Source organism: Amycolatopsis sp. NPDC043889 (assembly GCF_056435645.1).
On record NZ_JBWKEC010000018.1, the window covers coordinates 55,207 to 112,877 of the forward strand.

Sequence of the window (57,671 nt, forward strand, 5' to 3'; positions counted from 1 at the left end):
GGAGGCACACCCGGATGCCGTCGCGGCCGTGCACGGCGGCCGGCAGTGGACCTACCGGGAGCTCAACGCCCGCGCCAACCGGCTGGGACGAACCCTGATGGCGCGGGGCCTGCGCCGCGAAGGCGTCGTCGCGGTGGTGATGGAACGCAACCTGGACTGGATGGCCGCCGTCCTCGCGATATTCAAGGCCGGTGGCGTGTACCTGCCCCTGGAGCCGCATTTCCCGGCCGATCGCATCGCGACCGCGCTCGCCCGCGCCGAGTGCGGGCTCGTGCTGACCGAACGCGGCAGCACCACCACGCTCGACGCGGCCCTCGACACCCTGCCCGGAATCGGGATCCTCAGCGTCGACGCGGCCTACCAGGAGGACCATGCCGACGGGAATCTCGGCATCGACGTCGCGCCGGACCAGCTCGCCTACATCCTGTTCACCTCGGGCTCCACCGGAGAACCCAAGGGCGCGATGTGTGAGCACGTGGGCATGCTCAACCACATCTACGCCAAGATCGCCGACCTGGAGATCCGCGAGGGCGAGGTGATCCCCCAGACCGGACCGCAGTGCTTCGACATCTCGGTGTGGCAGCTGGTCGCCGCGCTGCTGGTCGGTGGGCGGACCCTGCTGGTCGAGCAGGAGGTGATCCTGGACATCGAGCGGTTCGTCGACACGATCGCCGACGGCCGGGCCGCCGTGCTCCAGGTCGTGCCGTCATATCTCGACGTCGTCCTGTCCTATCTGGAGCAGCACCCCCGCGAACTGCCGGACCTGCATACGGTGTCGCCCACCGGCGACTTCGTGAAGAAGGAGCTCGTAGAGCGCTGGTTCGCGGCCCAGCCCAAGATCAAGCTGGTCAACACGTACGGGCTGACGGAGACCTCGGACGACGCCGTCCACGAGGTCATGGACCGGGTACCGGCCGGCGAACGGGTCCCGCTCGGCCGCCCCATCGACAACGTGCACGTCTACGTCGTCGACGAGAACCTGTCACCGGTGCCGCTGGGCGCCCCCGGCGTGATCGTCTTCTCCGGGGTCTGCGTCGGCCGCGGGTACATCAACGACCCCGAGCGCACCCGACTGGTCTTCACGGTCGATCCGCACCGCGAGGGTCAGCGGATCTGCCGGAGCGGCGACTACGGCCGCTGGCAGCCGGAGGGCAAGCTCGAGTTCCTCGGCCGCCGGGACAACCAGGTCAAGATCCGTGGCTTCCGGATCGAGATCGGCGAGATCGAGAACGCCTTGTCGCGGGTGGCCGAAGTCCGTGACAGTGCCGTAGTGGTCGCCGAGGGGCCCGACCAGAGCAAGCGTCTGGTGGCCTTCTACTCCGGTCGGCGGCCACTCGAGGCCGGTGTCATACGGGACCGGCTGGGTGAGTCGCTGCCCGAGTACATGGTCCCGTCGGCCTTCCATTGGAGGGAAGGTCTGCCGCTGACCGCCAACGGCAAGATCGACAGGAGAACGCTGACGGCGCTCGCCGCAGAACTCGACGCCCACGACGTCACGAAGAAAGACTTCCAGGCGCCGGGGACACCGGCCGAAGTTCGGCTGGCGGCCGCGTGGGCGACGGTGCTCGGGATCCCGGCCGGCCAGATCGGACGGCGGGACCACTTCTTCGACCGGGGTGGCACGTCGCTGTCGGCAGTGCGGCTGGTGATCGCCCTGGACCGTGCGGTGTCCCTCACCGACGTCACCCGGCATCCGATCCTCACCGATCTGGCCGCGATCCTCGACGACAGGTCCGAGCGGAGCGCCGTCGAATTGCTGACTTCTTCCCCGAGTGGCAACTGAAAGGAAACCGAGATGTCGTCCTCATTCCGGGCGTCACAGCTCGACGTGGACTTGCGGCCCGGCACACCTCCGATACTGCGGATCGATGCCAACGGCGACGCACTGAGCTGGGCGGCCGAGCACTCGGACGCGCTGCGTGCCGTCGTCGCCGAGCACGGTTCGGTCCTCCTCCGCGGTCTCGGGCTGTGCGACGCGGCCGAGATCGGTGCCGTCTTCCGAGTCATGGTGCCCACCGGTCTGATGACCGAGAGGGAGGCCTTCGCATCCCGGAAGACCTACTTCGGTGGCGTGTACTCGTCATCGACGTGGCCTGCGAACCAGCCGATGTGCATGCACCACGAACTGAGTTACACGCTTGAGTTCCCCAGCCTGATGCTGTTCGCCTGTCTCCGCGCGCCCACCGTCGGCGGAGCCATTGGGGTGGCCGACTCGCCGAGTGTGCTGGAGGCGCTGCCCGGCGAGGTGGTCGAGCGGTTCGAGCGGGAGGGCTGGCTGCTCACCCGCACCTACAACGACGAGATGGGGGCGTCGGTCGCCGCAGCCTTCGGCACCGAGGACCGTGGCGCCGTCGAGAGCTACTGCCGTGCCAACGCGATCGACTTCGAGTGGCAACCCGGTGGTGGACTGCGCACCAGGCAGCGCCGCAGCGCCGTGGTGCGTCATCCGGTCACCGGCCGACGCTGCTGGTTCAACCAGATCGCGTTCCTCAACGAGTGGACCCTGGACCCGGAGGTGCGCGAGTACCTGGTGGACGTTCATGGCGCCGACGCCCTGCCGTTCAACACCCGCTTCGGCAACGGTGACGCGATCGGCGAGGACGTCATCCGACTGATCAACAAGGTCTACGAGGCCACCACCGCACGCGAGCCGTGGCAGGCCGGCGACCTGATGCTCGTCGACAACATCCGTACCGCGCACAGCAGAGACCCCTACGAGGGACCGCGCGAAGTGCTCGTCGCGATGGCCGACCCGGTGCGCCTGGCCGACTGCTCGCCAACCGTGGAGGTGACCACAAGATGACCACAATCCGTTCCACCGCAACGGAGCCCGCAATGTCCGAACCGATCGCCACCGAACCGATCACCGTGCCATCGTTCGCGGTGATCTCCGGCGCCCAGGTCCAGCATGCGCTGCGGGGGCGTGAAAACCTGATCGTGGAGTTGGTCGAGGCCGCCTATCGGCTGCACAGCGCCGGTGATTCGGTGAACCCGCCGTCCTACTTCCTGCGTTTCCCCGACCGTCCGTCCTCCAGGATCATCGCGCTGCCCGCCGCGATCGGCGGGCAGGTGCGGGTGGCCGGCCTGAAGTGGATCTCCAGCTTCCCGGAGAACGTGGAGGCCGGCATCCCGAGGGCCTCGGCCGTGCTGATCCTCAACGACCACGACACCGGCTACCCGTTCGCCTGCCTGGAAAGCTCGATCATCAGCGCCACCAGGACGGCCGCGCTGGCGGCGTCGGCGGCCGACTGGCTGTCCCGCGGCCGGCGACGCCCGATGCGCGTCGGGTTCTTCGGGGCGGGCCTGATCGCCCGTTACATCCACACCTTCCTGGCCGGCACAGGCTGGTCCTTCGCCGAGATCGGCGTGCACGACCTGTCCGCCGACAGCGCGGCAGGCTTCCGTGGCTACCTGGAGCGGTCGGGCACCGGCGGCCGGATCATCGTGCACGAGGACGCCGAGCAGTTGATCCGGTCGGCCGACCTGGTGGTCTTCGCCACCGTCGCAGGTCAGCCGCATGTCAGCGAACCGGCGTGGTTCGAACATAATCCGTTGGTGCTGCACGTGTCGCTACGCGACCTCGCGCCGGAGATCGTGCTCGCCTCGACCAACATCGTCGACGACATCGAGCACTGCCTGAAAGCCGATACCTCGCCACATCTGGCCGAACAGCTCACGGGCGACCGGGACTTCCTGCACGGCACGCTGGACGACGTGATCTCCGGGCGGGTGACGGTGCCGGCCGGCCGGCCGGTGGTGTTCTCGCCCTTCGGCCTCGGAGTGCTCGATCTCGCGGTGGGCAAGTACGTCTACGAGGAAGTGGTCCGCTCCCGCGAGTTGCAGGTCGTCGACGACTTCTTTTACGAGCTGCGCCGGTACGGATGAGCGGCCGAGTAGCTGCCACACAAATGAAGGGGGCAAAGGTGCCGGTCATATCCGTTCCCCAGGACTTCAACGAAGACGAGCTCTACGTCGACCTTCGGTCGATCTTCGGGCACTCGCTCTTCCTGAAGTGTGAAGGGTTCAACTTCGCCGGCTCGATCAAGCTGAAGGCCGCCACCGAGATGGTGGCGGCCGCCGAGCGGGACGGAGTCCTGATGCCGGGGTCGATCCTGGTCGAGTCTTCGTCCGGGAACCTGGGCGTGGCGCTGAGCATGATCGCGGCGAGCAAGGGCTACCGGTTCCTGTGCGTGACCGACTCCCGCTGCAACCTGTCGACCAGGCGGCTGATGGAGGCGTTGGGCAGCCAGGTGCACGTCATCACCGAACCGGACGCCGTCGGCGGCTTTCTCGGCGCACGGATCGACCACGTCCGTGCGCTGTGCGCCTCCGACGACCGGTACGTATGGCTCAACCAGTACGCCAATCCGGGCAACTGGGAGGCGCACTACCGCAGGACCGCCCCGGCGATCGCGGCCGCGTTCCCGCAGCTGGACGTGCTGTTCGTCGGGGCCGGGACCACGGGGACCCTGATGGGCTGCGCACGCTACTTCTGCGAGTGGCACCGGCCGGTGCGGGTCGTCGCGGTGGACAGCGCCGGCTCGGTGACCTTCGGCGGTCCGCCGGGCCGCAGGATGATTCCCGGCCTGGGCACAAGCGTCCGTCCACCATTACTCGACGAGTCCTATGTGGACGATGTGGTACGTGTCGAGGAGGCGGACACCGTCCGTGCCTGCCATCGGTTGGCCGGAAGCGGATTCCTGTTCGGCGGCTCCACCGGCACAGTGGTCAGCGGCGCGATGGACTGGCTGGCCCGGCGCGGCGCGCGTGAACTCACCGCTGTGGCCATCGCCCCGGACCTCGGCGAGCGCTACCTCGACACCGTCTACCAGACCAACTGGCTGCGGGATCTTTACGGCGAGGATGTGCTCGGCGCCGACGAGCTGCCCGCCGGTTCCCGGGCAGTCTGACACACAGAGGGGTGGTTACGACGTGGGCAGCGTGACCGGGTCGGCCGACCTGGCGGGATGTGAATGGCTGCAATACGACTACAGCCCCGCGCTGATGTCGCGGGGGCGGCCGGGTTCGTTCACCATGTGGCGATACCGGAAGCTGCTGCCGGTTCCCGATGATCCGGTGCGGTACCCGCTGCCGGTCGGCGGCACGCCGCTCTTGCCCGCACCGGCTCTGAGACGGGAGTTGGGCATGCCGCAGCTATGGATCAAGGATGAGACGCGTAATCCGAGCGCGTCCAACAAGGACCGTGCCACCGCGCTCGTGATCGAAGACGGGCTGCGGCGCGGAGTGGATACGATCACGACAGCCTCCACCGGCAACGCGGCTGTGGCCACCGCCTTCGGTGCCGCGGCAGCCGGAATGCGGGCAGTCATCTTCGTGTCCACCGACTGCCGTCCGGGGAAGCTCGCGCTCATGACGCAGGCCGGTGCACAGGTCTTTCAGGTGCGCGAAGGCTATGCGGCCGCTGTCGAGCTCTCCCGGGCCGCCGCCCGCACGTTCGGCTGGCTCGACCGCAACACCGGCGCCAACCCGTTCACCATCGAGGCGAAGAAGACGGTGGCGTTCGAGGTGTGGGAACAACTCGAACGCCGGGTTCCGGACGTGATGATCGTCCCGGTCGGCGACGGCCCCACGTTGGTGGCGCTCGACAAGGGCTTCGCCGAACTCGTCAGCTGCGGCCTCGCAGCGCGCCAACCACGTCTGATCGGGGTACAGGCCGAGCGCTGTCAGCCGTTGGTGCGAGCCTGGTTCGGCACGCCCGCCGGGCAGACGGAGCTGGAGCCCGCAGCCACGGTCGCCGACGGCATCGCGGTGGTACACCCGGCCATCGGTGATGCCGTGCTGGACGCGGTAAGCCGAGGCGGCGGAGAAATGGTGGCGGTCACCGATGACGCCCTGCTGAACGCGGTCGCGATCTTGGCCGGCCGGGCAGGCGTGGGTGCCGAACCAGCCGGGGCCGCGGCCCTGGCCGGGCTGGAAAGTGCCGTCGAACGCGGTCTGGTGGACCCGTTGGAAACCGTGGTTCTGCTGGTCACCGGCCGGGAGGTGAAAGCGGGTGGGGCGACGGCCTACCCGGGCCGGGTGGCGGTCGTCGAAAGACTCGACGAGGTCGAGCGGGCTCTGGCGGACCCGATTCCTTCCCCATGAAGATGTGCCCTCGGTAAGCACCAGGTCATCCAGTGGATTGCACGACCGCGTTTCCCGGCCGTACTCGGAGAGGTGACGCCCGGTGCCGGTGTTGGTGATGGCCTGCCCCACGAAACGTCGTCTTGCCTGGCTCCAGCTCGCACGCATCGACCTGGACGCTCAGCTCCGCATTGTCACGTCGGGGAGATCCAGTGAAACCGCCAGGTCTCGCTCGGCGGGTTTCGATGATCCAGGCATTGGGCGATGACAGCCGATTGTCCGATTTGCGAAAATGACGCTTTTGGCCTTGTTCAAACCCTTGCTTTCCCGGCGGAGCGGATAGCATCGATGATTCTCGGATCCGTGTCTGACCTGCGGATGGGGGATGCAGGTGGGGGTGGGAATGCCGGAAAATGTGAAGATCCATCTGTTGGGGCCGGTGGAGGTACTCGGGCCCGGCGGCGTGGTGGAGTTGCACGGCGGGGGACAACGCACCTTGATCGCCCGTCTGGCATCGCCGCCGGACAAGACGGTGACCCGTGGGGCGCTCATCGACGCGTTGTGGGCTGACGCGGGACCACCAGCCGCCCCGAAAACCCTGCACAGCCACCTGGCTCACCTGCGCCGGTGGCTTCGTGAGGCCGGTCTCCCGGATCTGATCGCCACCCGGGATTCCGGCTACGTACTGCGCGCACCCGCGGACGCGGTGGACGCCATCCGCTTCGAAACTCTCTCTGCGCAAGGGCGAAACGCGTTGGCCGCAGGAGACCTCAAAGCGGCAACCGAGTCGCTGCAGGCCGCGTTGAAGATGTGGCGTGGCGAGGCATTGACCGACTGCCGTCCCGGCGAATGGCGGCGTGCCGAGACAACCCGGCTCAACGAGGCCAGACTTGCCGCCACAGAGGACCTGATCAGTGCCCGCCTCGCCCTCGGCGAACACATCACCGCAGTCGGCGAACTGGAATTCCTCGTCATCCAGCACCCGTTCCGGGAACAGTTGTGGGAACAGCTGATCCTTGCCCTGTACCGCTCGGGCCGTCAAGCCGATGCCTTGTCCACCTACCAACGCGCCCGCGCCACATTGATCGACGAACTGGGAATCGAACCAGGCCCGAAGCTACGCCGGCTCGAAACAGCCATACTCACCGCCGACCCCTCGCTCGATCAGCCGGTTGCTCCGGAAGTGACCGTGACCGGCCACCGCTTCAGAGGGCGCTTGCCAGTGCCGCTCACTCGCCTTGTCGGCCGGGAGGCAGACATGTCGACGCTGCGGCGGTCTCTCGCACGGCGGCGTCTGGTCACCGTCACCGGCCCCGGAGGCTGTGGAAAGACGCGGCTGGCCGTGGCCATAGCGGCGCAGCACGCCCAACCTGTCTGCTTCGTAGATCTAGCCCCACTGGCCGAATCCGACCTCGTACCGCAGGCGATCGCCGACGCTCTCGGTCTGAGTGAGCAGGGCGGTCGCAGTATCATCGACAGCCTGGTCGACCACCTGGCAGATCAAGCGCTCCTTCTGGTACTCGACAACTGCGAGCATCTCATCGACGCCTGCGCGCAGCTAGCCTGTGCGGTGCTCCCCAGCTGTCCTGAGTTACGGGTCTTGGCAACGAGCCGAGAGCCGCTGCATGTGCCGGGTGAAACGATCCACGCTCTGCGGCCCCTGGCAACCCCGGACCCCGGCGCCCCGCATTCCCACCGAGATCTTCTCCGCTACGACGCGGTCCGGCTGTTCCTCGATCGGGCACAGGACGCTGGAGCCCAGATCGGCACGGACGGGGCTACCGCACACGAGATGGCCTTGATCTGTGCACGCTTGGACGGGCTGCCACTCGCTCTCGAGCTGGCGGCGGCCCGCGCGGCGGCGCTGCCGATCCGGCAGATCGCCGAACACCTGGACGACCGCTTTCACACGCTCTTGTCCGGCAGCCAGGTCGCACGTCCCCAGCATCGGGCACTGCACAGGACCATCAAGTGGAGCTACGACCTGCTCAATCCCGACGAACGCGCACTGTTCCGGCGGCTTGCCGTGTTCGCCGGGAGTTTCGGGCTATCCGCCGTCACGGCACTATGGCCGCACGGCGACGATGCTGCCGCCCTGCTTGGCCGATTGGTAGAGAAGTCATTGGTGGCCAAGGAAGTCGGCGCCGCGCGTTACCACCTGCTGGACACCATCCACCAGTTCGCCGCCGTCCAGCTGGTGGGGAACGAACTGGCCGGCGCGCGGCGACGACACGCCGAATTCCACCTGGCACTGGCCGAACGGGCGGAAGAACACCTCGACGGTGTGAGTGCCGTGGAGTGGCTGGACCGGCTGACCGCCGAGCACGAGAACTTTCGAGCTGCCATCACTTGGACAATGGCGCATCCCGATCCCGCACCGGTCTTGCGACTGGCCGGCTCACTGTCGCGGTACTGCCGGCTGCGCGGACACTACGGGGATGGCCGGAAGTGGCTGGCGGGCGCTCTGGATCATGATGGGCAGGCCCCCTCCGCGCTGCGGGCGAAGGCAATCGCCGGGGCGGTCACCCTCACCTTCCTTCAGTGCGACTACGACGCTGCCGCACAGCTGGCCGAGCAGAACCTGGACTTGTACCAGTCGCTCGGTGACGTGCACGGCGTTGCCAGCACTCGTCTGCTACTCGGCTCGATCTGCCGGGAACATGCCAGCTACCAGCAGGCCCTGGAGTACCACCGGTCCGCTCTGGAGACCTTCCAAGCCATCGACGACGCTCCAGGGATCGCGCGAGCCCTGCAGCTGTGCGCCTTCACCGCATGGCTGCGCGGCGACTTCGACTCAGCCGTCGCGTGGGCGCAGGAAAGTCTGCGCCGTTCCGAGGAACTGGGCGACGCGGAGTCGACCGCCAGCGCGGTCATCCATCTCGGCGCGGTAGCGCATTACCGAGGCGACAACACGCAGGCGCTCCAGCTGCTCGCCAAGGCACACACGGTTTCCGAGCACAACGGATTCCTGGAAGGAATCGCCTGGACGCTGAACCTGCTCGGCCTGGTACACCACGCGACCGGCTCGGCGGAAGCCCGCACGCTCCTTGAACGAAGCCTTACCCTGCACCGCAAACTAGGCGACCGGTGGCGGATGGCCAGCGTGCTCGAGGCGATGGCCGCGATCGCTTGTGAACAGCACCGCTGGGAAGAGACGGCCGGCTTGCTGGACGAGGCCGGAACCTTGCGCAGGGAGATCAACAGCCCCATCCCCACCTGCGAACTTCCCCTCTGCCAACGAACACAGGCCGCGCTCAAAGCCGCCGACAAACGCCCTCGCCACCCTGCAGACGACCCGCCGAGCGAAGTAGTCCGTCGGATTCTCGCGGTTCATGCATCCGACCTGCCGTGACAGGCACGTTCGACGGGTAAGGCATGATCGCCGGCCATGTCGTTGCGTCTGCTCTATCCGACCTTCTTTCGACTGGTGGGCCTGGTGGTGTTGCTCGCCGCCCGTCGGCGCCCGAGAACGTCGAGGTGCTGGTCCTGCGCCATGAGGTCGCCGTGCTGCGCAGAGGCAAACCGAAACCTCGTCTCGACTGGGCTGACCGGCCCCCTCGTCAAACCGCACAAATCGCTCGACTCGGACACTGACGCCGCAGAAACTGTCCCTTATGGACAGTCGGAAAGGTGTCTCTTCGGCGAGTCCCGCTCCTGCCGCCAACTCCGGCACGCCACGTTTGCCTTACCCTGCTTGAGGATCATCCTCACCACTCACGAGCAGGCCAGGAAATCCAGCACCATCCGGGAAAACTCGGCGGGCTTCTCCAGATTGATCATATGCGCGACCCCGGGGACGACCAGTTTCCGGGCGTCGCGTGCTTCGCTTTCGATCTGGCAGGCGATGGCGAGAATGTCCGAGGAATCCAGATCTCCCACCAAGGTCAAGGTGCGTGGGGTCAGCTCGCCGGTGCGCTCGATGGCCCGGAGCTCGTCCATCAGCGTGAAGCCCGAGAGCCCGTGCCGGACTACCGTTTGCGTGTACATCTCCTGGCACAGCCGCCGGACTCGCTGATCGACGTCCGCGGGTGCGCGCCGCGGCCCGTCCACCCACATGCGCAGGATGCACTCGATGGCGCCGGAAAGATCGCCCCGAGCGCCCGCCTCTTCGAGCTTCTTGGTCTGTTCCAAGACGAAAGGATCCTTCGTCACCATCGCGCTGAGGCCGGTGGCGACGAGCACGAGGTTCTCGACCAGATCCGGGTAGGTCAGCGCGAAGTCGACCGCGATCCGGCCACCACCGGAGAGTCCGACCAGCGACGCGCGGGGGAGTCCCAGCGTGGCCATCAGCTCGCGGAGATCCTCGTAGTGGCTGAATCGCTCCGTCGGCGTGGACGACTCGCCGTGCCCGCGCGCGTCGTACCGGATGGCGGTGTGGTGGCGTTCGAGCACCGTCATCTCCGCGTCCCACATCCGGGAGTCGAGGATCCCGCCGTGCAGCAGGATCACCGGATCGCCATCGCCCCGGGCCTCGTACGCCAATTCGCCGTTTTCGACCTGAACTCTCCCCGTGGTCATACCCGCACGGTACCGAAGAACGCGAAAGGCCCCTTTCCCCAAAGTGCGGGGAAAGGGGCCTTCGTGTGCCGTGCTTACGCCTGGGTCATCTTCCGCAGGACGTACTGCAGGATGCCGCCGTTGCGGTAGTAGTCCGCCTCACCCGGGGTGTCGATGCGGACGTCCGCGTCGAACTCCACTTTGGTGCCGTCGGTCTTCGTCGCGGTGACGTGGACCGTGCGCGGGGTCTCGCCGTCGTTCAGCTTCGTGATACCCGAGATGTCGAACGTCTCGGTGCCGTCGAGGCCGAGCGACGAGGCCGACTCGCCCGCCGGGAACTGCAGCGGGATGACGCCCATGCCGATCAGGTTCGACCGGTGGATGCGCTCGAACGACTCGGTGATCACCGCGCGCACGCCCAGCAGGCGCGTGCCCTTGGCCGCCCAGTCACGGGACGAACCGGAGCCGTACTCCTTGCCGCCCAGGACGACCAGCGGGATGTCCTGCGCCGCGTAGTTCTGCGCCGCGTCGTAGATGAACGCCTGCGGGGCGTCGTCCTGGGTGAAGTCGCGGGTGTAGCCGCCCTGCACGTCGTCCAGCAGCTGGTTGCGCAGCCGGATGTTCGCGAAGGTGCCGCGGATCATGACCTCGTGGTTACCGCGACGCGAGCCGTAGGAGTTGAAGTCCTTCTTCTCCACGCCGTGCTCGGTCAGGTACTGCGCGGCCGGGGTGCCCGGCTTGATCGCGCCGGCGGGGGAGATGTGGTCGGTGGTGACCGAGTCGCCCAGCTTCGCCAGCACGCGCGCGCCGGAGATGTCGGTGACCGGGGCGGGCTCCGCCTGCATGCCCTCGAAGTACGGGGGCTTCCGGACGTAGGTGGACTCCGCGTCCCAGTCGAAGGTCTTGCCCTCGGGGGTCGGCAGCGACTTCCACCGCTCGCCACCGTCGAAGACGTCGGCGTAGTCCTTGGTGAACATCTCCTGCGTGATCGCGTAGTCGATGGTCTCCTGGATCTCCTTGGCCGACGGCCAGATGTCCTTCAGGAAGACGTCGTTGCCGTCGGTGTCCTTGCCGAGCGGCTGGGCCTCGAAGTCGAAGTCCATCGTGCCGGCGAGCGCGTACGCGATGACCAGCGGCGGCGACGCGAGGTAGTTCATCTTCACGTCGGGGTTGATGCGGCCTTCGAAGTTCCGGTTGCCCGAGAGCACCGAAACCGCGGTGAGGTCGTTCTCCTGGATCGCCGCGGAGATCTCGTCCGAGAGCGGGCCGGAGTTGCCGATGCAGGTGGTGCAGCCGTAGCCGACCAGGTGGTAGCCCAGCTTCTCCAGGTACGGCCAGAGACCGGCCTTGTCGTAGTAGTCGGTGACGACCTGCGAACCCGGCGCCATCGAGGTCTTGACCCACGGCTTGACCGCGAGACCCTTGTCGACCGCGTTCCGGGCGAGCAGCGCCGCGCCGAGCATGACCGACGGGTTGGACGTGTTGGTGCAGGAGGTGATCGAGGCGATCACCACGGCGCCGTGGTCGAGGATGAACTCGCCGCGGTCGGGGGTGCTGACCTTGACCGGGTTGGTCGGGCGGCCGCTGTGGCCGTTCGCCGCGGACTGGATGTCGACCGCGCCCTCGTCCTTGAACGAGAGGGCGGCCGGGTCGCTGGCCGGGAACGACTCCTCGACGGCTTCGTCCACGTTGGTGTGCGGGACCTCTTCGCCGCCCACGTAGTCGTGGATCGACTTGCGGAACGAGTTCTTCGCGTCGGTGAGCTCGATGCGGTCCTGCGGTCGCTTCGGGCCGGCGATCGACGGGACGACCGTCGACAGGTCCAGCTCGATGTACTCGGAGTACTCCGGCTCGTGCGACGGGTCGTGCCAGAGGCCCTGCTCCTTGGCGTAGGCCTCGACGAGCGCGACCTGCTCCTCGGAGCGGCCGGTGAGCTTGAGGTAGCGGACGGTCTCCTCGTCGATCGGGAAGATCGCCGCGGTGGAACCGAACTCCGGGCTCATGTTGCCGATGGTGGCGCGGTTGGCCAGCGGCACCGCGCCGACGCTCTCGCCGTAGAACTCGACGAACTTGCTGACCACACCGTGCTTGCGCAGCATCTCGGTGATGGTGAGCACGACGTCGGTGGCGGTCACGCCGGTCGGGATCTCGCCGGTGAGCTTGAAGCCCACGACGCGCGGGATGAGCATGGAGACCGGCTGGCCCAGCATGGCGGCCTCGGCCTCGATGCCGCCGACGCCCCAGCCCAGCACGCCGAGGCCGTTGACCATGGTGGTGTGCGAGTCGGTGCCTACGCAGGAGTCGGGGTACGCCTGGCCGTTGCGGGCCATCACCGTGCGCGCGAGGTGCTCGATGTTGACCTGGTGCACGATGCCGGTGCCCGGCGGGACGACCTTGAACTCGTCGAAGGCGCCCTGGCCCCAGCGAAGGAACTGGTAGCGCTCGCGGTTGCGCTCGTATTCGATCTCGACGTTGCGCTCGAAGGCGTCGGCGCGGCCGAAGACGTCGATGATCACGGAGTGGTCGATGACCAGCTCGGCGGGGGCGAGCGGGTTGACCTTGTCCGGGTCGCCGCCGAGGTCGGTGACGGCCTCGCGCATGGTGGCGAGGTCGACGACGCAGGGCACGCCGGTGAAGTCCTGCATGATCACGCGGGCGGGCGTGAACTGGATCTCGATCGACGGGTCGGCCTTGGCGTCCCAGTTGCCGAGCGCGCGGATGTGGTCGGCGGTGATGTTCGCGCCGTCCTCGGTCCGCAGCAGGTTCTCGAGCAGGATCTTCAGGCTGTAGGGAAGGCGCTGGGAGCCCTCGACCTTGTTCAGGCGGAACACCTCGTAGGAGGCGTCGCCCACCTTCAGCGTGTCTTTGGCGCCGAAGCTGTCCTTGCTGGCGGGTGCGGTCACTTCTAACTCCAGTGGCGGGTCAGTTCGGTGAGTTCTCCAGGCCGTTCGGGTCGGCCGGGAGCGAGTCTTGCGCACCCCCACCGTAGGTCCGGACGCGGGATGGCACACCTCGTTCGTCTCCTCAAACAGTACGCCCGTCCTTTTTTAAATTCAAGTCGCCCCCCCCCGGTGCCGGACCGTTCCCGCTCACTTTGACTGGCAAGCCGACACGCGGGTCAGGAACGTCTCATCCACCGGCGGCCGTTCGAGTGACGAAACGGTCGTCTGTCGTCCCCCGTTGAGGGGAAATGGTGCCTACGGTGTGTAAGTTCCTGGTGGTGCTTCTGGTAATGCTGTGACGGCAGTGGCACAGTGAGTTCATTGTTCAAGATCAGGAGGTGGGTGGATCGTGCGTGGTGAAGCCGGGTCTGGGGCACGTGCCCGCCGTGGTGTGACCATCGGCGCGCTCGGTGTCGCCCTGTTGCTCGGGGTGACCGGTACCGCCGTTGCGGTACCGCCGCCCCCGCCGAATCCCAGCGACTCCGAGATCAACTCCAGCAAGGCCGACGCCAACGCCAAGGCGGGCGACGTCGGCAGGCTCACGAACCAGCTGGCCCAGGCCGAGTCGAAGCTCGCCCAGCTCAACGACGACGTCGAGCTGAAAATGGAAGAGGCCAACAAGGCGAGGGTCGACGCGGAGACCGCGCAGGACGAAGCCGCGCAGGCCGATCGCGACGCGCAGGCCGCGCGCACCGAATCCGACGCGGCGCAGGCCGCCATCGACAAGGCCCGCGCCGACCTCGACAGGTTCGCCGCCGCCAGCTTCCAGCAGGGCAGCAAGATCGGCTCGGTTTCGGCATACCTGACGGCCAACAGCCCGAAGGAACTGCTCGGCCGCGCCCAGATGCTCGACGCGGTCGGCGGCAGCAGGCTCAACGCGCTCGACACGATGAAGCGCGCGCAGACGGACAAGTCCAACAAGGACGCGACCGCGCGCAAGAAACTGGAGATCGCGCAGGAGCGCAAACGCGCGGCCGAGGCGGCCAAGCACGAGGCCGACAACGCCCAAAGCGCCGCGCAGCACGCGCAGGACACCCAGGCCGCGCAGAACGAGAGGCTCGAAGCCGACAAGGCGAGCGTCGAGAAGCAACTCTTCGAAGCGCAGCAGAAGGTCAGCGGCCTGCAGGGGCAGCGGCAGCGCTACGAGGACTGGAAGGCGCAGAAGGCACGCGAGGACGAGGAGCGTGCCCGTCAGGCCGCTCTCGCCGCGTCGAGGCCCAGCCCCAGCCAAGGCGGGGGTGGCCGCCCGACGGCCAGGCCCGTCCAGTCGGCCCCCGCCGGAGCGAGCGTCGAAGCCGTCGTCCGGCGCGCTTTGTCGCAGCTCGGAGTGGTGTACGCCTGGGGTGGCGGCAACACGTCCGGCCCGACGCGCGGTATCCGCGACGGTGGTACGGCGGACCGTTACGGCGACTACAACAAGATCGGCTTCGACTGTTCGGGCCTGATGATCTACGCGTTCGCCGGGGTGAAGTCGCTCCCGCACTACAGCGGCTATCAGTACAACGCCGGGCGGAAGGTGCCGCTCTCCCAGATGCGCCGCGGCGACATGCTCTTCTGGGGCGGCAGCGCGCGGGGTATCCACCACGTCGCGATGTACCTCGGGAACGGGCAGATGGTCGAGGCGCCGCAGTCCGGTCTGCGGGTCCGCATCGCGCCGGTGCGCTACGGCGGAATCATGCCGTACGCGACCCGCTTGATCGGCTAGGCGTGACGTACTCGGGGATCGTGCTGGCGGGCGGCGCCGCCCGTCGCCTGTCCGGTGTGGACAAACCCGCGCTCCCTGTCGGCGGAAAGCCGTTGCTGTCCAGGGCTTTGGCCGCGCTCGCGGACGCGGACCCGGTGATCGTCGTCGGCCCGGAACGGCCGGGATTCGGCGACGTCGTCTGGACCCGGGAGTCCTCACCCGGTACGGGACCGGTGGCCGCGCTGGCCGCCGGGCTCGCGTTGGTGCGCTCGGACCTCGTCGTGGTGCTGGCCGGTGATCTCGCGGGCGTCCGGAAGTCCACTGTGGACCGGCTGCTGGCCGGGCTCGGCCGGGCTTCGGGCGCGGTGCTGGTCGACGCCTCGGGGGAGCGGCAATGGCTGCTCGGCGCCTGGCGTGTGGAGGCATTGCGCGACGCGCTGCCGGAGACGGTGGAGAACGCGTCGCTGCGGCGGACGCTGGGCGGGTTGGAGATCGTCGAGGTGCCCGAGGAGCCTGGCGAGAGCGAAGACATCGACACGCCAGAGGATCTGGACCGGCTCTCTTAGGGTGTTCGTGAGTGGTATGGACGGTTCTAACCGTTCCTGCCACTCACGAGACCCGACCGGCTCGATACCTGCGCCTTGGGCGGGGTGTGGCCCAAGCACATGAAGGCCCCCTTCATGTACCTGGGCCTTCACTCGCCATAGTCGTGGCGGTGGTTCGCCGTAGGCTCCAGCAGGCGTCGCCGAGGCCTTCACAGCCGTCATACCGCTGATCGGGTTGGCTACCGTCACGAACGGCTGTGTCACCGACCACTACGGTCACATCCGGACACAAGTACGCAAGCGGGGAACACAGGAGGCACAGTGACCGAGCCCGGCTACGCCGACGGCGCGCAGCAGCCCGGAACGCCGGCGCGGGACGCCCAGTTGCTTGAGCGGACCGTGTTCGAGGTCAAGCGGATCATCGTCGGCCAGGACAGGCTGGTCGAGCGGATGCTGGTCGGCCTGCTGGCCAGGGGGCACCTCCTGCTCGAAGGCGTTCCCGGTGTCGCGAAGACCCTCGCCGTCGAGACCTTCGCGCGAGTGGTCGGCGGTTCGTTCTCGCGGGTGCAGTTCACCCCCGACCTGGTCCCCGCCGACATCCTCGGCACCCGGATCTACCGCCAGGGCGCCGAGCGGTTCGACGTCGAACTCGGCCCGGTGGTGGCGAACTTCGTTCTCGCCGACGAGATCAACCGCGCGCCGGCGAAGGTGCAGTCGGCGATGCTGGAGGTGATGGCCGAGCGGCACGTGTCCATCGGCGGCCAGACTTTCCCGATGCCCGACCCGTTCCTCGTGCTCGCCACGCAGAACCCGATCGAGAACGAGGGCGTGTACCCGCTGCCCGAGGCGCAGCGCGACCGCTTCCTCTTCAAGATCGTCGTCGAGTACCCGACGGCCGAGGAAGAGCGGGAGATCATCTACCGGATGGGCGTCACCCCGCCCACCCCGCAAGAGGTACTGACCCCGGCCGAACTGGTCCGCCTGCAGAACGTCGCTTCGCAGGTCTTCGTGCACCACGCGCTGGTCGACTACGTCGTCCGCCTCGTGCTCACCACTCGTACGCCGAACGATCACGGCCTCGCCGACGTCGCGGGCTGGGTGTCCTACGGTGCCTCGCCGCGGGCCAGCCTCGGCATCATCGCCGCGGCCCGCGCGCTGGCGCTGGTCCGCGGCCGGGACTACGTGCTGCCGCAGGACGTCGTCGACGTCGTTCCCGACGTGCTGCGCCACCGGCTCGTGCTGTCCTACGACGCGCTGGCCGACGGCGTGCCCATCGACCACATCATCACGCGGGTGCTGCAGACCGTGCCGCTGCCGCAGGTCTCGGCCCGTCCGCAGGGCGGCGCCGGGCAGGGCGGCCCGGTCCCGGCCGGCGCACCGGTCAGGTAGGGAAGCGAGCGTGAAGAACGAGAAGGGCGAACGTCCTTCCTGGGCTCCGCCGGTACTCCGCGGGGAGCGGATGGAGGCGGGCCTGCGCACACTCGAACTCGACGTGCGCCGCCGCCTCGACGGTCTGCTGCAGGGAAACCATCTCGGCCTGGTGCCGGGGCCCGGTTCGGAACCGGGGGAGGCCCGGCCGTACCAGCCCGGTGACGACGTCCGCCGGATGGACTGGGCGGTCACCGCGCGGACGACGAGCCCGCATATCCGGGAGACCGTCGCCGACCGTGAGCTGGAGACGTGGCTGGTGGCGGACGTGTCCGCGAGCCTCGACTTCGGCACCGCGCTGTGCGAGAAGCGAGACCTGGTCGTCTGCGCGACGGCCGCGGTCGCCCATCTGACCGGCGGTGGCGGCAACCGGATCGGTGCGCTCGTCTCCAACGGGGCGGGCAACATCACGCGAATTCCGGCGCGTGGCGGCCTCCCGCACGCGCGGGGGCTGGTCCGCAAGATCGCCGAGACCCCGCGCGCCGAGGAAGGTGTCCGCGGGGATCTCGCCGCGGCACTGGAAAAACTGCGCCGTCCGCCCCGCCGTCGCGGGCTCGCCGTCGTGCTCTCCGACTTCCTCGGCGACACCGAATGGCAGCGGCCGTTGCGCGCGCTCGGCGGGCACCACGACCTCATCGCCATCGAAGTCCTCGACCCGCGCGACATCGACCTGCCCGACGTGGGCACCGTCGTGCTGGCCGACCCGGAGACAGGGAAACAGCGCGAAGTGCACGCTTCGGCCTTGCTGCGCAAGGAATTCGGCGCCGCGGCGCACGCTCACCGGCAGGACGTCGCGGCCGCGCTGCGCCGGGCCGGTGCCGCGCATCTGGTGCTGCGCACCGATTCGGACTGGATCGCGGACATGGTCCGGTTCGTGGTGGCCCGCAAGCGCCGCTGGTCCGGTGGTGTCGCGTGAGCCTCAGCGGATTCGCCTCGCCGTGGTGGTTCCTGCTGCTGCTGGCGGTCGCCGCGGTGGCCGTGGGCTACGTGCTTTCCCAGCGCGCGCGGCGCAAGCGCACCATGCGGTTCGCCAACCTGGAACTGCTGGAGAAGGTCGCGCCGAAGAGCCAGGGATGGGTGCGGCACGTTCCCGCCATCCTGATCGTGCTTTCGCTGCTGGTGCTCACCGTCGCGCTCGCGGGGCCGACGGCCGAACAGAAGGTGCCCCGCAACCGGGCCACCGTGATGCTGGTGATCGACACCTCGCTGTCGATGGAGGCGACCGACGTCGCCCCGACCCGGCTGAAGGCGGCCCAGGAGTCGGCGCGTTCGTTCGCGCAGAACATGACCCCGGGGGTGAACCTCGGGCTGATCTCCTTCGCCGGGACGGCGACCGTGCTGGTCGCGCCGACCACCGATCGCGGCGGCGTGGTGAAGGCGATCGACAATCTCAAGCTGGCGCAGTCGACGGCCACCGGCGAAGGGATTTTCGCCGCGTTGCAGTCGATCGAGAGCTTCTCGGCGATCGTGGGCGGCGCGGAAGGCCCGCCGCCCGCACGGATCGTCCTGATGAGTGACGGCAAGCAGACAGTCCCGGACGATCTGTACGCCCCGCGAGGCGGCTACACGGCGGCGCAGGCGGCGAAGCAGGCTCAGGTGCCGATCTCGTCGATCTCGTTCGGCACCACGCACGGTTCGGTCGACATCGACGGCAAACCGCAGGACGTGAAGGTCGACGACGAATCGCTGGAGGAGATCGCCCGGCTTTCGGGCGGCGACTTCTACAAGGCGGCGAGCGCGGACGAGCTGAAACGCGTGTACGACGACCTCGGCGAGCAGATCGGATACGAGCTCAAGGACGCCGACGCGAGCAGGCCTTGGGTGATTCTGGGGACGCTGGTGCTGATGATCGGGGCGGCGGCTTCGCTCTTCCTGGGGCAGCGGCTGCCGTAGACGCTCGGGCTCTGCAATGAAGGGGCCTTTCATAGCAAATTTTGCTATGAAAGGCCCCTTCATTGCAGTGGGGCTGCGTCTCAGGGAGTCGCGAAGCCGTTCTGCCGCCAAGCCTCGTAGACGCTGATCGCCGCGGTGTTCGACAGGTTCAGCGACCGGCTCGACGGCAGCATCGGCAGCCGTACCCGGTCGCTCACCTGCGGGGATTCCTGGATCTCGGTGGGCAGCCCCGCCGACTCCGGCCCGAACATCAGGACGTCACCGGGCTCGTACGCGACGTCGGTGTGCAGCCGCGTCGCCGAAGCGCTGAACGCGTAGACCCGCGCCGGGAGGAGCGCCGCCCAAGCGGCGTCGAGATCCGCGTGGACGTGGACACGTGCGAGGTCGTGGTAGTCGAGCCCCGCACGCCGTAATTGCTTGTCCTCCAGCGTGAAACCGAGCGGCTCCACCAGGTGGAGTTCGCAGCCGGTGTTCGCGGTCAAGCGGATCGCGTTACCCGTGTTGGGCGGGATTTCGGGGCGGTAGAACAGGATGCGGAACACGAGGGTTGATCGTCTTTCGTTCACGGGCGCTTCGCCTGAGCGCGGCCGGGTGGCCATCAAGCCGGACGAGCATGAGGCCCGCCCGTGACCATCCCACCACAGGAGGGCATCATGCCTTCGCTCCCTCACCCCCTGTCGCGGCGTCGCTTCCTCGGATACGGCTCCGCCGGCGCGGCCGCAGTCCTGCTGGGGACCGGTGCCTGGAACGCCGCCGGCGCGATGCCGCTCGCCAGCGGTGCCGGTAACCCGTTCACCCTCGGAGTCGCGTCGGGTGACCCGTTGCCCGGCGGTGTCGTGCTCTGGACAAGGCTCGCGCCGAAGCCCTACGAGGCCGACGGCTTCGGCGGTATGCCGCGGACGCCGGTCCGCGTCGAGTACGAGGTGTCGCTGGACGAGCGCTTCCGCGCCGTGATCCGCCGGGGATCCGTGGTCGCCACGCCCGAACTCGGTCACTCCGTGCACCCGGAGATCCACGGCCTCGCGCCGGACCACGAGTATTTCTACCGTTTCCGCACGGGCGGTGAGATCTCTCCGGTCGGGCGCACCCGGACGGCGCCGGTCGCGTGGTCGTCGCCGCGTGAGCTGAACTTCGCGTTCGCGTCCTGCCAGAACTGGGAGGCCGGGCATTTCACCGCGTACGAGCACATGGCGGCCGAGGACCTCGACCTGGTCGTGCACCTGGGCGACTACCTCTACGAAAGCGGTGTCACGGGCGTCGGCCGCGGAACGCCGGTGGGGCCGCAGTTCAAGGGCGAGACCTTCGACCTGGCCCGCTACCGGCTCCAGTACGCGCTCTACAAATCCGAAGCGCCGCTGATGGCCGCGCACGCCGCCTTCCCGTGGATCCACGTCAACGACGACCACGAGGTGGAGAACAACTGGGCGGGCGACATCTCGCAGATCGACAAGGAACCGGACCAGGACCGCGCGGTGTTCCGGCAGCGGCGGGCTGAGGCGTTCCAGGCGATGTACGAGCACCTGCCGTACCGCATCGCCCAGCTGCCGAAGGGCCCGGACGCGCGTCTGCACCGGCGGCTGAGCTACGGCACACTGGCCGACTTCACCATGCTGGACACCCGTCAGTACCGCGACGACCAGCCGTGCGGTGACGGCCAGTCGGCGAACTGCACGGAACGGTTCGACGAGAACCGCACCCTGCTCGGCTCGGAGCAGCGGAACTGGCTGCTCGACGGCTTCTCCCGGTCCCGTGCGCGGTGGCAGATCCTCGGCAACCAGGCGCCGATGGGCCAGACCGACACCGACGCGGGCGAGGCGACGAACGTCTACCTCGACCCGTGGGACGGCTACGTCGCCGACCGCGACCGCGTGCTCGCCGCGGCGCAGGACCGCGGGGTGCGGAACCTGGTGGTCATCACCGGCGACAGGCACCAGAACTACGCTTGGGACCTCAAGCGCGACTTCGCCGACCCGGATTCGCCCACCGTGGCGAGCGAGTTCGTCGGGACGTCGATCACCAGCGGCGGCAACGGCGCGGACATGACGCCTGGCGGTGAGAACCTGCTGAAGGCCAACCCGCACATGAAGTTCTTCAACAGCCAGCGCGGGTACGTCCGGGTCAACGTCAACCGGCAGCGCTGGCGGAGCGACTTCCGGGTGGTGCCGTTCGTCAACACCCCCGGCGCGCCGATCAGCACGCGCGCCAGCTACGTCGTCGAAGACCGGCGACCCGGCGTTCAGTCCGCCTGAGCGGGCAGGAGGGCGGCGTACACCTCGCGCACCGGCGCTGGTGGCGCCGCCTTCTTGAGCGTCTTCGGGTCGACGAAGACGTAGCGGGTCTTCACTTCCGTGCACAGGTCGCCGCCGCGGGTGATCTCGAAGTCGATGATCAGCGACGTCGTGCCGAGGTGTTCCAGGTACACGGCCACGACCAGTTCGTCGTCGTAGCGGCAGGGCGCGCGGTAGCGGAGGTTGGACTCGGCGACGACGACGTCGACGCCGCGGGCCAGCGCTTCCTGGTGCGAGCCGAAGAGGGCTTTCTCCACTTCGAACATGGCCATGTCGACGTAGGCGAGGTAGTTGGCGTTGAACACGATGCCCTGCCCGTCGCACTCGTGGTAGCGCACGCGCAGCGGCATTTCGACGATCGGTTTCCGTGGCTCCGTCACGGTTCCAACCTACGTGAAGGGCTCCTTCCCTTGGCTTGGGGCAGGGGCTCGGCAAAGCCGCATGAACGCCGGCCGGTGTCGCTCTTGGTGATTCGAACTGGACGTCCGAACGGGCAGACGACAGGGGTTTGAACGGGCGGTGTCCGCAAAGGACGCCAGCTGACAGGTGGATGTCCGTTCGGTGCTCATCTGTACGGTTTTCGATCGGGGTCGTGAGTGGCGATTCGGGTTCTATTGAGGGGTAAGGCAATGTGGCGTGCCGGAGTTGGCGGCAGGAGCGGGACTCGCCGAAGAGGCACCTTTCCGACTGTCCATAAGGGACAGTTTCTGCGGTGTCAGCGTCCGAGTTGAGCGATTTGTGCGTTTGACGAAGGGGTCGTGAGTGGCGATTCGGGTTCTAACCCTCATTGCCACTCACGACCCCCTCGTCAAACCAGTCATATGGCCTTGAAGCAGGAGAGCGCGGCTGACTCCTGTCGGCCAGTCCGGAACCACGCCGCGAAGAGCCGCCTCTCTGCCTTGACTCAGCGAAGTGGTCCTTCACCGCAGAGGCTCGGTCACGCCACATTTGACTTACCCCTCCCTGGCGCTCACGACCCCCTTCGCAAAAGGCTCGAATCGGGTACGGCCGTCCCCAAAGTGTCCCCTGTGGACAGTCGAGAATGTGCAGGCCACTGTGACGAGCCCCTCCAACACCCACGTGACCAGCGGATAGAGGACTTCGCCGGCACCCTGTGGCTTGGGGGAAGGGAGTCCTTCACGCGGCTCAGTCGATGAAATCGATATCCGGGTGGCGCGGCGACTCGTCGTCGAACAGATGCCGGTCACGGCCCTTCAGGTGCAGATCGAAGAACGCGCCGATGTAGTCCCGTTGCGCGGCCAGCGAACGACGGGGATCGATCGTGCCGATGACCGCCTCACGCTTCTCCGGCGCCACGCGCGAGCCGAGCTGCGGCACCACGACCTGCAGATCGCTGTACGCCATATGCGTGCTCCCGCCGCGCAGCAGCAGGTCTCGCTTCCAGCCCCGCTGGTTTGCCCAGAAGTCCGCCCAGCTGCGATCGAACTCGGGCTGCCGGTGCGTGTGCTCCAGCGGCTTCCCGTTCTCGTCGACGCCCTCGGCGCCCATCAGCAGGAACGGCCGGTCGAGACCGCGTTTCGTGACTTCACCGGGCACGTAGGCACTGCCCGGCGGGTAGCCGAACGCGGTCGCCATGGCGCCGTCGAGATTGATCCCCGCGTCGACACGGCGGTCGTGGACCATCGTCTCTCCCGCGGTGAACCCGCCGTAGGAGTGACCGTAGGCGCCGACCCTGGACAGGTCGAGCGACCAGCCGAGCCCGCGGGGGAGCGGCCGGTTCTCCGCGTCCGGGTTCTGGCCGCGGGTGATCTTCGCCAGCTGGTCGAGGACGAACCGGCTGTCGGCGACCCGGGCGTCGAGAGCCTTCTTCATGAACTCGGACCCCTCGCCCGGCGGAAGAGCAGTTTCGAGCCGTCCGCCGGGGAACTCGACCGCGGCGCTCTCGTAGGTGTGCGAGAGCGAGACGACGACGTAGCCGCGGCTGGCCAGATCGTCGACGATCGCCGAGTACGTTTCCCGCGGCCCGCCGAAACCGGGGGAGAAGAGCGCGACCGGCTTGGGCGCGCCGTGCGCCGCGGGAACGCCGATCTCGGCCCGCCGCTTCGCCGACGCCCAGTCGATGGAGCCGACCGGGAGGCCGAGGTAGTCCTCGCCGGACAACGCTTGGTCGATGACACCGCTGATGCCGGGCGTGAGCCACGGAGCGCGCGGTCCGTCGGCGAACCGGTCCGCCGGATAGGTGACGGTGACCATGAGTTCCCGGCGCCGCTCCGGTTTCCACGGATCGGGTCGGGACGGGTCGACGAGATGGAGGTCGGTCGTGCCGACCTCGTAGTGGCCGGTGAGGGCGGGTGCGGTGAGTTTGGCCTGGTCGGCCGCGACGGCGGGGGCCGCCGCGGCGAGTCCCCCCGCGAGCGCGAGGCTCGCGATCAGCGCCGAACCCCGCACCACCCTGGTGTGTCTCGATGACACTGCTGGAGTCCTTCCGGATCGGGGCGGCCCGTTGGCCGCCTGGTTCCGACCCTGGCAGCGCGCCGGTGCGACGCGCATCCCTCTGAAGATGGAGCCCGGATCACCCGTGCAGGGCACGGTAGGCCGAGGCGGCTCCGGGATGCAAGGGCACCTTGCCGGTGCCGATCAGCGTCCGGACGTCGAGGAACTGCGTTCCCACCGCGGCCGCCGGGACGAGATCGGCGGCGTGCCCGGCCAGCACCCGGGTCACCGCCGCCGCGACGTCGTCGGGCAGTGAAGGAGCCGCCAGCAGCAGGTTCGCGACGCCGATCGTCCGCAGCTCACCGACCCCCTGATAGGCCTGCGCCGGCACGAGGACCTGGTCGTACACCGGGCCGTAGCCCGCGCGCAGGGCGGGGAGATGAGCGTCCAGCGGGAGAAGGGTGATCGAAGTGGTCCGGTTCAGTTCGGTGAGCGCGGGGGTCGGGATCCCGCCGGACCAGAGCAGCGCGTCGACCTCGTGCGCCGCCAACGCGTTGATCGCTTCACCCAAGAGCAGGTTCTTCGCCTTCACCGGGACTTCGGCGCGGGCGAACAGGCGCGTGCTGAACACCGCGACGCCGGATCCGCTCGCACCCATCGCCACCGGCCGCCCGGTCAGATCGGCGAGCGAGCGCACCCCGCCGTCCGCCCGGACCACGAGCTGGTGGTAGTTCTCGTAGACACGGCCGATGGCCGAGAACGCGATCGGGACGGAGAACGGCTCCGCGCCGGCGAAAGCGGACTCGGCGACGTCGCCGAGGACGAGTCCGAGATCCGCCCGGCCGTCCCGCAACCGCCGCAGGTTCTCGACGCTGGCCTCGGTGGCGACGGCCGTCGCGCGCAGCCTCGGTTCCGCCAGGTTCAGCTGCTGGGCCAGCAGTTCCGCGAAGGCGAGGTAGAAACCGCCGCTCTCTCCCGCCGCGATGACGACCTCGCGTTCCGGGCCCCGGTAACCCGCGGTCGAGCAGCCCGCGAGCGTCGCGAGCCCGGCCAGGAGAGCGGTGCGCCTGGTGACGGTCACGGCATTTCCCCTGTCGCGAGAGGCAGTTCGACGCGGACTTCGAGCCCATGTGGTTTCGCTTCGCGCAGTTCGAGTTTCCCGCCCCGGGCGAGCACGTGCTGGCTCGCGATCGCGAGCCCGAGGCCCGTTCCGCGCGGCGCGCCGTCGCCACCCGCGCGCCAGAACCGTTCGGTCGCGCGTTCACGGTCCTCAGCGGACAGTCCGGGACCGTTGTCGGAGACGAAGAACGTGGCCGTCGTGTCTCCGGTTTCGTAGCCGGTGGTGATCGTCGCGCCGCGTCCCGCGTAGTGCACCGCGTTGTCCAGCAGGACATCCAGGACTTGGGCCAGCTCGCTTTCCGTGCACCGCACCGGCACCGGCTCGTCGTGGCCTTCCGCCGCCGCGAGGCTCACCTCCGCGTCTTCGGCCGAGGGACGCCACGCGTCGACTCGTTCGGCCAGGACCGCCGGGAGGTCGCAGGGTTCGTCGCCGGACTCACCCGCGGCGAGCCGGGTCGCGGCGCTTTCGGCGAGCGCCAGCGCGAGCAGGCCGTCGAGCAGGGACTCCAGCCGTTCGACCTCCGCGACGGTCGCGCGGTAGGCCCGCTGACCGTCCCCGTCGACCTGCGCGGCCAGCGAGTCCACGCGCAACCGCAAGGCGGCCATGGGATTGCGCAGCTGGTGTGACGCGTCCGCGACAAGCCGCCGCTGCTGTTCGGACGCCTCGACGACGGCGTCGGACATCCGGTTGAACGACGTCGCGAGCGAACGCAGCTCGCGGGGCCCGGCCCGGTCGGGAACCTGGGCGCGATGCCCCTCGGTCACCGCCTGCACGCCGGTCTCCAGTTCGTGGAGCGGCCGCACCATCCAGCGGGCCAGCAGGACCGCGAGCACCACGAACACCGCCGCGACCAGCACCGCGCCCGCGACGATCGCGGCCCAGCGGATGGCGACGTCGGTCGCCGCCGTGGACACCGACGCGCGAAGCACGACCACTCCGGCGACCCGAGTGCCCGTGCCCACCGGACGAGCGAAGTAGACCGGATCGGCCGACCACGGGCTCAGTTGTTCCGGTCCCTTCGCGGGCTGGTTGCGAAGCGCGGCCTCGACAAGCGAGCGGGCCACCGGCTCGGCGGCGGTCATCCCGCCGGTTTCGACCAGCGGCACCCCGCGTGCGTCGACCACCACGACCGCTTCGCCGTATAACGACGAATACCGCTCGGCGTCGACCGCCAGCGCGGTCGGGTCGGCGGCGTCGACGGCTTGCTGCGCCAGGACGACGAAGCGGTCGACGTCGGCGTTGCGGGCGATCACCAGCTGCTGGGTCCGCTGCGCGGCGGTCGACCCGAACAGGGGGATCGCGAACGCGGCGACCACGGTCAGCGCGAGCGCGACGAGGACGACCAGCAGCCGGGTGCGCACCGCTCAGTCCCGGCCCAGCCGGTAGCCGAAACCGCGGATCGTGGTCAGCAGTCCCGGCCTGTCGAGCTTCGCGCGCAGCTGGGTCAGGTGCACGTCGAGGGAGCGGGAGACGGCGAGGTACGCGTCGCCCCAGACCTCGTCCATGAGCTGCTGGCGGCTCACCGCCGTGCCCGGCCGGGCGGCGAGCACGGCCAAGACGGCGAACTCCTTGGCGGTCAGCCCGATGTCGTTCCCGTCGACCAGCACGCGCCGCGCGCCGAGATCGATCTCGACGTCCTCGATACGGACGACGCCGTCCTGTGGTGCGGCGGAGACGGCCGCACGGCGCACGACCGCGTCCATCCTCGCCAGCAGTTCGGCCAGGCGGATGGGTTTGGTCAGGTAGTCGTCGGCGCCGAGCCGCAGGCCGCGCACCACGGACCGCTCGTCCCCGCTCGCGGTGAGCACGAGCACCGGCACCGGCGAGACCTGCCGGACCTTCCTGAGCACGTCGAGCCCGTGCATGTCGGGCAGGTCGAGATCCAGCAGGATCACGTCGGCCGCGCGATGCCGGTGCAGCGCGTCGCTGCCACGGATCGCGTGGGAGACGGTGTGGCCGCGCGTTTGCAGCGCCTCGGCGAGCGCGTCGGCGACACCGGCGTCGTCCTCGACGAGCAGCACCCGCACGGCCACACCTTCCCGCCTAGCCTTCGCGGCCGGACACGAGCTCGGGCTCGGGCTGCTTCTTCTTGTCCAGCTCCGAGGTCTTCGAGGTTTCCCGCATTGTGCCGTACACGATGAGGGAGACCAGGACACAGCCCGCGACGTAGTAGAAGAACACCGATTCGTGACCGGCTCCCTTCAGCGCCTGCGCGATGAGCTCGGCGGTTCCGCCGAAGATCGCCACGGTGAGCGCGTAGGGGAGACCGACGCCGATGGCGCGGATCTTCGTCGGGAACAGCTCGGCCTTCACGATCGCGTTGATCGAGGTGTACCCGGTGACGATCACCAGTCCGGCCAGCATCAGCAGGAAGGCGAGCACGGGTTCCTTGGTGCCGCCCATCAGCGTCATGATCGGGACGGTCAGCAGGGTGCCCGCGATCCCGAAGAACATCAGCAGCGGGCGACGGCCGATCCGGTCGGACAGCTTGCCCGCGAACGGCTGAAGGATCGCGGCGACGAGGATCGCGCAGAACAGGATCAGCGTGACCGTCCGGCGCGGGATACCCGCGGTGTTCTCCATGAACTTCTGGCTGTAGGTGGCGAAGGTGTAGAACGACACCGTGCCGCCGAGGGTGAGGCCGACGACGAGCGCGATCTCCTTGGGGTACTTGATCAGCGCGCGCAGCGTGCCCTTGTCGCCCGCGTCCTTGCCGGTGCCGGACGCCTTGGTCTCCTCGAAGCTGGCCGACTCGTCCATCCCGCGGCGCAGGACCATCACCACGACGGCGGCGAGCGCGCCGACGACGAAGGCGATCCGCCAGCCCCACGAGGTCAGCTGCTGTTCGGTCAGGATGGCCTGCAGCAGCAGCTGGAGGCCGAGAGCCAGCAACTGGCCGCCGTACAGCGTCACGTACTGGAAGCTGGAGTAGAAGCCGCGTTTGCCCGGTGTGGCCACTTCGGACAGATAGGTCGCGGAGGTCGAATACTCACCGCCGACCGAGAGCCCCTGGATGAGCCGGGCCACCAGCAGCAGGATCGGCGCGGCGATCCCGATCGTGGCGTAGGTCGGCGTCAGCGCGATCATCAGCGACCCCGCCGCCATCAACGTGACGGAAAGCACGAGTGCGCTTCGTCGCCCGAAGCGGTCGGCGAACCGGCCCAGCATCCAGCCGCCGAGCGGTCGCATGAGGAAGCCGACGGCGAAGACCGCCGCGGTACCGAGGAAGGCCGCCGTCGTGTCCTTGGTGGGGAAGAAGGACTTGGCGAAGTAAGTGGTGAATGCGGCGTAGGCGTACCAGTCGTACCACTCGACCAGGTTGCCGATGGAGCCGCGCAGCACGTTGCCGACGACTCGCCTCTCGCTCACGGGCGGCGAGGATTCGCCGATCCGGGTTGTCATCTTTGACCTCCTGTGTTCCGGCTCACGGTGAACAATCCGTGACGACCGGGCAAGGTTTCGGCGCGGTTCCTAACATCCGCTTAGGACGGTCGCGGTTACCCGGAGGTAGGGGTGGCGCGGCTCGGGCGTGAACCTGGCGAGCCGATAACCTCATGCCGTCAGCGCGACAGGACGAGGCGAGGAGAGCTCTGTGGGACGGTCGGTACTGGTCACCGGCGGCAACCGCGGCATCGGTTTGGCGATCGCGAAGGACCTCGCGGCGCAGGGGCACAAGGTCGCGATCACGCACCGCGGTTCCGGCGCGCCCGAGGGCCTCTTCGGGGTGCAGGCCGACGTCACCGACGCCGAGCAGATCGACGCCGCCTTCAAACTCGTCGAGGAGCACCAGGGCCCGGTCGAGATCCTCGTCGCGAACGCCGGCATGACCGACGACACCCTCCTCATGCGCATGAGCGAGGAGCAGTTCACCCGCGTGGTCGACGCCAACCTCACCGGCGCGTACCGGGTCGCCAAGCGTGCCTCCCGCGGCATGCTCCGCGGCAAGTGGGGCCGCTACATCTTCATCTCGTCCGTCGTCGGGCTCACCGGGTCCGCCGGGCAGGTCAACTACGCGGCGAGCAAGGCCGGCCTCGTCGGTCTCGCCCGTTCGCTGGCGCGTGAGCTGGGCTCGCGCAACATCACCTCGAACGTCATCGCGCCGGGCTTCGTCGCCACGGACATGACCGACGAGCTCGGCGAGGACCGCAAGAAGGAGATCCTCGCCCAGGTTCCCTCCGGCCGGTACGCCGAGCCGTCGGAGATCGCCGCCGCCGTCCGCTACCTCGCCTCCGAAGAGGCCGGTTACGTCAACGGCGCGGTGCTGCCGGTCGACGGCGGCCTCGGCATGGGCCACTGACGTCCCCGTTTTCCCGTACCGATCGCAAACCACTCCGGACTGGAGGTCCCGTGCCAGGACTGCTCGAAGGCAAGCGCCTGCTGATCACCGGCGTCATCACCGACGCCTCGCTCGCGTTCCACGCGGCCAAGATCGCGCAGCAGGAGGGCGCGAAGGTCGTGCTCACCGGCTTCGGCAGGCTGTCGCTCGTCGAGCGCATCGCCAAGCGTCTCCCCGAGGAGGCGCCGGTGCTGGAGCTGGACGTCACCAACCAGGAGCACCTCGACTCGCTCGCCGACCGCGTCCGTGAGCACGTCGACGGTCTCGACGGCGTGCTGCACTCGATCGGGTTCGCCCCGCAGTCCTGCCTCGGCGCGCCGTTCCTGGACGCTCCGAGCGAGGACGTGAAGGTGGCCGTCGACGTCTCGGCGTACTCCTTCAAGGCGCTGGCCGTCGCGACCCTGCCGCTGCTGTCGCGCGGTTCGTCGATCGTCGGCATGGACTTCGACGCGCGCGTCGCGTGGCCCGTCTACAACTGGATGGGTGTCGCGAAGGCGGCGCTGGAGTCGGTGAACCGGTACCTGGCGCGCGACCTCGGCCCGAAGGGGATCCGGGTCAACCTGGTCAGCGCCGGTCCGATGAAGACCATGGCGGCGAAGTCGATCCCGGGCTTCTCCGAGCTGGAGGAAGGCTGGGGCGACCGTGCGCCGCTCGGCTGGGACAGCTCCGACCCGGACCCGACGGCGAAGTCCGTCTGTGCCGTGCTGTCGGACTGGCTGCCCGCCACCACCGGCTCGATGATCATGGTCGACGGCGGAGTGCACGCTCTCGGCATCTAGGTCTCTTCACGCGCTTCCGGTGGTGGCTGCCGGAGTAATGAAGGCCTCCTTGCCTACCTTCAGGGTAGGCAAGGAGGCCTTCACGGCCCTGCGGGCTGGTGGGATCAGGGGAGGACGGCGTTCGCGACGTGCCACGAGTCCTCGAGCAGCAGGTACTTGGTGATCAGCCCGTCGTCGTTCAGCTCGAACTCGATGGTGAAGGCCGTCTCGATCACCTTGCCGGTGCTGCGGATCGTCGAGCGGAGGCGGCCGATCGCGACCGCGTGCGGCCCGTCGACGAGAACGCGTTCGACGTCGAACCGGTCCTTGACGAGGCCCTTGTCGAGCAGGTCGTAGAACTCGCGGATCTCCGCCGGATTCCGGCGCGGGCCGATCCACGGGACCAGCTCGGTCGCACCGGGGATGTCCCACGCGACGCTGTCGGCGAACAGTTCCGTGGCTCCGTCGGTGTCCCCTGTGGACATTCGGCGGAAGAACTCGGCAAGGGTGGATCGGGTTCGTTCGGACATGATTCTCCCTACTGGGTAACGGGTTCGCGGAGCAGGCGGGTGTCGTCGGTGCGCTGGACACCGGCGGCGAAGGTGAGCGCGACGACGGTGGCGACCCCGAGCCCGACGCTCACCCACGCGACGCTGGGGTAGCCGAGACCGGCGTCGATCGATTCGCCGCCGAGCCACGGGCCGAGGGTGTTGCCGACGTTGAACGCGGCCGTCGTGCTCGCGCCGACGAGCGTGGGCGCGTTGCCCGCCACGGCGAAGGCGCGGACGTTCAAAGCGGGGTTGACCCCGAATCCGGCGACGCCGAACAGGAACACGGCGAAGATCGCGACCGGGGTCGCCGGGCCGGAGATCGCGAGCAGGACCAGGGCGAGCAGGGCGACGGCGAGGCCGCCGTAGAGGGTCGCGAAAGGCCTCGCGTCGGCGAGCCTGCCACCCGCGGTGATGCCGATCAGCGCGCCGAGCCCGAACAGCGACAGGACTCCCGGCACCCAGCTTTCCGGCAGCCCGGCGACCTCGGTCAGCAAGGGCGCGAGGTAGCTGAAGGTCGCGAAGATCATCGCCTGCGCGAGCGCGATCACGCCGAGCGCCAGCCAGAACCGGCCGCCGCGGTAGAGCCGCAGTTCGGTCGCGACGTCGGTCTTGTCCGCACCGTTCTGGGTCTCCGGGATCAGGGCGAAGACCCCGATCAACGCGACGACGGTCAGCGCCGTGACCGCCCAGAAGGCCGCCCGCCAGCCCGCGTGCTGGCCGAGGAAGGTCCCCGCGGGGACGCCGGCGATGTTCGCGACGGTGAGTCCGCCGACCAGGATGGCCAGCGCGCGGCCACGGCGCTCGACCGGCACCAGCGCGACGGCGGTGGCCGCCGCGACCGCCCAGAATCCGGCGCAGGCGACCGCGCTGACGACACGCGTCGCGAAGAGCAGGGCGTACCCGGAGCCCAGCGCGCCGACGACGTGCGAAACGCCGAAGACGACGAGCAAGGCCATGAGGGTGGCGCGCCTCGGCACCCGCAGCGTCGCGATCGCGAGCAGGGGAGCGCCGACGACCATGCCGATCGCGAACGCCGAGATGAGCAGCCCGGCCTCCGGGATGCCGACGTTCAGATCGGCCGCCATCCCCGGAAGCAGGCCGGTGATCATGAACTCGGACGTGCCGAGCGCGAACACGCTCAGTCCGAGTACGCAGACTGCCAAAGGCACGGGAAGTCCCTCCAGTTTTGTATCGATCAGTCCAAAATGTGGGCAGCGTCGCGCACGGGATTCGTTCGAGGTCTTACTTCGCGGCGATCGCGTCCAGTGCGATGGCGGCGACGGACTCCATGGCCGCCCGGTCGGCGCCTCGGCGGGACATCAGCCGGAGGCCGGCGACGGTGCTGTGCGCGAACTCGGCGATCGCACCGGGGTCGCGATCGCCGTCGATCGTCCCGTCGAGCTGCCCTTCCTTGGCGCAGGCCGAAAGAAGGGCGAGATGCCGCCGGGTGTCGGCCTCGATCCGCGCCTTGACCTCGGGGTCGCGCCCGCCGAATTCGGCCACCGTGTTGACCACGAGGCAGCCCCGTCCGTGGTGCGCGACCTCCTCGTCGATCGTGCACGAGAACAGGGCACGGAATCGCTCGACGCCGGTCCCGGATTCCTCCAGCAAGGCCGTCCTGGCCACGATCCCGCGATCGGCGTAGTGATCGAGCGCGCGCATGAACAGTTCGTGCTTGCTGGTGAAGGTGTTGTAGATGCTGCTGCGGCCCAAACCGGTGGCTTCGCAGAGGGCCTGTGTCGACGTGCCCTCGTAGCCGCGTGCCCAGAAGGCGTCCATGGCGCGCCCGATCGCGGCGCGCTCGTCGAATTCCTTCGGCCTGGCCATGGAAATGACCGTACCAGGTTTTGGATCGGTCGGTTCAAAATGGGCCGGGTCAGCGTGCGGGGCGCCATAGCGGCAAGATGGCAGGGTGGGTTACGACGCGCTGCTTTGGCTTTCGTTCGGTGGTCCCGAGGGACCCGACGAGGTGATGCCGTTCCTGGAGAACGTCACGCGGGGCCGTGGGGTCCCCCGGGAACGCCTGCTCGAGGTCTCCGAGCACTACCAGCACTTCGGCGGGGTCTCGCCGATCAACCGGCTCAACCGGGACGCGATCTCCGCGGTGGAGAAGCAACTCGCGGCCGCCGGGATCGACCTGCCCGTTCACTTCGGCAACCGCAACTGGCGGCCGATGGTCGAGGACACCCTCGCCGAGATCACCGAGGCGGGCGCTCGGCGCGTCCTGGTCTTCCCGACGAGCGCGTACGGCGGCTATTCCGCCTGCCGTCAGTACGACGAGGACATCGAGCGTGCCCGCGCGGCGGTCGGCGACGGCGCGCCGGAACTGGTGAAGCTGCGGCAGTTCTTCGACCACCCGCTGTTCATCGCCGCCTTCGCCGACGCCGTCCGCGCCGCGCACGCGAAACTGGGGAACCAGCCCGGAACCCGCACGGTGTTCTGTGCCCACTCGGTGCCCGAGTCCGCCGACACCGCGTCCGGCCCGCCGTCGGAAGGCGGACGGCGCTACTCGCGCCAGATCGCCGAGGCCGCCCGCCTCGTCGCGGCCGAAGCGGGGATCGAGACCTACGACGTTGTCTGGCAGTCGCGCTCCGGCCCGCCGCAGGTGCCGTGGCTGGAGCCGGACATCGTCGACCACATCGACGCGCTGCACGCGGAAGGTGTCACCTCGGTGGTCGTCTGCCCGGTGGGTTTCGTCTCCGATCACCTCGAGGTGATCTGGGACCTCGACAACGAGGCCGCCGAGCGGGCCGCGGAACATGGCATGGGCTTCGCGCGGGCCGCGACGCCGGATACCGACCCGCGGTTCGCCGAACTCGTCGTGGAGTTGGTCCGGGAACACACCGAGGGGCTGCCGGCGCGGAAGCTGTCGCCGTTCCCGGCTGCCGGGTGCACGGTCAACGGGGCGCCTTGTGCGATCGGATGTTGCGAGCCCGCCAAGAGGCCCGCGCGCCCTTAAGTGCTCAGCGGCCACCGCCGCTCTTCCTGCGCCGCCACTGTGGCTGCTGGGACCAGTGATGTCGCTGAGGCTATGGGTGGCGATCGCGCGTAGTCCGTGAAGGCCTCCTTCCCTACCTTCAGGGTAGGCAAGGAGGCCTTCACGGACCTGTCGCCACAAAAACAGACGTACCTCGGCGCTAACCGTCCTTGCCACTCACGAGATCGATCGTCATCGGGCGGCGATCCTCGACAGGTGGAGGTCGATGAGGGCGATGGCCTCGTCGCCGGTCTGGTAGCCGAGCAGCACCGCGTCGCCCAGGCCGGCCACTAGGGCGAGCAGGAGGTCGGCCTCCGTGGCCGGGTCGCCGGTGAGCAGGAGGTCACCGGCGTCCTGGCCGGCGATGAGCAGGGCTGCCACCGCGTCGCGGAGCTGGCCGTGCCCGGTCCGGAAGTGGCCGGCGATCTCCGGATCCTTGAGCGCGCGCACCACGAAGGCGTTCGCGACGAGCGCGTGGTCCCGGCCTGCCTCGTCCAGGGGGAGCAGGGCGATGAGCAGGTCTCGGACCCGCGGCTCGGACGGGGTGGCGATGCGCTCCTCAATGCCACCTCGCAGGGTGGTCGTCGCGTAGCGCAGCATCTCGTCCCTCGACGCGAAGTAGTGCTGGACGGAGCCCTTCGAGATACCGGCTTCTGCCGCGACCTCGTTCAGGCTGACCCCTTCGAGCCCCCGGTCGGCCGCGATGCGGCGAACGGCCGCGGCGATCTGCCGCCGCCGGTCCTCGTGATCGACTCGTTTGGGCACCCGTACTCCTTTTGACAGTCCGATCGGATTGCAAACTTCTCACCAACTGGTTACAATCCGATCGTACCGTAAAAAGGAGGGGTGAGAATGAAGGTGGGCGGATTCGCCTCGCCGGAGGCGCGCGCCGAGTACGAGGCCGTCTACGAACGAGGTTTGGCGGCCTTGCCCGCGCCGACCGGGATCCACGACGTCCGGACGGCGTTCGGGGTGGCGCGCGTGTACCGGTTCGGGGAGCCGGGTGCGACGCCGATCGTGCTGTTGCCCGGCCGCGCGGGGACCGCGGTGATGTGGGAACCCAACCTCACCGCGCTGCTCGGGCACGGCGAGGTCTTCGCGGTGGACCTCATCGGCGAAGCCGGCCGCAGCGAGCAGACCGCCCCGATCCGCGACGCCGCGGACCAGGCCGCGTGGCCGAGCACGGTGCTCGCCGAGCTCGACCTGCCGTCCGTGCACCTGATCGGGTACTCGTTCGGTGGCTGGCTCGCGACCAACCTCGCCGTGCGGGCACCGGAACGGCTGAAATCGCTCACCGTGATCGACCCCGTGCTGACGTTCGGCGGTCTGACCGCGGGACTGGTCTTCCGCTCCACGCTCGCCGCGATCCCCGGAATCAACCGATGGACCCGCCCGTCGTTCCTCGACTGGATCTCCGGCGGCGCGGAAGTCGACGCCACGGATCCGGTCGCGCGGGTGATCGACGAGGGGATGCGGACCTACCGCATCGCCCTGCCGTCGCCCAGGTTGTTCACCGATGAGCAATTGCGCTCCGTGCGGATGCCCGTGCTCGCCCTCATCGCCGGGCGCAGCGTCATCCACCACCCGGAACGGGCGGCCGCCCGCGCCCGTGAGTTCCTGTCGCGAGGTCAGGTCGAACTGTGGCCCTCGGCGACCCACGCCATCGCCGGGGAAGCGGCGGACGAGGTCAACGCACGTGTTCTGAAGTTCCTGTCCGAGTGCGAGATGGACTCGTGACCGCGCGCGCCAAGAACCCCACGCTGTCCTTGCTGCTCTGGGACGTCGCGCTCCCGCTGGCCGCCTACTACGGGCTCCGGCTCGCCGGACAGAGCGAGCAGGTCTCGCTGCTGGCCGGGGCGGGGGTGGCGGCGGCCCGGATCGTGTGGGTCGCCGTCCGGGACCGGTCCTTCGACGGCTTCGCCGCGTTGCTGGCCGGTGTGCTCGGGGTCGGGCTGGTGCTTTCGCTGGTCACCGGGGACGCGAAATTCCTGTTGCTGAAGGAATCCTTCGCCACCGCGACCGCCGCGATCGTCCTGCTGCTCAGCTGCTTCAGCCGTACGCCCATGGTGCTCGTCGCCGTGCGGGCAGGCTCCAGCGCGGCCAAACGCGCGGAGATCGACCGGCTCGGCGACAAGGTCCCCGAGTTCCGGCGGGCGTTCACCCGGATGTCGGCGGTGTGGGGAGTGGCGCTGCTGCTGGAGGCCGCGATCCGGGTGCCGCTGGTGTACACCTTGTCGGCCGACGTGATGAACGCGCTCAGCGTGGTCCTGCTGCTCGCCGTCATCGGCGGGCTTTCGCTGTGGTCCGTCCGCTATGCCGAGAAAGTCCAGAAAAAGCACACAGTGACCACGTGAACCGCTACGGGTGCCTGTCCGCCTGTTCGGCGAACACTCGCACCGCTTCGTTGATCGCCGCGTAGCGGGCGTTGCGGACCGCTTCGGTCAGCGGCCGCAGCGCCTCCGCCCGCCGGAGCGCCGCCGACGAAGAGAGCGCGCCGCCCGGATCGTCGGATTCGGCGATGGCGAGTATCGCCGCGATCTCCTGGGAACGCTGGAGCACCCGCAGCGCCCGGCTGGGCATCCCGGCGGGCCAGGGCGCGTCGGTGGTGGCCCGCAGCCGCGCCGAGAGTTCCGCCCGCACCCCTGGCCGCTCGCTGGCGACGTCCAGCGCCTGCAACGCGCCCGCACTCGCGCGGATCGCGTCGGTCAGACCGTGTTCGGCCTCGCCCAGCGGGCGGTACTCGAGGACGCCCGGCATGGGCACCGAGTACACCGTCCACCGCATGAGCCCCTCGGCGATCGCCTCGGGGACCACGCCGTAGCCGAGGTCCGGCAGCAGGACGGCCTCTCCGATCCGCAGCGCGGCCTCGGTGAACGGCCCGCCGCCACCCAGGCCCCGGACGTCGCCGGGTACCGGGAGCAGCAGCTGCATGCTCTTGGCGCCCTGCGCGCGCAGGGCGAGCAGCAGCTGGACCGGGGTCGCGGCCCGGTTGAACGCGAGCGGCAGGTCGAACGCTTCGGCGGCCGCCGCGTCCGCGGCGACGAAGTCATGGGCTTCGCCCCAGACCTGCAGGGCGTCAAGGACGTCGTCGGAGGCGGCGGCTCCGTTCAGCCACGCCGAAGACCAGACCGCGAGGGTCGCACTAGGACGGCACACCGGATTGATTTTAGTCGTGCTTTCGGCGAAACCCGGCTATGGGAGGGTTAACCCAGGCTTGCCGTTCGCGATCGCCGGAGCTGGAGTTGCTTCACGTCGACAGGGACCACGCTCGCGACGTAGCGTCGAACGGGTGAACGATGTTCCCGCAAACCTGCCCCGGACCGCCGGGGACCTTCGCGCGGCGGGTCACCTGCCGCGGTCGATCAAACAAGAGCTGCACGACAACCTCCTCGCCAAGCTCTGCGCCGGGGAAGACGCCTGGCCAGGGATCGTCGGGTTCTCGCGCACCGTGCTGCCGCAACTGGAACGCGCGCTGCTGGCCGGGCACGACGTCGTCCTCCTCGGCGAACGAGGCCAGGGCAAGACCCGCCTGCTGCGCACCCTCGCGGGGCTGCTCGACGAATGGACGCCCGTCATCGAGGGCGCCGAGCTGGCCGAGCATCCGCTCGACCCGATCACCCCGGAATCGCGCCGCCGTGCCGCCGAACTCGGCGACGCGCTGCCGGTGACCTGGCGCCACCGCGACGAGCGGTACACGGAAAAACTGGCCACACCGGACACTTCGGTCGGTGACCTGATCGGTGACGTCGATCCGGTGAAGGTCGCGGAAGGCCGCAGCCTCGGCGATCCCGAGACCATCCACTTCGGACTCGTCCCGCGCGCCCATCGCGGCATCGTGGCGATCAACGAGCTGCCGGACCTCGCCGAGCGCATCCAGGTCGCGCTGCTGAACGTGATGGAGGAACGCGACATCCAGGTGCGCGGCTACACGCTGCGCCTGCCGCTGGACGTGCTGCTGGTGTCGACGGCCAACCCGGAGGACTACACCAACCGCGGCCGCATCATCACCCCGCTCAAGGACCGGTTCGGCGCCGAGATCCGCACGCACTACCCGCTCGACGTCGAGGCGGAGATCGCGGTCGTCCGGCAGGAGGCCCGGCTGGTCGCCGAAGTCGGCGAGCCGCTGCTGGAGGTGCTCGCCCGGTTCGTGCGGAACCTGCGCGAGTCGCCGGTGATCGACCAGCGGTCGGGTGTCTCGGCCCGGTTCGCCGTCGCCGCGGCGGAAACGGTCGGCGCGGCGGCACTGCGCCGGTCCGCGCTGACCGGTGAGGAACCCGCCGTGGCGCGTCCGGTCGACCTCGACGCGGTCCCCGGCGTCCTGCGCGGCAAGCTCGAATTCGAGCCGGGGGAGGAGGGACGCGAGACCGAGCACCTCGTGCACCTGCTGCGCCGGGCGGTCGCGGAGACGGCCCGTTCGCGGTTCGCCGGCCTGGACCTGCTGCCGCTGGCCGACGCCGTCGAGTCCGGGCATCTGGTCGCCACCGGGGAACGCGTACCCGGCAAGGACGTCCTCGCCGCACTGCCGGAACTGCCCGTGCTCCACGACGTCGCCGCGCGCGCCGGCGTCGGTCCGGACGAACCGGCCGGGCGGATCGCGGCCGCGGTCGAACTGGCACTGGAATCCCTGTTCCTGTCGAGGAAACTCGCCAAGGACTCCGACGACTCGACGACCGTCTACGGCCGATGAGTCTCCTCCCGGAGGGATATTCGTACGGGCCGTGGGACAACGGCCCCGATCCGCTGGCGCCGCCGGCGGACCTGCGGGACGCGCTCGACGAGATCGGCCGCGACGTCATGGCGGGCGCTTCGCCCCGGTCCGCGCTGGAAGAACTGCTGCGCCGCGGCACCCCGCGCACCGCCGGGCTCGACGAACTGACCAGGCGGCTCTGGCAGCGCCGGTCGGAGATCCAGCGGCGGCACCGGCTGGACGGCACGCTCCAGGAGGTCCAGCGGTTGCTCGACCAGGCGCTGGAGGCCGAGCGGCGCGAGCTGTTCCCCGATCCGGACGACGACGCCCGCTTCCGTGAAGCTCAGCTGGACGCGTTGCCGCCGGGGACGGCGGCGGCCGTGCGCGAACTCTCCGGGTACGACTGGCGCTCGCGGGAGGGCAGGGAGAACTACGAGAAGATCCGTGACCTGCTCGGCCGTGAGCTGCTGGATTCTCGTTTCGAGGGGATGAAGGAGGCGCTGCGGAACGCCGGGCCGGAAGAGGCCGAGCGGGCGAACCGGATGCTCGCCGACCTCAACGCGCTCCTGGCCGCGCACGCACAGGGCAGGGAGGACGTCCCGGAGCGGTTCGCGGAGTTCATGCGCGAGCACGGCGAGTTCTTCCCGGAGAACCCGAAGAACGTCGAGGAGCTGATCGATGTCCTCGCCGCTCGTGCCGCGGCCGCGCAACGAATGTTGAACTCGATGACGCCGGAACAGCGGGCCGAACTGGCCGAACTGTCGCAGCAGGCGTTCGGCGACCCTCGGCTCGCGCAGCAGCTGTCCACTTTGGACGCCCAGTTGCGGGCGCTGCGGCCCGGCGAGGACTGGACGTCTTCCGAACGGTTCCGGGGCAACGATCCGCTGGGCCTCGGGGAAGGCGCCCGGGCGATGTCCGATCTCGCCGAACTGGACGCGCTGGCCGAACAGCTCGGCCAGTCCTACCCCGGCGCGAGGCTGGAGGACATCGACGTCGACGCTCTCGAACGCCGGCTCGGACCCGATGCGGGCGTCGACGCGCGGCGGTTGTCCGAACTGGAACGCGAACTCCGGCGCCAAGGTCTCTTCGAACGTGCCCCCGATGGCACGCTCCGGTTGTCGCCCAAGGCTTTACGGCGGCTGGGGGAGACGGCGCTCGCTGACGTCGTGAACGCTTTGCGCGGCAAGACCGGCCAACGGGAGACGGAGTCCGCCGGAGCCGCGGGCGAGCCGACCGGCGCCACCAGGCCGTGGCGGTTCGGGGACATGCAGCCGTGGGACGTCTCCAGAACGGTCCGCAACGCGGTCCTGCGTTCGGTTTCGGTGGGCGAGCGGTCGGTCCGGATGGACGTCTCCGACGTCGAGGTGATCGAGACCGAACATCGGTCGCGCGCGGCGGTGGCGTTGCTCGTGGACACGTCGTGGTCGATGGTGCAGGAGGGTCGCTGGCTGCCGATGAAGCGGACGGCACTCGCGTTGCACCAGCTGATCAGCACCCGGTTCCGCAACGACGCGCTCCAGCTGATCACCTTCGGCCGCTACGCGACGTCGGTCGAACTGGCCGAGCTGGTGGGCCTGGAGGGCGCTTGGGAACAGGGCACCAACGCCCACCACGCGCTGCTCCTGGCCGGACGGCATCTGCGGCGGCATCCCGACGCGCAGCCGGTGGTCCTGATGGTCACCGACGGGGAGCCGACGGCACATCTCGAGCCCGACGGCACGGCGGAGTTCGACTACCCGCCCCAGCCGAGGACCCTGCTCAAAACCCTGTCCGAAGTGGACAGGATGGCGAAGCTGGGCGCGTCGGTGACGGTGTTCCGGCTCGGGGACGACCCGCGCCTGACGGAGTTCGTCGACCTCATCGCGCGCCGCTCGGGCGGCCGTGTCGTCGCTCCGGATCTGGACGGGCTCGGCGCCGCCGTGGTCGGCGACTACCTGCGAACCAGGAAGCGCTGAACTCGCTTACGCTGGCCCGATGGGGTACTCGGTCGGAAAGGTCGCGGCGCTCTCGGGGGTCACCGTGCGCACGCTGCATCACTACGACGAGATCGGCCTGCTGTGCCCGAGCGGGCGGACGGCGGCGGGGTACCGGAGCTACAGCGACGACGACCTCGACCGCCTGCAGCGCGTCCTGTTCTACCGCGAACTCGGGTTCGGCCTCGAGACGATCGCGAAGGTGATCGACGACCCGGCGGTCGACGCGCTGGAGCACCTGCGGCGCCAGCGGGTGCTGCTCGCCGAGCGGATCTTCGAGCTGACGCGGATGGCCGAAACGGTCGAGCGGGTGATCGCAGCGAAGGAGGCCGGAGCCGCGCTGACCGCGGAGGAGCGGTTCGAGGTCTTCGGCGAGTTCCGTGAGCCGGAGGGCTACGCGGAGGAGGCCGTCCGCCGGTGGGGGGACACGCCGCACTGGCAGGCGGCGGCCATCCCGCGGTCAAAGCAGGAATGGATCGAGGCGGAGAAGCTCCGGGAGGACTGGGTCCGGCGGCTGCTCGCCGTCTTCGACTCCGGCGCGCCCGCCGACGGCCGCGCGGCGATGGACCTCGCCGAGGAGCACCGCCGGATGCTCGCGGCGTTCATGGGGGACTGCGACCTCGCGACGCACCGGGAGCTCGCCGGGCTGTACGCGACCGAGCCGGTCCAGCTCGGCTTCCTGGTGCGTGAGCCGGACCAGCGACCGGGCCTCGGCGAGTACATCCGGGACGCCGTCCACGCCAACGCCGAACGGGTCACGGGATAGCGAATCGGTTACTCCGGCCGTGTCCGTCTCCCACCGGACGGGAACGGCGCGGCGGCTCCGCTTACAGTCGAGGTATGCAGACTTGGTCATCGGTCGACGTGCCCCGTATCCCCGGCACCCCCCGTCCGCTGCGGCTTCACGACACGGCGACGGGGCAGATCCGCCCCACGGCGCCCGGGTCGACCGCCCGGATGTACGTCTGCGGCATCACGCCGTACGACGCCACCCATCTGGGGCACGCCGCCACGTACCTGACATTCGACCTGGTGAACCGCCTGTGGCGGGACGCCGGGCACGACGTCCACTACGTGCAGAACGTGACGGACATCGACGAGCCCCTGCTGGAGCGCGCCGAGCGCGACAAGGACGACTGGGTCGTCCTCGGCATGCGCGAGACCGCGCTGTTCCGCGAGGACATGACCGCGTTGCGGGTGCTGCCGCCGCGGCAGTTCGTCGGGGCGGTCGAGAGCATCCCGGAGATCGTCGAGGTCATCGCCAAGCTGGTGGCGAACGGCAGCGCGTACCGCGCGGACGACGCGGAGTACCCGGACATCTACTTCGAGCACAACGCGACCGGGCACTTCGGTTCGGAGTCGAACTACGACGCCGAGACCATGGCGAAGTTCTTCGCCGAACGCGGCGGCGACCCGGACCGTCCCGGCAAGCGGCACCCGCTCGACGCGTTGCTGTGGCGGATGGCGCGGCCGGGTGAGCCGTCGTGGGAGTCCGAACTGGGCGCGGGGCGGCCGGGCTGGCACATCGAGTGCAGCGCGATCGCGGTCAACCGGCTCGGCCTCGGCTTCGACGTCCAGGGCGGCGGCTCGGACCTGATCTTCCCGCACCACGAGTACAGCGCCGCGCACGCGGAAGCCGTCGCGGGGGACAGGCCGTTCGCGCGGCACTACGTGCACGCCGGGATGATCGGCCTTGACGGCGAGAAGATGTCGAAGTCGCGCGGGAACCTCGTGTTCGTATCGCGGCTGCGGGCCGACAAGGTCGACCCGGGCGTGATCCGGCTCGCGCTGTTCGCCGGCCACTACCGCGAGGACCGGCCGTGGACCGCGCAGTTGCAGGCGGACGCCGAAGCGCGCCTCGCGCGCTGGCGCGAAGCCGTCTCCCTCGGCACCGGCCCGGCGGCGGAGGACACCGTCGCGCGCCTGCGTGACCACCTCACCGACGACCTCGACACGCCCAAGGCGCTCGCGGCCGTCGACGCCTGGGCCGAGCAGGCGCTGAACCGCTCCGGCACCGACCCGGCCGCGCCCGGGCTGATCCGGAACGCCGTCGACGCGCTGCTCGGCATCGAACTCTGACGAACACTGCCGGGGCGGGAAGTTCCCGCCCCGGCAGTGTGTATAACGCCCTACACGGCGACGCGCCCGGCTTCCAACCGGAGGTGGTCACCCGCCCAATCGCGCCGCAGCCACCGGTCATGCGACGCGATGACGACGGCACCCGGCGCGGAATCGAGCGCGGTGAACAACTCCTCGGCCAAGGTGAGCGAGATGTGGTTCGTCGGCTCGTCCAGCAGGAGCACCTCCGGCGGGTCGGCGATCAGCAATGCCAGCGCGAGCCGCCGCCGCTGCCCGACCGACAACGCGCCCACCCGGGTCCCGAGATCGCGCGGGGCCAGCAATCCCAGGCCGCGCAACGGGGGAGCGTCCTCGCCGAGGGCTTCGGCGTAGGTCCGCTGCGCGGTCTTCTCCGGCTCGGCGAACGCGACGTCCTGAGCCAGCATGCCGATCCGCACGCCGCGTCCGGAAAGGACGGTGCCGGAGTCGGGTGTCAGCGAGCCGGCGAGGACGGACAGCAGCGTCGACTTCCCGGCGCCGTTCCCGCCGGTGATCAGGAGCCTCGACGTCGTGGTGACGTCCAAGGTCGCCAGCCGCAACCGTCCGGCGATCTCGATGTCCCGTACGGAGATCGCCGTCTTGCCCTCTCCGGGTTCGCCGGTCAGCTCGCCCTGGAACCGCAGCGGCGCGGGCGGTTTCCGCACCTGGTCGCGTTCCAGTTCGGCCAGCCGCAGCTGGGCGTTGCGGACTCGGCGTGAGATCTGCTTCTGCACCCTCCCGGTCTTGAAGTCGTAGAGCATCTTGGCGTTGTCGCGCTGCGGCCGGTTGTGCGCGACGTTGCGCGCGGTGACGGCCACCGACTCACGCAGTTCCTTGAGCTCGTCCTGTTCTTCGGCGTAGCGCTGCTCCCAGCGCGCCCGTTCGGCCCGTTTCTGGTCCAGGTAGTCGGAATACGTGCCGCCGTACCGGGGCGGTCCGCCCAGGGCCGGGTCGAGGTCGACGATGTCGGTGCACACCGCGTCGAGGAACACGCGATCGTGCGACGACAGCACGAGGACACCGGTCAGCGAGGCGAGATGCTGCTCCAGGAACTCCATCGCGGCGTCGTCGAGGTGGTTCGTCGGCTCGTCCAGGACGAGCGTGCCCGGTCGCCGGATCAGCAACGCCGCCAGGCCGAGCCTCGACCGTTGCCCGCCCGACAGGGTGCCCAGTTCGCGCGCCGGGTCGATCCCGGCGAGCCCGAGACCCGCGCACACGACCTCGGCACGCCGGTCGGCGTCCCACAGGTCGTGTGCCTGGGCCCATTCCAGGACGGTGCCGTACTCGTCGAGCACGGCGGCGTCGTCCGGCCGCCGAGCCAGCGCCGCGGTCAGCTCGTCGAGCCTCGCCGACGCTCGCCGGATCTCGGCGAGCGTGTCGTCGATGACGTCGGAGAACCGCGCGGTGAGCGGGAAAGGCAGCTCCTGCAAGAGGAACCCGAGATCGTCACCTCGCAGCACCTCACCGCTCTGCGGCTCTTCGACCCCGGCCAGCAACCGCAGGAGCGTGGACTTGCCGACGCCGTTCTCGCCGACCAGTCCGAGCCGCTGTCCCGCCGAAGCGGTCAGGTTGACGCCGTCGAGGACGACGCGGGCACCGTAGGAATGGACGAGGTCCTTGGCGATCAGGGAAAGAGACATACGACATCACCGTGTTCTCGGACATGAGGGATCCCCGCCGGGCCTCATGGCTTACGGGAGCGGTGCTCGACCGAAGCCGCCTCGGAGCGGGAAGGTGCGATGTCAGTTGTCCATGATGCGAGCAGTCTAACGCAACCCGTGTAGCGTTAGTCAACCCCCTTTTCGGAGCGCAGGCGAGCGGCCTCCTGTTCGGCGAACGCGCGCCCGTCGGTCATGACGCCGAGAAGCGCGGTGAGCTGGCGCCGGTCAAGTCTGCCGAGGCGGTCGCCGAAGAAGCGGGCCATGGGGGAGTAGAGGTCGGCGACATCGTCGAGCCGGTCGGGTAGTGGGCGGATCGCGAGGCGGCGCCGGTCGGCCGGGTCGGGGACGCGTTCGACCAGGCGTCGCTCCTCCATGCGGTCGAGCATCCGGGTCACCGCGCCGGTGGTCATGCCGAGGGCCCGTGCCAGCCCGGTCGGCGAGGTCGCGGCACCGCTGATGACCAGCTGGAGGCCGTGCAGCTCGGTGGCGCTGATCCCGAGTCGCTCCGCCATGGCCGTCTGGAACAGGACGGTCGCGCTGACGAACCGGGGGATCTCCAGAGCCGCCGCGGTGGCGAGTTCGCGCTGGTCAGGCATGTGCTTCCTTGTTAAGTCGTTGAGTCATGCAGTGACTGCATCGTGCAGCAACTGTCCCGGCAAGGGTATCCGGGGCGCCTTGACATCCGGTCGGCCACCTGTGAATCTGAAAGAGAAATTTCGAAAGACTTCTTTCAGATTGGCTGGGCCGATGACCGGGTTACCGCCGCGCAAGCGGATCGAAGACGTCGAGCTGATGCGGGCGCTGGCGCATCCGCTGCGTTCGGCGCTGGTGGACCACCTCATGGCGGTCGGTCCGCGGACCGCGAGCGAGTGCGCGGAGGCCGTCGGCTCGACGGCCTCGAACTGCAGCTGGCATCTCCGTCAGCTGGCGCAGCACGGTCTCGTGGAGCGGGTCGAAGGGGAGGACGGGCGGGAGCGGCCGTGGCGGGCGTGCCAGGTCGGCATCGAGTTCGGCGACGACCCGGAGCTGCGCGGCGCGCAACTGGCGGTCGTCGGCACCACCCTCGCGCGGGAGAAGGAGCTGACCGAGCGCTATCTCGACGCCGCCGACCGGCTCGACGAGGAATGGCGGGACGCGTCGGGGATCAACAACTACTCGCTGCGGGTGACCGCGGGCGAGCTGGACGAACTGGTCCGGGGAATCGACGCGCTCGTGCGGCCCTACGTCGGGTCGATCCGTGAAGACGCTCCCGCGGAAGCCCTTCCGGTCCACTTGGGACTGCGGGCGTTCTTGCGCATCGACGCAGAGGGGAAGCCGAGCAGATGAAACCGTTGAGAGAACCCGCCTTCGCGCGGTTGTGGATCGCGGCCTTCTTCTCCGAGACCGCCGAGTGGATGCTGCAGATCGCGTTGCCGGTGTTCGTCTTCCAGGCGACCGGTTCGGCGGCCACCACGGCGTTGAGCATCGTCCTCGGCCTGGTGCCCGCGGTGCTGCTGAGCCCGGTCGCCGGCGTGATCGCGGACCGGTGGAACCGGCGGCTGGTGCTGTGCGTGGTGTGCGCGGGACAGGCGTTCGTGGCGCTGCCGCTGCTGTTCGCCGCGTCCGGTGGCCCGGTGTTCGTGATCTACGGGGTGATGGCCGCGCAGGCGGGTCTGGCCTCGTTGTTCGAACCCGCCCGCAACGCGCTCGTGCCCGAACTGGTCGCCCCCGGCGAGCTGATCGGTGCCAACGGTCTGATGAGCATCAACGGCAGCGTCGCTCGTCTTGCCGGCGGCTGGGCGGGTGGTCTCCTGCTCGGATTCGGCGGCCTTGGCTGGGTCGTGGTGGCCTATCTCGGCGTGCTCGTGATCGGCTCGGCCCTGCTGGCGCGCCCGTTTGCCCGTGTCGCCGCGCCGAAAGCGGCTGGACCGCACGAACCGGTGGTGCGAGCCTGGATCGACGGGCTTCGCGAGATCGCCCGCGAAGGGCGCCTTCGCCTCGCCGGTGTCGTCGTGGTGCTGACGTCCCTGGCGCAGGGGATGTTCCTGGTGCTGTTCGTGGTGTTCGTGCTCGACATCCTCGACGGCACCGAAGGCGATGTCGGCCTGCTGCGCGGCGTGCAGGCCCTCGGTGGGCTGGCCGCGGGATTCGCCGTCGCCACCGTCGCCCGCAGGGTCGCGCCCGTGGCTCTGCTCGGCTGGGGCGGCCTGGCGCTCGGCCTGCTGTCGGCGGTGATCTGGAACCTGCCGGCCCTCACGGTGTCGCTGCCGCTGGGTGTCTTCGTCGGGCTCTTCGGCCTGGTCGGCGCCCCTGGAGTGCTCGCCGGCTCCGGTCTGCTCTCGCTGGTCCAGACCGCCGCGTCCCCCGAGCGCTCCGGCCGTGTGCTGAGCACCGTCTTCGCCGGGACGGCGGGGTTCACGGCACTGGGCGCGCTGTTGACGGGCGGTCTGCTCGACGTGCTGGGCTCCGGTGTCCTGCTCAACGTCCAGGCGGGCCTGCACACCGTCTCGGCGTTGGTCGTACTGGGCGTGTCGGCGTCGGGCAAGGTGCGCCGTGACCCGATTCCGGCGGTTCCCCGGTCCGGGTGAAGCTACGGTGGTGGAGTGCCGCATCTCTTCGCCACCAGCGACCTCCACGTCACCCATGAGGGCAACGCCCCGCTCGTAGACGAGGTCGTCCCCAGGACCCCCGACGACTGGCTGCTCGTGGCCGGTGACGTCGCCGAACGCGCCGAATCCGTGATCGGGGTGCTCAGGACCTTGCGTGAACGCTTCGCGAAGGTCGTCTGGGTGCCCGGAAACCACGAGCTGTGGACCACCCAGAAGGATGAATGCCAGCTGCGGGGACAGGCGCGCTACGAGCACTTGGTCGAGCGCTGCCGCGAGATCGACGTCCTCACTCCGGAGGATCCGTACCCGGTGTGGGAACACCAGGAGAAGCCGCTGACGATCGCCCCGCTGTTCGTGCTCTACGACTACAGCTGGCGCACCCCCGCGGCCGACGGCCTGCCGATGCTGGCGGCCATCGAGCAGGCAAGGGAGGCCGGCGTGCTGTGCACGGACGAGTTCTTCCTGCATCCGGACCCGTATCCCAGCAGGCAGGCGTGGTGCGCCGACCGGGTGAAGATCAGCACGGAACGGCTGGAGGCGATCCCCGAGGACCACGGGACGATCCTCATGTCGCACTGGCCGCTGCACCGCCACCCGACCGAGCCGCTGTACTTCCCGGAGTTCGCGCTGTGGTGCGGGACGACGGAGACCGAGGACTGGCACCAGCGCTTCCGGGCGGAGGTCGCCGTCTACGGGCACCTGCACATCCCGCGCTCCACGGAAGCGGACGGTGTGCGGTTCGAAGAGGTTTCGCTCGGCTATCCGCGTGAGTGGCGGAAGCGGTCGCGGGGGCCGATCCCGCTGCGGCGCATCTTCTGACGCCTCGTGAGTGGTAAGGACGGTTAGAACCGTCCTTACCACTCACGAGGCGTGACCAACTCAGTACCGGTGTCCCTTGCTCACTCGGAGTCCGTGGCCGGGAGTTCAGCCGCGTCCGGGACCGTCCTGGCCGGGACGGCGCCGCCGCAGGTACCGCTCGAACTCGGCCGCGATCTTGTCCCCGCTCACGTCGTCCAGCGTGAACTCGGTCTCCGCGTCACCGCGCTCCTCGAGCCCCCGGACGTACTCGCTGATCTCCTCGTCCTCCTCGGCCATCTCGGTGACCGTCCGCTGCCACTCCTCGGCCTGCTCGGGCAGGGCGCCGAGCGGGATCTCGACGTCGAGGACGTCCTCGAGCTTGTGCAGCAGCGCCAGCGTGGCCTTGGGCGACGGCGGATGCGAGACGTAGTGCGGCACGGCCGCCCAGATCGACACCGCCGGGACGCCCGCCTGCACGCAGTAGTCCTGCAGGACCCCGACGATGCCGGTCGGCCCCTGGTAGTTGTTCAGCTCCAGGCCGAACTGCGAAGCGGTGTCCTTGTCGTACGCCGTCCCGGTGACCGGGACAGGGCGGGTGTGCGCGGTGTCGGCCAGGAGCGCGCCGAGGGTGACTACCGTGGCGACTTCCAGTTGCTGGATGTGCTCGAGCAGTTCGGCGCAGAAGGCGCGCCAGCGCATATTCGGTTCGGGGCCCTGGACCAGCACGATGTCGCGGCTGAAGCCCTCCGGGCGGCACACCGAGAGCCGCGTGGTCGGCCAGTCGACCCTTCGGGTGACGCCGTCCACCATGCGTACGGTCGGTCTGCTGACCTGGAAGTCGTAGTACTCGTCAGGACTCAGCTCGCTCAGCGGTGTCGCATCCCAGTTGAGCTGGAGATGCTCGACCGCCCGGCTGGCCGCGTCACCTGCGTCGTTCCATCCTTCGAAGGCGACGATCATGATCGGCTTGCTGTCATCCGGGTGGTCGCGGCCGGGCCGCTGGGTCTCGTCGACGGGCTCACTCACCGGACCAGCCTACGACCAGGGGGCCGTGCGGCGTTGGGCATGTCCGGTGGCGTTTCGCCGGGGCGAACCGTGCGGAGCCGACGTAACGCGACATTTCGGGCAGTGGCCTCGCCGCCGACGTGAATCCGTCTCGGCTACCGTGGGTCCCGGAAGGTCCATCCGATCATGAGGGGGAACCGTGACCGAACCGTCCACACTGGACGGACTCGCCGCCGTGCTGTGGGACATGGACGGCACGCTGGTCGACTCGGAGAAGCTGTGGGACGTCGCGCTCTACGAGGCCGTCGAAAGCCTCGGCGGCACCTTGGCCGAGGAGCAGCGCCTGAGTCTCGTCGGGTCCAATATGGACGACACGGCCGCCTTCCTCCTCGAAGTGTGCGCCAGGCCCGTCACGCCCGAGTCGATCGCGGAGATGGGGGAGTGGATCCGCCGCCGCACGGCCAATCTGTTCGACGGCCCGCTCCCGTGGCGCCCCGGCGCGCAGGAGCTGCTCGAACTGTTGCGCGCCAACGGTGTCCCGATGGCGCTGGTCACCTCCACCGAACGGTCGCTGACCGAGCTCGCGCTCAACACCATCGGCCGCGAGCACTTCGCCGCCACGGTCTGCGGCGACGAGGTCGATGGTCTGAACAAGCCGAACGCCAGGCCGTACCAGCTGGCCGCGGAGTTGCTGGGAGTCCCGGCTTCCCGGTGTGTCGCGATCGAGGATTCCCCGCCGGGCGCGGCTTCGGCGGCCGCCGCGGGCTGCACGGTGGTGGTGATCCCGAACGACGTCGAGGTCGAGCCGGGTGAACGGCGCGTGTTCCGTTCGTCGCTGGTGGGTCTCGACGTGTCGGCGCTGACCGCGCTCCTGCCTTGACCGCCATGTCGCATTTCCGCTAGACCCAGCCCCGTGCGGTCGGTGATGCTTGCCGGGTGCATGAGGATTTCGAGCGCTGCGTCCGGGCGGTCCAGTCGAAGGACGCCCGGTTCGACGGCTGGTTCTTCACCGCGGTGCTGACGACGCGGATCTACTGCCGGGCGAGTTGCCCGGTCGTCCCGCCCAAACCGGAGAACATGAGCTTCTACCCGAGCGCGGCCGCCGCGCAGGAGGCCGGGTTCCGCGCCTGCAAGCGATGCCGTCCGGACGCGAGCCCGGGTTCGCCGCAGTGGAACGAGCGCGCGGACCTGGTGGCCAGGGCGATGCGGCTGATCGCCGACGGCGTCGTCGACACCCACGGAGTGAGCGGGCTGGCCGCCCGGCTGGGCTACAGCGTCCGGCAGGTGGAGCGGCATGTGCGCGCCGAACTCGGTGCCGGCCCGCTCAGCCTCGCCCGCGCGCAGCGGGCGCAGACGGCACGGCTGCTGATCGAGACGACCGGCCTGTCGATGATCGACGTCGCCCTCGCCGCGGGCTTCGGCAGCGTCCGGACCTTCAACGACACAGTGCGAGAGGTCTTCGCCCTGTCCCCGACGGAGCTGCGGGCTCGCGTCCGCACGGCGCCGGCCACCGCACCTGGCACGCTGAGCCTGCGCTTGCCGTACCGGAAGCCGTTGTTCCCGGACAACCTCTTCGGGCATCTGGTCGCGACAGGCGTCCCCGGCGTCGAAGAATGGCGCGACGGCGCGTACCGCCGGACGCTGAGGCTCCCGCACGGTCCCGCCATCGTCGCGCTCAAGCCGGAGGACGGCTACATCGGCTGCCGTCTCACAGTCTCTGACCTGCGAGACCTCTCGACCGCGATCAGCCGTTGCCGCCGCCTGCTCGACCTCGACGCCGACCCGATCGCGGTCGACGAGGCGCTGGCGGCGGACCCGCTGCTCGAGCCACTCGTTGCCGCCGCGCCGGGCAGGCGGGTGCCGAGGACGGTCGACGGTGACGAGTTCGCCGTCCGCGCCGTCCTGGGCCAGCAGGTGTCCACCGCCGCGGCCCGCACCCACGCGGCCCGGCTGGTCCTCGCGCACGGTGCCCCCATCGACGACCCGGACGGCGGCCTCACACATGTCTTCCCGGACGCCGCCGCGCTGGCGGACATCGACCCGGAGAGCCTCGCGATGCCGCAGAGCCGCAAGCGGACCCTGCTCGGTCTCGTGGCCGAACTGAACGACGGCGACCTCGACCTCGGCGCGGGAAGTGACTGGCAGCGAGCCCGCGAGCGGCTGCACGCGCTGCCCGGTTTCGGCCCGTGGACCGTCGAGAGCATCGCGATGCGCTCGCTCGGCGATCCGGACGCCTTCCTGCCGACCGACCTCGGCGTCAAGGTCGCCGCGAAGGGTCTCGGACTCGGCCCGTCCGCGTTCGCCGCGCACGCCGAACGCTGGCGCCCGTGGCGCGCCTACGCCGTCCAACACCTCTGGGCGACCGGAGATCACCCGATCAACCGGCTGCCCGCCGCCTGAATTTCGAGGAGCGCCATGCGCACGCACACCGTCATCGACAGCCCGTACGACAAGCTGACCCTGGTCGCGGACGGCGAAAGCCTCTGCGGGGTGTACATGGTCCAGCAGCGGCATCGCCCGGCCGAGGAGACGTTCGGCCATCCGGATCCGGGCTCGCCGATCTTCGTGGACACCGAAAAACAGCTGAAGGAGTACTTCGCCGGCCAGCGGAAGGAATTCGATCTCCCACTGAGCTTCGGGGGCACCGAATTCCAGCGGATGGTCTGGGAAGGGCTGCTCGGGATCCCGTATGGCGAGACGGTCTCCTACGGTCAGCTCGCCGACCGGCTCGGCAGGCCCACCGCGTCGCGCGCGGTCGGTCTCGCGAACGGGAAGAACCCGATCAGCATCATCGTGCCGTGCCATCGGGTGATCGGTTCCAACGGCGATCTCACCGGATACGGCGGTGGCGTCGAACGGAAGCGGCACCTGCTCGACTTCGAGCGGGGCGGCGCGGCGCTGTTCTGAAGTGTGACGCGACCGGCACCACACCGGCCCGGGGCAGCGCGGTGCGGGCGCGGATGGAAGGATCTCCAGACTGTGAAGACCTTCGATGAGCTGTTCGCCGAGCTTGCCGACCGCGCCCGCACGCGGCCCGACGGTTCCGGCACCGTCGCCGCGCTCGACGCGGGAGTGCACGCGCAGGGCAAGAAGGTGCTCGAAGAGGCGGGTGAGGTGTGGATCGCCGCCGAGCACGAATCCGACGACAGGCTCGCCGAGGAGATCTCACAGCTGCTGTACCGCGTGCAGGTGCTCATGCTCGGCCGAGGACTGTCGACAGAGGACGTGTACCGGTACCTGTGACGCGTTCGCGTCCGGAGAACCAAGGAGAAGCAATGCTGCGTGTCGCCGTGCCGAACAAGGGAGCCCTCGCCGCCGCCGCGTCGGAGATGCTCGGAGAGGCCGGCTACCGCAGGCGACATGAGGCCCGCGACCTGACCGTGCTGGACACCGTCAACGAGGTCGAGTTCTTCTTCTTGCGTCCCAAGGACATCGCGATCTACGTCGGGTCCGGCGAGCTGGATCTCGGCATCACCGGCCGCGACCTCGCGCTCGACTCCGGCGCCCCGGTCGAGGAGATCCTCGGCCTCGGCTTCGGCGGTTCCACCTTCCGGTACGCCGCACCCGCGGGCCGGGAGTGGAAGGCCGAAGACCTGCAGGGCAAGCGGCTCGCGACGTCGTATCCGCGCCTCGTGCGCGAGAACCTGAAGCAGCACGGGGTGGAGGCGGAGGTCATCCGTCTCGACGGCGCCGTCGAGATCTCGATCCAGCTCGGCGTCGCCGACGCCATCGCGGACGTCGTCGAGTCCGGACGTTCGCTGCGCCAGCACAACCTCGTGGCCTTCGGGGATCCGATCTGCGTGTCGGAGGCGGTGTTGCTGCAGCGGGCCGGCACCGAGCACACTCGGCCGAAGGACCAGCTGAAGGCACGGCTGCAGGGAGTCGTCTTCGCGCAGCACTACATGATGCTGGACTACGACTGCCCGCGTTCGCTGCTCGACGCGGCCATCGCGATCACGCCGGGTCTCGAGTCCCCGACCGTCGCGCCGCTGGCGGACGAAGACTGGGTGGCCGTGCGGGCGATGGTGCCGCGCAAGGAGGTCAACCGGATCATGGACGAACTCGCCGAGACCGGTGCCAAGGCCGTGCTGGCTTCGGACATCCGGGCCTGCCGCCTCTGACCCCGGTCACAGACGCCATGAAAGGTCCTTTCCTTGCAAATTTCGCAAGGAAAGGACCTTTCACGGCGTTGGTCAGCGGGGCCGGTTCGGCTTCTTGGGCATCAGGTCGTAGAGCTTCTTGCGTGCCCCGTTGTCCTTCGCACTGCGGGTCACCGACACCTCGGTGATGAAGTCCTCGAAGACGAACTCCTCGTCCGCGGGCACGATCGCCGCGGCAGGATGGTTCTGCAGATAGCCGTCCAGTGTCGCCGCGATCTCCCGGAACGACAGCGCCTGCAAGGTTTCCGGCGCGTAGGTCGTCACCGGTACGCCGTGCGCGGCGGCCTCGTTCATCACGACGCCGAGTGGGACGTGCGACAGCATCGGGATCCCGAACGCGTACAACTCCTGCAACGCCGCCGCCGCGTAGTGCGAGATCGGGCGGCGGTACAGACCGGGGACGAGGCCGTAGTAGGCGATCGGCGGACGGCCGACGGTCTGTTCGACGTAACGCACCTGGTCCGCGAGCAGGCGCAGCGCGCGGATGCTCGTCCGGTCCGGCTGCACCGGCACGAGGATCCCGTGCGAAGCGGCGAGCGCGTTGTTGGTCAGGACGTCGAGCGCGGGCGGGCAGTCGATGATGATGTGGTCGTAGTTCGCGAACTGGATGACCCTGGCCAGCTGCCAGCCGGGCACCCGGAACTGGTCCAGCCGCCGGATCAGGTCGAACATGCCCGGCGAGGTCGGGATGACGTCGAACGCGCCGCCCCGGCCGAGGTTGCTGCGCGGATGCCGCACGGCGAGTTCCTCGATCGGCCCCTTCCATACCTTGGTCAGGGCTTTCGCCAGGCTGGGCATGTCATGCGCCACCTCGTCGAGCCCGAGGAGTTCGGTGGTCGCGTGGCCCTGGGGGTCGAGGTCGATCAGCAGCACCCGGCGGCCGCGTTCGGCCAGTGCGGCCGCCGCGCCCACGCTGAGTGAGGTCTTGCCGACCCCGCCTTTCTGGTTGACCACCGAGGTGATCTGCATGCCGAAGCGCTCCCTGTGTCTGTTTGTTCCGGGAAGGCTATTGGAAACCCGCCGAGAAAGCGCGTCTATCCGATGGTGTTTTGGTCGCGCGCTACCGGAAGCATCCCGCAGGGCGCGGGCCCGCGCCCTGCGGTGCAGCTGGTCAGGGCCGTGCGGCTGCCACGTCAGCCCGCCTGTCGCGGTCGCACCAGGAGAGCCTGGGCGCCGGAGGCGACCGGGCCCGAGGCGTCGTGCAGCGTGGTGGTCGCCGTCCCGATTCCGTTCGGGCCGACCAGGGTGGCCGCGTCGACGCCGATCCAGTCGCCCAGCGGTGGGCGGCGGAGGTGCACCGTCAGCTCCGAGTTGATGAACCACCACACACGCGGGTCGAGGAAGTTCGAGATCCCGTTGCCGGAGTCCGCGAGGACGAACAGCCGCTGCAGCGGGCTGGGCTTCTCCCCGTCGACGAGGGCGACGTGCTGGCGGCCCCAGACGGTCGCCGGTCCAGCCGCGTCGAGCGCGCCCTTGACCCGCCGCCACTCGACGGCGTCGAGGTACCCGCCGTGCCAGCCCTCCGGCCAGGAGGACGTCGGCAGCCCCTCCGGCGAAGGCAGCGCCGGACCTTCCGCGGTGGCCACCGCCGTGGTGTCCGAGGTCGCGATACGCCACGCCGACGCACGGGCGACGACCCGCTCACCGTGGGAGAGTTCGGCCACCAGCCACTCGACCGAGCGGCCCGGCCGCTCCACCCACGCCCGCACCGAAAGCTCCTTCAGCGGCGCGGGCCCGAGGATCTCGATCGTCACCCGTGCCAGCTGGCTCGCGTGCGTCGCCTCGACCTCTTCGAGCGCGCGGACCAGCAACGCCGAGGGCGGCCCGAAGTGCTGCGCGTCCGGGGTCCAAGGGCCGGCGGTGTGCGGGGTCGGGAGGAAGACGCCGTCACCTGACGGCACGTAGAAGGCTTCTGTCACAAGGGCACTCTAATCAGCACGGTCCAATACGGACTCCTCGCCGGGATCCGGCTCTGGCCAGCCAGGATACGGCGGGGGAGTGCCGCCGTACTGCGGGCAGAGCGCCTGGTGATCGCACCACGCGCAGAGTTTGCTCGGATTGGGGCGGAAATCGCCGGTCTTGCCCGCTTTGAGGATCGCCTGCCAGATCGCCTCCAGTGTGCGCTCGAAGCGGATCAGCTCACCCTCGTCCGGCGTGTAGGCGAGGGACTGCCCGTCGGTGAGGTACATCAGTTTCAGCTGGCGCGGCACGACACCGCGAAGCCGCCAGAGGACCACGGCGTAGAACTTCATCTGGAACATCGCCTTGGCCTCGCCGATCTCGCGCGGCGCGGCGCCGGTCTTGTAGTCGACGACCCGGATCTCGCCGGTCGGCGCGACGTCCAGCCTGTCGACGTAGCCCCGAAGCAGCACCCCGGAGCCGAGCTCGATCTCGACGTGCAGCTCGCACGCCTCAGGCTCCAGACGGCGCGGATCCTCGAGGCCGAAGTAGGTGTCGACGAGCTGCTCGGCCGACGAGAGCCACGAGGTGACGGCCTCGGGATCGTCCTGGTCGAACAGCTCGATCCATTCCGGGCGTTCCGCGGACAGGTCCTCCCACGCCGGCGCGAGCAGTTCCTTTGCCTGCGGCGGGGTGCGATCGGCTTGGGGAAGGGAGAACAGGCGCTCCAGCACGGAATGCACCAGCGTGCCGCGCAGCTGGGCCTTCGTCGGGACCTCGGGCAGTCTGTCGACCGCTCGGAAGCGGTAGAGCAGCGGGCACTGCTTGAAGTCGCTGGCACGCGACGGGGACAGGGCCGGCCGACGGCGCGGGACTTCGGCGCCGGGCGGCGGATCGGCGGTGACCGTGTCGGTGTCGGGCATGGGGTGAGCGTATCGCCGGGCACCGACAGTTTCGGGGCCGCGACGCACCGGAGCGACATGACCGACACCACCCGGACGGGAAGGGCGGGTTACCGGCACCCCACACCTGGGCATCTACGCTCTGACACATGGCGGTGACGGGTGAGCAGGGCCCGCCTCGACGAGGCGTGGCGCCAGAGGGTGGGCTCCTGCTGTTCCGGGTATCCGGGATCCCCGTGCTGCTGGCCCCTTCGTGGTGGATCGGCTCCCTGATCATCGTGGTGCTCTACACGCCGCTGGTCGGGCGGATCCTGCCCGGCGCGACGACGTTGACCTCGTGGCTGCTGGCGGCCGCGTTCGCGGTCCTTCTCGGACTCTCCGTGCTCGCGCACGAACTCGGGCACTGCCTGGTCGCGCTGCGGCTCGGGATCCCGGTCCGGCGCCTGCGGCTGTTCCTGCTCGGCGGTCTCTCCGAGGTCGCCAGGACCCCCCGCGAGCCGAGGCAAGAAGGGCTCGTCGCGGCCGCGGGACCGATCGTTTCCCTGCTGCTCGGCGGTTTCTGCGGTCTGCTCATGTTCGCCGTCCCACCGGAAAGCGCGGCATGGCTGCTCATCGCCGAATGCGCCGTCGCGAACTTCGCCGTCGGGATCTTCAACCTCCTTCCCGGGCTTCCGCTCGACGGCGGCAGGCTGGTCCGCGCCGGGGTCTGGGCGGCGACCGGCCGCCGTGAGAAGGGCACGCGGGCAGCGGTCGTCGGTGGCGGTGTCGTCGCCGCCGGACTGCTCGTCTGGGCGCTGTGGGGGCTGGCGGCGGGCAGCGAGGACCGCTGGCTCCGGCTCGGTGTCTGCGTCGTGACGGCGTGGTTCGTGATCCTCGGCGCCCGAAGCGAACTCGCCGCCGAAACCCGCCGGGGGTGGCCGGAAGGTGTGCGGCTGAGCGAACTCGTCCGTCCCGTTCTCCAGCTTCCGGCGGAAAGCCCCGTCTCGGACGCGCTGGCCGCATCGGCGGGCCGCGGGGTGGTCCTGGTGCGTGCCGACGGCGTCGCGGCGGGCCTGCTCGACGAGACGGCAGCCGCGCAGCTGGCCGGGACGTCGCCGCACGCGCCCGCGGAGATGGCCGCGGAGCCGATCCGTGCCGACACCGTGCTGCTTTCCTCGGAGTCGGGGGAGGAGATAGCCGAGCGGGTGCGGGAAACGGCCGCGTGGCAGTTCCTCGTGGTGGACGACGAAGGCAGGCCCGCGGGGGTGCTCAGGCGTGAAGACCTGCGCGCCGCGATGACCCGGAGCCGACCCCCGGCGTAGCGCGGTGCGGCCACCTGCGAGGATCGGTCGTCGATCTGTGTTCGCGCGTATGGAGGTTCAGTGTCGGTCCGAGGGCCGTTTCGTGTTGGTGACCGGGTTCAGCTGACCGACTCCAAGGGGCGGCACTACACCATGGTCCTCGCCGAGGGACAGCAATATCACACCCATCGCGGCGCGCTGGCGCATGACGACGTGATCGGTGCGCAGGAGGGATCGGTCGTCACTTCGGCAGGCGGCAGCCACTATCTGGCGCTTCGCCCGCTGCTGCCGGACTACGTGTTGTCGATGCCGCGTGGCGCGCAGGTGATCTACCCGAAGGACGCCGCGCAGATCGTGATGTGGGGCGACATCTTCCCGGGGGCGCGGGTACTCGAGGCGGGCGCCGGCTCCGGCGCGCTGACCTGTTCGCTGCTGCGGGCGGTCGGTTCGGAAGGGACCGTGCGGTCCTACGAGATCCGGGACGACCACGCCGAACACGCCGAGCGGAACGTCGAGAAGTTCTTCGGCCACAAGCCGGACAACTGGTCGCTGACGGTCGCGGACCTGTCGACGCACACCGGCGAGGTCGACCGCGTCGTCCTCGACATGCTGGCGCCTTGGGACCAGCTGGAGACGGTCGCCGCGCATCTGGTGCCGGGCGGCGTGCTCACGGTCTATGTGGCGACGGTCACACAGCTTTCGCGGATCACGGAAGCCTTGCGGGACCAGCAGTGCTGGACCGAGCCGGAATCGTGGGAGACCCTCATGCGGCCTTGGCACGTCGTGAGCCTCGCGGTGCGGCCGGACCACCGGATGGTCGCGCACACCGCGTTCCTGCTGACGGCGCGCCGTCTGGCTGACGGCACCGTTTCGCCGCGGGTGCACCGCCGCTCCGGCAAGGGCTGATCGGTACAGCCGGTCGTGAGTGGCGTTTCGGGTTCTCTTTGAGGGAAGGGCAAACGTGGCGTGATCGACTTCCTGTCACGCGGGCCGTCTTCGCCGATTGCGTGCCCGATTGATGTCATGATGTCCGCTTCTTGCCGGGGTCGTGAGCGGCATAGACGGTTAGAACGATCATTGCCACTCACGACCCCCGCGCAAAGCACCCAAATCGGGCACGCGGG

Annotated in this window: 51 protein-coding genes (1 of these 51 running past the window's edge); 31 read left to right on the forward strand and 20 right to left on the reverse strand. The window is 69.3% G+C overall.

Annotated features, from left to right (window positions below; translation table 11 throughout):
- The 6 genes from AC0685_RS28215 to AC0685_RS28240 form a co-directional block, all read left to right on the forward strand.
- Positions 1 to 1,783, forward strand: partial view of a non-ribosomal peptide synthetase gene (locus AC0685_RS28215; protein WP_478228292.1) — the 3' portion only. The gene continues 737 nt to the left of window position 1, outside the view; 1,783 of the gene's 2,520 nt are visible here — the last part of the coding sequence; its start codon lies off the left edge, out of view; it ends in the stop codon at positions 1,781 to 1,783.
- A 12-nt stretch (positions 1,784 to 1,795) separates the two neighbouring features.
- The gene (locus tag AC0685_RS28220) at positions 1,796 to 2,803 is read left to right on the forward strand and encodes a TauD/TfdA family dioxygenase (RefSeq protein WP_478228293.1); all 1,008 of its coding nucleotides are present in this window, start codon (positions 1,796 to 1,798) and stop codon (positions 2,801 to 2,803) included.
- 32 nt (positions 2,804 to 2,835) lie between these two features.
- Entirely contained in the window at positions 2,836 to 3,885 is a 1,050-nt protein-coding gene (gene sbnB / locus AC0685_RS28225; RefSeq protein ID WP_478228294.1) for a 2,3-diaminopropionate biosynthesis protein SbnB, read from the forward strand.
- Positions 3,886 to 3,923: 38 nt separating this feature from the next.
- A complete protein-coding gene (gene sbnA / locus AC0685_RS28230; RefSeq protein WP_478228295.1) occupies positions 3,924 to 4,910 on the forward strand; it encodes a 2,3-diaminopropionate biosynthesis protein SbnA in 987 nt (328 codons plus the stop codon).
- 22 nt (positions 4,911 to 4,932) lie between these two features.
- Positions 4,933 to 6,105 (forward strand): pyridoxal-phosphate dependent enzyme, encoded by a 1,173-nt coding sequence (locus AC0685_RS28235; protein WP_478228296.1) that lies wholly within the window; start codon positions 4,933 to 4,935, stop codon positions 6,103 to 6,105.
- A gap of 364 nt (positions 6,106 to 6,469) precedes the next feature.
- Positions 6,470 to 9,436, forward strand: coding sequence for an AfsR/SARP family transcriptional regulator (locus AC0685_RS28240; RefSeq protein WP_478228297.1), 2,967 nt, complete (start codon positions 6,470 to 6,472; stop codon positions 9,434 to 9,436).
- Positions 9,437 to 9,798: 362 nt separating this feature from the next.
- Here AC0685_RS28240 and AC0685_RS28245 read toward each other — a convergent pair whose 3' ends face one another.
- Positions 9,799 to 10,602 carry an alpha/beta fold hydrolase gene (locus AC0685_RS28245; RefSeq protein ID WP_478228298.1) on the reverse strand — a complete coding sequence of 268 codons (804 nt, stop codon included), beginning with the start codon at positions 10,600 to 10,602 and terminating at the stop codon, positions 9,799 to 9,801.
- A gap of 74 nt (positions 10,603 to 10,676) precedes the next feature.
- On the reverse strand, positions 10,677 to 13,484 hold the full coding sequence (acnA, locus tag AC0685_RS28250) for an aconitate hydratase AcnA (protein WP_478228299.1): 2,808 nt from the start codon (positions 13,482 to 13,484) through the stop codon (positions 10,677 to 10,679).
- Between the two features lie 388 nt (positions 13,485 to 13,872).
- On the opposite strand from acnA, the gene AC0685_RS28255 reads away from it, so the two are divergent.
- From AC0685_RS28255 to AC0685_RS28275, 5 genes are all read left to right on the forward strand, one after another.
- Positions 13,873 to 15,228, forward strand: a complete 1,356-nt coding sequence (locus tag AC0685_RS28255; RefSeq protein ID WP_478228300.1) for an NlpC/P60 family protein — start codon at positions 13,873 to 13,875, stop codon at positions 15,226 to 15,228.
- 2 nt (positions 15,229 to 15,230) lie between these two features.
- On the forward strand, positions 15,231 to 15,773 hold the full coding sequence (mobA, locus tag AC0685_RS28260) for a molybdenum cofactor guanylyltransferase (RefSeq protein ID WP_478228301.1): 543 nt from the start codon (positions 15,231 to 15,233) through the stop codon (positions 15,771 to 15,773).
- A 300-nt stretch (positions 15,774 to 16,073) separates the two neighbouring features.
- Positions 16,074 to 17,141, forward strand: coding sequence for an AAA family ATPase (locus AC0685_RS28265; RefSeq protein ID WP_007032585.1), 1,068 nt, complete (start codon positions 16,074 to 16,076; stop codon positions 17,139 to 17,141).
- Positions 17,142 to 17,211: 70 nt separating this feature from the next.
- The gene (locus AC0685_RS28270) at positions 17,212 to 18,096 is read left to right on the forward strand and encodes a DUF58 domain-containing protein (RefSeq protein ID WP_478228368.1); all 885 of its coding nucleotides are present in this window, start codon (positions 17,212 to 17,214) and stop codon (positions 18,094 to 18,096) included.
- A complete protein-coding gene (locus AC0685_RS28275; protein WP_378444146.1) occupies positions 18,093 to 19,073 on the forward strand; it encodes a VWA domain-containing protein in 981 nt (326 codons plus the stop codon). Before AC0685_RS28270 ends, AC0685_RS28275 begins: the two co-directional genes overlap by 4 nt.
- A gap of 80 nt (positions 19,074 to 19,153) precedes the next feature.
- Here AC0685_RS28275 and AC0685_RS28280 read toward each other — a convergent pair whose 3' ends face one another.
- Positions 19,154 to 19,615: a tRNA (cytidine(34)-2'-O)-methyltransferase gene (locus AC0685_RS28280; RefSeq protein WP_478228302.1), complete on the reverse strand. Its 462-nt coding sequence runs from the start codon at positions 19,613 to 19,615 to the stop codon at positions 19,154 to 19,156.
- 111 nt (positions 19,616 to 19,726) lie between these two features.
- On the opposite strand from AC0685_RS28280, the gene AC0685_RS28285 reads away from it, so the two are divergent.
- Positions 19,727 to 21,322, forward strand: coding sequence for an alkaline phosphatase D family protein (locus tag AC0685_RS28285; RefSeq protein WP_340682126.1), 1,596 nt, complete (start codon positions 19,727 to 19,729; stop codon positions 21,320 to 21,322).
- Here the strand turns inward: AC0685_RS28285 and AC0685_RS28290 are convergent.
- From AC0685_RS28290 to AC0685_RS28315, 6 genes are all read right to left on the reverse strand, one after another.
- On the reverse strand, positions 21,310 to 21,741 hold the full coding sequence (locus AC0685_RS28290; protein WP_478228303.1) for an acyl-CoA thioesterase: 432 nt from the start codon (positions 21,739 to 21,741) through the stop codon (positions 21,310 to 21,312). The two genes, AC0685_RS28285 and AC0685_RS28290, sit on opposite strands and share 13 nt — an antisense overlap.
- Before the next feature lie 766 nt (positions 21,742 to 22,507).
- Positions 22,508 to 23,794 (reverse strand): alpha/beta hydrolase family protein, encoded by a 1,287-nt coding sequence (locus tag AC0685_RS28295; protein WP_478228304.1) that lies wholly within the window; start codon positions 23,792 to 23,794, stop codon positions 22,508 to 22,510.
- Positions 23,795 to 23,894: 100 nt separating this feature from the next.
- Positions 23,895 to 24,836, reverse strand: coding sequence for a TAXI family TRAP transporter solute-binding subunit (locus AC0685_RS28300; protein ID WP_478228305.1), 942 nt, complete (start codon positions 24,834 to 24,836; stop codon positions 23,895 to 23,897).
- Entirely contained in the window at positions 24,833 to 26,236 is a 1,404-nt protein-coding gene (locus AC0685_RS28305) for a sensor histidine kinase (protein WP_478228306.1), read from the reverse strand. Before AC0685_RS28305 ends, AC0685_RS28300 begins: the two co-directional genes overlap by 4 nt.
- Positions 26,237 to 26,239: 3 nt before the next feature.
- Complete coding sequence (locus AC0685_RS28310) at positions 26,240 to 26,908, reverse strand: response regulator transcription factor (RefSeq protein WP_478228307.1); 669 nt, start codon at positions 26,906 to 26,908, stop codon at positions 26,240 to 26,242.
- Between the two features lie 10 nt (positions 26,909 to 26,918).
- Positions 26,919 to 28,277, reverse strand: coding sequence for an MFS transporter (locus AC0685_RS28315; RefSeq protein ID WP_478228308.1), 1,359 nt, complete (start codon positions 28,275 to 28,277; stop codon positions 26,919 to 26,921).
- A 190-nt stretch (positions 28,278 to 28,467) separates the two neighbouring features.
- Between AC0685_RS28315 and fabG the strand changes: the two genes are divergently transcribed.
- Entirely contained in the window at positions 28,468 to 29,172 is a 705-nt protein-coding gene (fabG, locus tag AC0685_RS28320) for a 3-oxoacyl-ACP reductase FabG (RefSeq protein WP_478228309.1), read from the forward strand.
- 50 nt (positions 29,173 to 29,222) lie between these two features.
- Positions 29,223 to 29,990, forward strand: coding sequence for an enoyl-ACP reductase FabI (gene fabI / locus AC0685_RS28325; RefSeq protein ID WP_034306560.1), 768 nt, complete (start codon positions 29,223 to 29,225; stop codon positions 29,988 to 29,990).
- Positions 29,991 to 30,094: 104 nt separating this feature from the next.
- Here the strand turns inward: fabI and AC0685_RS28330 are convergent, their stop codons facing one another.
- The 3 genes from AC0685_RS28330 to AC0685_RS28340 form a co-directional block, all read right to left on the reverse strand.
- Positions 30,095 to 30,499, reverse strand: coding sequence for a nuclear transport factor 2 family protein (locus tag AC0685_RS28330; protein ID WP_478228310.1), 405 nt, complete (start codon positions 30,497 to 30,499; stop codon positions 30,095 to 30,097).
- 8 nt (positions 30,500 to 30,507) lie between these two features.
- Positions 30,508 to 31,689, reverse strand: coding sequence for a Cmx/CmrA family chloramphenicol efflux MFS transporter (locus AC0685_RS28335; RefSeq protein ID WP_478228311.1), 1,182 nt, complete (start codon positions 31,687 to 31,689; stop codon positions 30,508 to 30,510).
- A 73-nt stretch (positions 31,690 to 31,762) separates the two neighbouring features.
- The gene (locus AC0685_RS28340; protein WP_478228312.1) at positions 31,763 to 32,347 is read right to left on the reverse strand and encodes a TetR/AcrR family transcriptional regulator; all 585 of its coding nucleotides are present in this window, start codon (positions 32,345 to 32,347) and stop codon (positions 31,763 to 31,765) included.
- A gap of 85 nt (positions 32,348 to 32,432) precedes the next feature.
- On the opposite strand from AC0685_RS28340, the gene AC0685_RS28345 reads away from it, so the two are divergent.
- Positions 32,433 to 33,479 (forward strand): ferrochelatase, encoded by a 1,047-nt coding sequence (locus tag AC0685_RS28345; protein WP_478228313.1) that lies wholly within the window; start codon positions 32,433 to 32,435, stop codon positions 33,477 to 33,479.
- Positions 33,480 to 33,689: 210 nt separating this feature from the next.
- Here the strand turns inward: AC0685_RS28345 and AC0685_RS28350 are convergent, their stop codons facing one another.
- Complete coding sequence (locus AC0685_RS28350; RefSeq protein ID WP_478228314.1) at positions 33,690 to 34,262, reverse strand: TetR/AcrR family transcriptional regulator; 573 nt, start codon at positions 34,260 to 34,262, stop codon at positions 33,690 to 33,692.
- 87 nt (positions 34,263 to 34,349) lie between these two features.
- Here AC0685_RS28350 and AC0685_RS28355 point away from each other — a divergent pair, with 87 nt between their 5' ends.
- Together AC0685_RS28355 and AC0685_RS28360 are read left to right on the forward strand one after the other, a co-directional pair.
- Positions 34,350 to 35,234 carry an alpha/beta fold hydrolase gene (locus AC0685_RS28355; protein WP_478228315.1) on the forward strand — a complete coding sequence of 295 codons (885 nt, stop codon included), beginning with the start codon at positions 34,350 to 34,352 and terminating at the stop codon, positions 35,232 to 35,234.
- On the forward strand, positions 35,231 to 35,851 hold the full coding sequence (locus tag AC0685_RS28360; RefSeq protein ID WP_478228316.1) for a VC0807 family protein: 621 nt from the start codon (positions 35,231 to 35,233) through the stop codon (positions 35,849 to 35,851). The genes AC0685_RS28355 and AC0685_RS28360 overlap by 4 nt, the downstream gene beginning before the upstream one ends.
- Before the next feature lie 4 nt (positions 35,852 to 35,855).
- On the opposite strand, the gene AC0685_RS28365 is transcribed toward AC0685_RS28360, so the two are convergent.
- The gene (locus AC0685_RS28365) at positions 35,856 to 36,653 is read right to left on the reverse strand and encodes a hypothetical protein (RefSeq protein WP_478228317.1); all 798 of its coding nucleotides are present in this window, start codon (positions 36,651 to 36,653) and stop codon (positions 35,856 to 35,858) included.
- A gap of 133 nt (positions 36,654 to 36,786) precedes the next feature.
- On the opposite strand from AC0685_RS28365, the gene AC0685_RS28370 reads away from it, so the two are divergent.
- The 4 genes from AC0685_RS28370 (at position 36,787) to mshC (ending at position 42,236) form a co-directional block, all read left to right on the forward strand.
- Positions 36,787 to 38,184 carry a sigma 54-interacting transcriptional regulator gene (locus tag AC0685_RS28370; protein WP_478228318.1) on the forward strand — a complete coding sequence of 466 codons (1,398 nt, stop codon included), beginning with the start codon at positions 36,787 to 36,789 and terminating at the stop codon, positions 38,182 to 38,184.
- On the forward strand, positions 38,181 to 40,139 hold the full coding sequence (locus tag AC0685_RS28375) for a vWA domain-containing protein (protein WP_478228319.1): 1,959 nt from the start codon (positions 38,181 to 38,183) through the stop codon (positions 40,137 to 40,139). Before AC0685_RS28370 ends, AC0685_RS28375 begins: the two co-directional genes overlap by 4 nt.
- 19 nt (positions 40,140 to 40,158) lie before the next feature.
- The gene (locus AC0685_RS28380) at positions 40,159 to 40,923 is read left to right on the forward strand and encodes a MerR family transcriptional regulator (protein ID WP_478228320.1); all 765 of its coding nucleotides are present in this window, start codon (positions 40,159 to 40,161) and stop codon (positions 40,921 to 40,923) included.
- Between the two features lie 74 nt (positions 40,924 to 40,997).
- Positions 40,998 to 42,236, forward strand: coding sequence for a cysteine--1-D-myo-inosityl 2-amino-2-deoxy-alpha-D-glucopyranoside ligase (gene mshC, locus AC0685_RS28385; RefSeq protein WP_125678189.1), 1,239 nt, complete (start codon positions 40,998 to 41,000; stop codon positions 42,234 to 42,236).
- 50 nt (positions 42,237 to 42,286) lie between these two features.
- On the opposite strand, the gene AC0685_RS28390 is transcribed toward mshC, so the two are convergent.
- A complete protein-coding gene (locus tag AC0685_RS28390) occupies positions 42,287 to 43,894 on the reverse strand; it encodes an ABC-F family ATP-binding cassette domain-containing protein (protein WP_478228321.1) in 1,608 nt (535 codons plus the stop codon).
- A gap of 146 nt (positions 43,895 to 44,040) precedes the next feature.
- Positions 44,041 to 44,511: a MarR family winged helix-turn-helix transcriptional regulator gene (locus AC0685_RS28395; protein WP_478228322.1), complete on the reverse strand. Its 471-nt coding sequence runs from the start codon at positions 44,509 to 44,511 to the stop codon at positions 44,041 to 44,043.
- 151 nt (positions 44,512 to 44,662) lie between these two features.
- Here AC0685_RS28395 and AC0685_RS28400 point away from each other — a divergent pair, with 151 nt between their 5' ends.
- Genes AC0685_RS28400 through AC0685_RS28410 form a run of 3 tightly spaced genes read left to right on the forward strand, consistent with a single transcriptional unit; the run spans position 44,663 to position 47,322 of the window.
- On the forward strand, positions 44,663 to 45,241 hold the full coding sequence (locus tag AC0685_RS28400) for an ArsR/SmtB family transcription factor (protein ID WP_478228323.1): 579 nt from the start codon (positions 44,663 to 44,665) through the stop codon (positions 45,239 to 45,241).
- Positions 45,238 to 46,482, forward strand: a complete 1,245-nt coding sequence (locus AC0685_RS28405; RefSeq protein ID WP_478228324.1) for an MFS transporter — start codon at positions 45,238 to 45,240, stop codon at positions 46,480 to 46,482. The genes AC0685_RS28400 and AC0685_RS28405 overlap by 4 nt, the downstream gene beginning before the upstream one ends.
- Positions 46,483 to 46,497: 15 nt before the next feature.
- Positions 46,498 to 47,322 carry a metallophosphoesterase family protein gene (locus tag AC0685_RS28410; protein WP_378444121.1) on the forward strand — a complete coding sequence of 275 codons (825 nt, stop codon included), beginning with the start codon at positions 46,498 to 46,500 and terminating at the stop codon, positions 47,320 to 47,322.
- Between the two features lie 105 nt (positions 47,323 to 47,427).
- On the opposite strand, the gene AC0685_RS28415 is transcribed toward AC0685_RS28410, so the two are convergent.
- On the reverse strand, positions 47,428 to 48,327 hold the full coding sequence (locus AC0685_RS28415) for a PAC2 family protein (protein WP_126732014.1): 900 nt from the start codon (positions 48,325 to 48,327) through the stop codon (positions 47,428 to 47,430).
- Positions 48,328 to 48,505: 178 nt separating this feature from the next.
- Here AC0685_RS28415 and AC0685_RS28420 point away from each other — a divergent pair, with 178 nt between their 5' ends.
- The 5 genes from AC0685_RS28420 to hisG all read left to right on the forward strand — a co-directional run bounded on the left by AC0685_RS28420 (position 48,506) and on the right by hisG (position 52,427).
- On the forward strand, positions 48,506 to 49,186 hold the full coding sequence (locus tag AC0685_RS28420; RefSeq protein WP_478228325.1) for an HAD family hydrolase: 681 nt from the start codon (positions 48,506 to 48,508) through the stop codon (positions 49,184 to 49,186).
- Positions 49,187 to 49,242: 56 nt separating this feature from the next.
- Complete coding sequence (locus AC0685_RS28425) at positions 49,243 to 50,706, forward strand: AlkA N-terminal domain-containing protein (RefSeq protein ID WP_478228326.1); 1,464 nt, start codon at positions 49,243 to 49,245, stop codon at positions 50,704 to 50,706.
- A gap of 15 nt (positions 50,707 to 50,721) precedes the next feature.
- Entirely contained in the window at positions 50,722 to 51,213 is a 492-nt protein-coding gene (locus tag AC0685_RS28430) for a methylated-DNA--[protein]-cysteine S-methyltransferase (RefSeq protein WP_340682101.1), read from the forward strand.
- Between the two features lie 72 nt (positions 51,214 to 51,285).
- On the forward strand, positions 51,286 to 51,549 hold the full coding sequence (locus AC0685_RS28435) for a phosphoribosyl-ATP diphosphatase (RefSeq protein WP_034306611.1): 264 nt from the start codon (positions 51,286 to 51,288) through the stop codon (positions 51,547 to 51,549).
- A gap of 32 nt (positions 51,550 to 51,581) precedes the next feature.
- Complete coding sequence (hisG, locus tag AC0685_RS28440) at positions 51,582 to 52,427, forward strand: ATP phosphoribosyltransferase (protein ID WP_478228327.1); 846 nt, start codon at positions 51,582 to 51,584, stop codon at positions 52,425 to 52,427.
- A 72-nt stretch (positions 52,428 to 52,499) separates the two neighbouring features.
- Here hisG and AC0685_RS28445 read toward each other — a convergent pair whose 3' ends face one another.
- The 3 genes from AC0685_RS28445 to AC0685_RS28455 form a co-directional block, all read right to left on the reverse strand.
- On the reverse strand, positions 52,500 to 53,435 hold the full coding sequence (locus tag AC0685_RS28445; RefSeq protein ID WP_034306615.1) for a ParA family protein: 936 nt from the start codon (positions 53,433 to 53,435) through the stop codon (positions 52,500 to 52,502).
- A 164-nt stretch (positions 53,436 to 53,599) separates the two neighbouring features.
- On the reverse strand, positions 53,600 to 54,385 hold the full coding sequence (locus tag AC0685_RS28450; protein ID WP_478228328.1) for a thioesterase family protein: 786 nt from the start codon (positions 54,383 to 54,385) through the stop codon (positions 53,600 to 53,602).
- Positions 54,386 to 54,394: 9 nt separating this feature from the next.
- Entirely contained in the window at positions 54,395 to 55,288 is an 894-nt protein-coding gene (locus AC0685_RS28455; protein WP_340681807.1) for a RecB family exonuclease, read from the reverse strand.
- A 128-nt stretch (positions 55,289 to 55,416) separates the two neighbouring features.
- Between AC0685_RS28455 and AC0685_RS28460 the strand changes: the two genes are divergently transcribed.
- Complete coding sequence (locus AC0685_RS28460) at positions 55,417 to 56,568, forward strand: M50 family metallopeptidase (RefSeq protein WP_340681806.1); 1,152 nt, start codon at positions 55,417 to 55,419, stop codon at positions 56,566 to 56,568.
- 60 nt (positions 56,569 to 56,628) lie between these two features.
- The gene (locus tag AC0685_RS28465; RefSeq protein ID WP_276370645.1) at positions 56,629 to 57,453 is read left to right on the forward strand and encodes a tRNA (adenine-N1)-methyltransferase; all 825 of its coding nucleotides are present in this window, start codon (positions 56,629 to 56,631) and stop codon (positions 57,451 to 57,453) included.
- The last annotated feature ends 218 nt before the right edge of the window (positions 57,454 to 57,671 follow it).

Bases quoted from the DNA above. Each gene is read 5' to 3' on its own strand.
- AC0685_RS28390 (WP_478228321.1), bottom strand. From the start codon at position 43,894: ATGTCTCTTTCCCTGATCGCCAAGGACCTCGTCCATTCCTACGGTGCC.
- AC0685_RS28355 (WP_478228315.1), top strand. From the start codon at position 34,350: ATGAAGGTGGGCGGATTCGCCTCGCCGGAGGCGCGCGCCGAGTACGAG.
- AC0685_RS28380 (WP_478228320.1), top strand. From the start codon at position 40,159: ATGGGGTACTCGGTCGGAAAGGTCGCGGCGCTCTCGGGGGTCACCGTG.
- AC0685_RS28460 (WP_340681806.1), top strand. From the start codon at position 55,417: ATGGCGGTGACGGGTGAGCAGGGCCCGCCTCGACGAGGCGTGGCGCCA.
- AC0685_RS28455 (WP_340681807.1), bottom strand. From the start codon at position 55,288: ATGCCCGACACCGACACGGTCACCGCCGATCCGCCGCCCGGCGCCGAA.
- mshC (WP_125678189.1), top strand. From the start codon at position 40,998: ATGCAGACTTGGTCATCGGTCGACGTGCCCCGTATCCCCGGCACCCCC.
- AC0685_RS28240 (WP_478228297.1), top strand. From the start codon at position 6,470: ATGCAGGTGGGGGTGGGAATGCCGGAAAATGTGAAGATCCATCTGTTG.
- AC0685_RS28395 (WP_478228322.1), bottom strand. From the start codon at position 44,511: ATGCCTGACCAGCGCGAACTCGCCACCGCGGCGGCTCTGGAGATCCCC.
- AC0685_RS28245 (WP_478228298.1), bottom strand. From the start codon at position 10,602: ATGACCACGGGGAGAGTTCAGGTCGAAAACGGCGAATTGGCGTACGAG.
- AC0685_RS28400 (WP_478228323.1), top strand. From the start codon at position 44,663: ATGACCGGGTTACCGCCGCGCAAGCGGATCGAAGACGTCGAGCTGATG.
- AC0685_RS28330 (WP_478228310.1), bottom strand. From the start codon at position 30,499: ATGTCCGAACGAACCCGATCCACCCTTGCCGAGTTCTTCCGCCGAATG.
- AC0685_RS28340 (WP_478228312.1), bottom strand. From the start codon at position 32,347: ATGGCCAGGCCGAAGGAATTCGACGAGCGCGCCGCGATCGGGCGCGCC.
- AC0685_RS28430 (WP_340682101.1), top strand. From the start codon at position 50,722: ATGCGCACGCACACCGTCATCGACAGCCCGTACGACAAGCTGACCCTG.
- AC0685_RS28445 (WP_034306615.1), bottom strand. From the start codon at position 53,435: ATGCAGATCACCTCGGTGGTCAACCAGAAAGGCGGGGTCGGCAAGACC.
- AC0685_RS28315 (WP_478228308.1), bottom strand. From the start codon at position 28,277: ATGACAACCCGGATCGGCGAATCCTCGCCGCCCGTGAGCGAGAGGCGA.
- hisG (WP_478228327.1), top strand. From the start codon at position 51,582: ATGCTGCGTGTCGCCGTGCCGAACAAGGGAGCCCTCGCCGCCGCCGCG.
- AC0685_RS28375 (WP_478228319.1), top strand. From the start codon at position 38,181: ATGAGTCTCCTCCCGGAGGGATATTCGTACGGGCCGTGGGACAACGGC.
- AC0685_RS28405 (WP_478228324.1), top strand. From the start codon at position 45,238: ATGAAACCGTTGAGAGAACCCGCCTTCGCGCGGTTGTGGATCGCGGCC.
- AC0685_RS28270 (WP_478228368.1), top strand. From the start codon at position 17,212: ATGGAGGCGGGCCTGCGCACACTCGAACTCGACGTGCGCCGCCGCCTC.
- sbnB (WP_478228294.1), top strand. From the start codon at position 2,836: ATGTCCGAACCGATCGCCACCGAACCGATCACCGTGCCATCGTTCGCG.
- AC0685_RS28220 (WP_478228293.1), top strand. From the start codon at position 1,796: ATGTCGTCCTCATTCCGGGCGTCACAGCTCGACGTGGACTTGCGGCCC.
- AC0685_RS28285 (WP_340682126.1), top strand. From the start codon at position 19,727: ATGCCTTCGCTCCCTCACCCCCTGTCGCGGCGTCGCTTCCTCGGATAC.